Genomic DNA, 49,554 nt, shown 5'->3' with positions numbered 1-49,554 from the left:
AATCGACAAGGAAGGGTGGAGCCGAGAGCTGTACGATTAAGAGCACGCTCATTTCCCGTGCTTAGAAATGACAGATACGTCGAGCAGCAAAAGATAGTGCGGCAAAGAGAAATAAGAATGGATAAAAATGACGCTGCTTAAGGCAGCGCCATTAGGCCATTGGCCCGACCTACGTTTGCTTTATTGGCTTATTGATGGGGTTTCATCAAATGTTGCTTCCTCTTGTTTCAAACCTGACAATGTCCTCTTAGTTTCTTCTTGTGCTTTCTTATTTCCCCAAATGAGATGATGTTTTTTGTCCTTTATATCTGTCCCAATCTTATCAATCTGTCCAGAAGTAAGGTCTTTACTCTCGCGAAAGTATGCGTAAATTTGTGCACAGATCTCATCGATTTTTTCTTCATCTGTTAGATTTTCATTTTCTGGTTGTAGATGAAAATCAATCACACAACATCGTGTGGCGGTTATATTTCTTATGGAAAATAAAGAAAACATGGCGCGATACACACTATTATTGAGAATAAAGGCAGGTAATAACGACTTTTCGAATCCGAAACCATCAAGTCGAATTACTTGAATAGGTGCTTTACTCTTCACTGCCATCTTGGCTGCTCCAGCATAAACTGGGTGTGGATCTTGGCCTAGTTTTGCAAAATTACCTTGAGGAAACAGAGCCACACAACCTTTTTTACTAAGCGCTTCGCATCCTAATTCTATAACTCCAGCATTTGCAGATTGTCCTTTAGTTTTAGTTGCTTTTTCTGCTACAGGGATGGTTTCAAACATCTTCATAAAAGCGGCAACACCAGGTATGGTATTGAACGTATCTGTGGCAAAAAAGCGTGGTGGTGTTCCGGTAATTTTAGAGGAGGCAACAGTTGCATCCAGTAAGCCTGTTCGATGTGGACCTATTGCAATGATTTGGCCTTCTGGATTATTAATCTCCAAATCACCTTTCTTGGTATGTAAGGTGTTCACCATCAAGGCTAATCCACCTGCTATGAAACGAGCAGTTGGGTCTTTAAAGCTGAGACGATTTTGAGATGCCGCCTTAGTAATTAAATAAAGGGTTGTCGCTAGACCAACAAGAAATGTAAATAGAAGATAATAACTCGTCGAAGAATCATCATCATTATTATTATTAACTGGGTTTAAATCTCCAAGCATATTAATTACTCCTTTCAATAGATATTAAAATTTAGCAGGGGAGATTGTATTTCAGAATTTTAAGGGGTCAAGTGTTTTTATGGATTCAGTCGAAGAGTTAAATGCTCATATTGTAGGGGAGTGATTATCTTACTGTAGTAACCTATAGTCTGATGTTAGCTGATATTACGCTTAAGTGTTACCAAGATCAGGAGTGGATAACCAATCCTTATTATGATTTTGAAAAACATCCTGAAGCGCGGACTCCGTTCAGTGATGAGTTTACACATCCAAATTTTAATCCTATTGAAAATCTTGCGTTATGCATTGGCACTCGAGCTGAGAAACTGTTGCAAGCAATCAATCAAGAGGGAAATCAACAGGTCTTAGCAGAAATAAACCTCTGGGCAATGCAAAAGCAGGGGTTAAAAGATACCGCTGCTCCAATCCCCTAAATTTGAATTTTGGGGTAGTGTGCCAGGCCTTGATCTGTGTTAATACTTCAAGGTTTATGACCTGGCACCATTGTTTTTTTGACCAAACTAATTTTGTAGCGGCTACGTTAAAGAAACTTTATATCAACGCTCAGGAGAAAATTTGTTATCATCTTCCGTTTCCGCCTGGGGCTTCTCTTCCAATTTCTTGGGTTGGTGAGAGCTAAATAACTTAAATTCTTTACCCGTGTCTTTTACAAATGTAGCTGCATGAGTATTAAATAAGTCACTAGGCCATTTTTTTGTTGCCCACATAATTAGAACCCCAGGTAAAACGCCCGTGGCTATCGTTGCAACAACTACAGCAATCCCCAAAATGAATTTAGCAGAAGAGCGGGTGTTATCATTTTTAATAGACTGTAGGTTATCTTGTTCATTTAATTTTTTATAAAAGCTATCAATGCAATCAAAAGACAGATAAGTTTTACTCTCCAATTGTTCCTTTAATTCCATCACTAAGCCATAATTTGTATGGCTAGGATTTAACGTATTGAGATAGGTCTCTGTTAGTTCTTTTAATCGCGCTTGAATTTTTTGGCATTCTGGCTCTGCCGCAATTTTCTGTAACTCCAGATTCACTTGCTCTATACGTGCTATGAGGTAAGTGAAATATTTCTCTTCTGTAAGATGGTTTTTACCTAATAATAACCGATCTTCGAGTGACGAGCCGAGATGCTCCAATGATGTTAACCAGCTTTGTAATCTGTTTTTCATCTTTGGTGAAGCGCTGTGTAATTCTTGCTTAACCTGTGTGGCACTTTTTTTAATCGCAGCATCAAGAGCAACATATAAAGACATTTTTTTATCGAATAAGTCAGTTACACTTGCACTATCTAGATCTACAGTTTCTTCCTTTATTTTTTCAGCAATTGCATTTTTCTCTTCTGGAGTTATAGCAAGCACAGATGCATTTAATAATACTTTTGATAGTGATTGAATCTCTTTGGCTAATGCCTCGCGTTTATATTGTTCTATCTCTAAGATTCGTTCTTCACTTACAGGTTGGGTATTTTCACCTAATATTGGATCTAGCATTTCATCTAAACTGGCTTTTATATCATAGCTTTGCATGATGATATTTTTTAAATGTGGATCATCTTTTTGTTGCTCCATCATTTGAGCATGGTTGAAACCATGAAATCCATCTTCGCCATTTATTAATCTTAAGGTATTAAGGCATCCATTTTTAACAAGATCTGTTACCTCGTCTACCGAATGGCCATCGAATACCGAGGGTCTTTCCAATATGACTGGGGGTAGCCCTGCTTGCATGAGGCAGTAACACAGCATGGTATTAACAAAAGTACGGCTGTTTCCATCTGGAAAAGGATGAAGTTGTTCACAGCGTTGAATGTAATCCACTATGGTGCGAATCACTTTATCTATATCCCCTTGATTCTTAACTGCTTTAAACTGATTAATAAAGTTCAGGGTATATCTTTCCATTATTTGAGCGTATTCATTATCTTTTACATCGTTGTCACCAGTAGTTTGAAAAAAACCACCAAAACGAAGTTCGCTATGAAATAGATCTATTTCTTGTTCTGTATAAGATTGTTTAAGACAATCTTCTTTATTGCTAAAGTTCAGTTGTGCTGAGTTTGGATCTAAAATATAACGATAGGCGGTTTCTTGTGGATCAGCGCTGCGTTGTAACAATTGTTTTAAGCCTTCTCTAGAAACACTATAGGGGGCTATGTTAAACCCTGCTGAACCAGCCATGCAACCTGCAGTTGTTGCATCGTTCAATTGATTATTTTTATGCATGATCCGAAAATGAACCTTTTTAAGCAATTCATTAGGAATCTCCAATGGTTTCTGCTCTCGACCGATACCATGTTGAATGGGGGCAAGTAAACCTTGTAACGCTTTCAGTATTTCATTTTCATTTTCAAGTCTATTCTCATATTCATAGCGCCGGTCATACCTCATTGGTCCTTGCTCTTCTTTCAATTTGCATCCATCCACATATAGACGATAGAGTTGTTCGGTGGGAATACTTCTAAGGTGGGTTAAGCCTTGTTGCAAATTACCAAGTTGTAGTTTAGGTTGTGTATTCTGAGGTGCCATATTTTATGTCTCTATCAAATGAGTAAAAAGTTACCTCAAGAACCAATGCAGTTTCTTGAGGTTTTTTTTTGTCCTTTGTGGTGAAAATATAGCATATGTGCCTGTTATTTTCCATGCCCTCGTAAAAAACAATTTGACTAGGGTGTTTGTCAATGTGAAAGTAAATAAAGGGGATCACCCATTGAAAAGACCTAGCTGACCGTGACTCTCTAATGGGTCCTGTCATCCTACACCAACATTTTATTCTTCGAGGCAACAAGCAATTGGTTTCAAATCAGAGTAAGGAACCTTAGGCAGAAATTCATTGGTATAGCATTGTGATAGAGCAAAATTTTTATCAATGATATTCAAATGTTGAGTATAACGTCCTACCTTATCCCAGTCCCTTTCTACATTGTGTAAGGTACGTGAGAAAAAAGGGAGGGTATGGGTAAATATCTTTTGGTACATTGGGGTACGTAATTGCGGTTTTGCTTGGCACAATAATTCATAGGCTTCTTCAGGCTGTTCCGTGGTAAATGCTGCTCCTCGTTGGGTTGCTCTAAGAAATCCTTGAACTAATTCGGGGTGTTGTAGAGTGTGTTCCGGAATAATAAATTGAATTGAACAAAAGCAACAACATCCAAGTCCAGCTAGCTGATCAAGACGTAAAAATACGGTTTCACCTTTTCTTTGTTCTAATTCGATGCGTTGAAAATTAATAAATCCAATGCCAGTATCAATAATATCGCGGCAAATCGCATCAGTCACATTCATACCGATTCGGATAGTTTGATAACTGGTGGACTCAATACCGGCGAGTTGTGCCAGGTCATCAATAATTTTCTTACCAAATTCGCCAATGTAACCAACCCGCTTACCAACAATGTCATGAAATGAGTTAATGCCGCTTGATTTGAGTGCAATTAATCCTGTTGGGGGCTCATCAAGCAAGGTGCCAATGGACTTCACGGGATAGCCCTTCGCCTTTGCTGCAACAGTATGAATCATGGCTTTTACACCAAAATCTACAGTTCCCAAACCAACAAGCTCCGTAACATCGCTCGGATCGGCAGGCTCTAAAATAGCAAGTTTAATGTTTTCCTCTGAATAAAAGCCAAGTTGCTGTGCTACAAAAATTGGTGTGTGATAAGGATTCGCGTACCAATTTAATAATAAAGTAGTTCTAGTCGATAAATGAGATGACATAGCCAAGACTCCTATATAAATGTAAATAATTCCGGAGATGGCAAAAGGGATCCCTGCCCCATAAAATAGCGGAACATGGATTTATTGAAGGCGTCCTTACGCTGATATGACTCAGATCAAGTTCGACGGGTGATTCTCAGTCGGTTTCCCGACACCCCGCGCCATCTAACAAACAAGGCCATGTTATAGTTTAATTTTTTATTTGTCAAAGCATGTTTCTCTTTGCTTTGATACTTAATGGTGGTGTACAAGGCACTTTATCATTGTGATGAGTTTGGGGAAAATCAGCTTTGGGTGCGCCCTATGCACATGTTTTTTGAACATGTGATTCATAATGGAAAAACAGTTGCTCGGTTTCAACGAATAGAATAGAAATAAATGGTAAGACACATTGATATTCGCTGTCTTAAAACGGAAGCAGATGGGCTTGCCTTCCAAGCATTAAGACTGAATGCATTCTGCAGGCTACAAGACTAGCAAGAGCAACAGGAAAAAGCCTCTAAATACGGGGAAAAGTGCTAAATCAATGTAATCACAATAATAGACTATAATGATAGTAAGATTGCATTATCGAGAGAAATGTTATGGCTAAACAACCTCCTCAACCTAATGGCATAGATAACCCTAATGCAGCGGTTGATACTGCGGCAAAGGCCCATCGTTTGTACAATAATACGCAATTAGGCAGCCCTGTTGATACAGTAGAAGAGTTTGATGCGCAACTTCATAACCTAGGGCCATTAGATTCTAAGACGGAAGTTGCTGGCTTGGATAAGGATGAGCCAGAGCACCGCTCTGCGAACAAGCCTAGATAGCTCGGGCCGCTATTCATAAGTTATACTTAGCCAGCTTCCAATCGGAAGGTGGATCAATTATCTGTTAACTCAAATTAAATCCAATGAGGTGCATCGTTTTAGGGGAGCTACGCTATGGTTTTTCATATGTCAGCTCTAGGCTTTGTTTTTGAACGAAGTTATCCTCAATTTGTTTATAATCAGATATTGGCACATTGGATAGCAATCGTCTGATAATTTGGTTCAAAATAAAACTGATGCCCAGTGCGACTATCAATAAACACGTAATCGTAGTAAATGCAGCAGCGTAATGTGTTTTTAAGAAAGGCAGGGCCGCTCTCTGTTGAGATACTGCGGCCAGTTCGGCTAATTTTCCTGCTAGAAAACTACCAACGCCTAGAGAGACAAAGAAAATACCGGTCATGGTACTTACCTTATTGCGAGGGGCTAGCACCGTAACGATGGAGAGACCTATTGGGTATAACAATAATTCCGCTAATGAAATCATCAAATAGATAGGAATAAAAAGTAGGGGAGATAATAGCATATCGCTGTTGCTTGTTCGGCAAATAACTGTCAGGGTCAGGAATGCTGCAGTCATAAAACACATGGATAATAAAAATTTATTTGCGGACTGAATCCCCATGTGCTCTGTTGCAGTATTATATTTTCGTCGAGATAAATATAAACCCAAAACAATTGCTCCAAAACTTTGTATACTCACGTAATAAGGTGGTGGAAACTGTAAGCCAAATAAGCTTTGTTCAACTACTCGGGAGAGGAATAAAGTGAATGATAAAAACATCTGGAAATAAAAGGCCCAAAAAACGACTGAAATAATGCATAACAAGCCTATGACCATGGTTTTGCGTGCATCATAAGAGGTTTGTTCTTTTATTGTGTAAGCAAAATAGCCTATAGAAAGCAGTACTATTCCTATAAATGCAAAATTGGCCAGGGTCGTGTAGGCAAGGATACAAAGAGCCCCTATCCATAAAGCAATAAGGATCAAGGATGCTAAAATTATATTCTTAAATTGGTATTCATAAGTTGTATAATCCTCTATTTGGTACTTAAAAATCCCCCAAATAAATACCAATAATCCTAGTAACATTCCTACAGATGCGCTAGTGAAGGAAACTGACCAGCCAAAGTAGAAGTTCAGGTGATTTGGAACAGTGCAACCAAAAATAATTCCCAGTGTTATTCCCATGTAAAAAATGGTAAATCCATTTTCTCTTTGGTTTGAATTATCAGGATATTCACTTCCCAGTAATGATGATATGTTTGGCTTAAATAAACCTGTTCCTACAGCAATACCTGCTAGGGAGCCGATTAATGTATTATTTGAATCGATGAGTCCTAAAATCAGATAACAACATAATAAAATAATACCCCCAGCAATAATGGTTCTTTTTTGACCTAAAAACCGATCGGCAACCCAGCCACCTAAAACAGGAGATACATAGGTTAGCGCTGTAAAAGAACTTACCAGGGCATAAATATCTTTGTCATTCCAATTAAAGTGTTTTGCAAGATAAAGTGCTAGGAGTGTTTGTACTACATAGAATCCATAACGCTCCCACATTTCTGTTGCAAAGAAAATGCGTAACGATTTAGGGTGATTGCGTTCAATGATATTCATTTGTTCAGAATCCTTCTATTATCTGTCAGATTCACTACCTCAACAGCTATATATATCCATGTCTTGATTATGAAGTTATAGTTTTTGAAACCTTATCATTTGAGGATAATGACTTGCTTTAAATTTCACAGGGTGTAAAAAAAATGGCGAAAATAAAGGTTCAAAGAATATAAATGATAAGTAATATGTGGTCAAGAAGAGGACATTTATATTTGACTGGTTAATAAATAATCGTGACTCCATAGGCAAAATCATATTGATCCGATAAGGAAAAATGATAGACAAAAAAAAGCCTGTTCGGAGAATAAGAGCGCAAGATGCTACGCTCTTATTAATAGACATTGACGTATTTATCCTGGAACCTTTGCTAAATCTTATCCTGCAATTCTGATTTCGTTGTTAGTGTTCTCTTATCTGGAATACGGTCTAAAAACAAATAACCATTAAGGTGATCAATTTCATGTTGCAGGATTCTTGCCTCTAAACCATGAGCCTTCTTGCAAATAAAGTTTCCGTTTATATCTAAACCAAAATATTCTATTTCCATGGTCCTGGGTACTTGCCCCATGATTTCACCGCAATTGAGACAACCCTCATAGCCGGTTTGGATTTCCTCGGATAATATATTTAAAGAAGGATTAATCAGTGCTGTATTCGGTATGGGGTATTCCAGATTTTGGCGTTTTGTATAGGCAGTGCTAAAAACAATAACACGTTTACTGATGCCTATTTGCGGAGCGGCAACACCCACGGCACATTGTTCTTTCATGATGAGAAACATGTCCTGAACTAATTCCTTTAGCCAGGCACTTCCAAATTCTGCCTTTAGAATAGGCTCAGCCACTTGTCTTAAAACAGGATCATTTTTGTCCAATAACCGTTTCATAATTTCCCCAGCCCGTCCATATTTTTTTCTTAGTACATTCCTCTATAGTGGCTTTTATATTAATAGAAATTTGTAAAAAATACAGTGATTCGTAATCGCGTTTTCTCCATCAAAACTGAAGCAAAAAATAATTTTCGAAAAACTTTGAGTAGTTAATCAACCCTTAAGCTTAAGTGTTTTACACTAATGAAAAGCCAAGAGGAGAAATACTATGTCAAACAAAAAACTAACTGAACGTTTGAATCATGAACTTGACGAGCTAGGTGTTCCATCCTTGATGACTGAGCGCGTGCAAGTATGCTCCAAACTATTTGAACTGCCTAAGTTTAAAATAGAAGCTTTATTAAATGGTGTGGTTGCTTTAGATGCCTATGCCATGAAAAAAATTGCTGATGAGCTTGAGGTCAGTATTGATTGGTTGTGTGGTAAATCCAAAAGCAAAACACAACACTAACATTTATTATATTGACCCCAATGGCCTGGATTTTCAATCTGAAAAGTCAGGCCATTGGGGCTCAAGTTAGCTAATGTAAAGTTTGAGCCTGTTCTACGAAGAAATGCACTATACTTATAGGGTACCCTTAATGGATAGGGGGGTTACCATGACTCGTGTGGCGGGTGATAAAAATAAGTCGACCTTATTGATTTTTCCAACATCCTCCCATCATTCATCGCCAATGAATTCCCTTAAGTTCGCTCATATAAAGGATAATTTATGAGTAAAGCAAATATTGTTATTGGTAATGAACAAATCAAACCTGGACAGCAGAAAACGGTTTTTTTGCCTTTACCTAAGTTATATGATTGGACTCCCATGAGCTTGCCAATACACGTCATTAATGGGGTAGAGGAGGGGCCGGCACTTTGTGTGACAGCCGCTATTCATGGTGATGAGATCAATGGCATAGAAATCATTAGGCGCCTATTACACAAGAAAGGGTTGAAACGCATCAAGGGCAACATCATTGCTATTCCTATAGTTAATGTTTATGGTTTTTTATTCCAAGAGCGTTATCTAATGGACCGAAGGGATTTAAACCGTTCTTTTCCTGGAGGGCCTAAGGGTTCCTTGGCATCAATTCTTGCTGGGATTATCAGCACAGAAATTCTTTCTCAATCGCAATATGTTATCGATTTACATACGGGTTCAAATCATCGTTTTAATTTACCGCAAATTCGCGCCAATCTGGATATGCCCGATCTTGAGGCTCTCGCTCGAGCCTTTAATGTCCCGGTGATTTTGCATTCTTCTTTTAGAGATGGGTCGATGAGAGAGTATGCGAATGAGCAAGGGGTGCCTATTTTAGTTTATGAAGGTGGGGAGGCTTTGCGTTTTGATGAGCTATCCATTAGAACCGGACTTAATGGCATTTTAAGCGTTATGTCCGCCTTAGGTATGATTAAACCTGGGCGACTTGGCATCAAAAAATTTACGCCAACTATTTCCAGGAATAGTTATTGGCTAAGAGCGCCTATCAGTGGCATCTTGCGGCATATTAAAAAAGCCGGAAACCGTGTCAGCAAAGGGCAAATTATTGCGATTATAGCCAATCCTACCAGCACGGAAGAGTACAAACTCAAGTCACCTATTTCAGGCATTATTATTGGTGAAAGTATGTTGCCGCTGGTTCATGCCGGGCAAGCTTTATTTCACATCGCAAGCTTTGAGAAATTAAATGTTGTTGAAGAGCAGCTGGAAAATATTCAAGAAGCATTTAATTTGAATGATGAGGATGTGCAGTAAATGTCCATTCTGGTTGCACACAGCCAGACTACGCTTGTTGTGTGGCTTAGTTTCTTCGGTTTGGGTGAGATGAGGATTGAGGGTGATTTTATTCTTTTGGATATATTTCATGCTATTCAAAGCAAATATCAGAAAAAATACACCAATGACTTGGAATATTTGCCCATAATATTGGGCTGCGAAGAACATAATGGAACAACTACTGCCTAAGTTTTCGCTTGATTTTCGTAGTGATACAGTGACTAAGCCCTCTCTGGAAATGTTAAAGGCGATGATGTTTTTGATGAGGATCCTACGGTTAATGGCATTATTTTTCCAAAAAAAGCGAATAAAATGAACCGCATTCGCCTTGTAACTCATCGGGATATTTCCAAAGCGGATATTGACCGAGTACTCGTTACGGTGAAGTCTTATTACCAAAATACAACCAACGTCCTGATTTAAACAGGACTGTGGTGTGAAGAGGGGGGGGGGCTAAATTTTTGTCTTATATCCAGGAAAGGATATCTGGTTCTAAGCGAGGCACTGGTTCAACAGGGCTGACAGGAACTCCGATAATAATTGGTGCAATGGCAATCATTTCAGCTCCAACATGTAGTTTTGATTTCCATTCGGGAGTATTTAATGCCGCTGCGGCAAGAGAAATAACGCAGGTACCTAAGCCATTAACACAGGCAGTGAGCATCAAGTTTTCAGCGGCTAACCAGCAGTCAGCTACTACAAAAGGTCTTTGAAACCTACTGTAAATTACAATGAGTGTGCCTGCATTGTAAAATGCATTAAAATTCGGGCTGTCCGTGAGTTCTTTGACGCGATTCATTAGCTTGGGATAATTACGCGCTTCATTATAGATTAACCCTTGAATCGTGTCGGATAGTTTTTTGAGCATTTCTTTATCTTGGATTACCGCAAAGGCCCATGGCTCTTCACGTAATGCTGTCGGTGCTTGAACCGCAGCATTAAGTAAAGCATGAATCATTGGTGCTTCAATTTTTTGCGGTTTATAATCACGTACTGTTCGGCGTTTATAAATAGCGTCTATTTCGCGTGCAGGGCGGGCTTCCCTAGGTCTTTTTGATGTAGCCATCATGTTCTCCGTTTCAGGTCCTGGTCAATAGAGTATAAACTGGCGGTAATGTGTAAATTTTGGTCTATCCTTGCGGTTTGTCAAGCTCATTAGGCAATATAAATTGCATTAGCCAATCTTTCACTTATGGGCATCGGGGACCGCTTTTAACAGTTCTTCAACACCGACCTTACTTGACAAGATTTAATATTACTTTCTAAAATGCAGGTGACCAAATTATTATTTGGTATCTCAGGTGTTTATCAACTAAATTAAAAGGAATTAATCAAATGAACAAAATTAAATTAACTGGTGCTGCACTTGCAGTTGGCGCTGCTTCTCTGTTCTCTTTAGCTCCTGCTTTTGCTGATGATACAGCTTCTTCTGCACCAATGGTTCATTGTAAAGGTGGTAACTCATGCAAAGGCCAAAGCTCTTGCAAAACTGCGGATAACTCATGCAAAGGCCAAAATTCTTGTAAAGGTAAAGGTGTTGTTAAAATGACTAAAGAAGAGTGCGAAAAAGCTGGCGGTACTGCCGAATAATTTTTTTCCTTACGCCAGGCATGAGCTTATGCCTGGTGCTATCCAGGTTTATTATGTCTCAATATAACTCCATACAAAAAATGCCTTACCTTGGTTTCGGACTTGGGTTAAGACCTGACTACTATGAAGAAATTTTATTACAAAAGCCGAAAGTAGATTGGTTTGAACTAATTACTGAAAACTATCTGATTCCAGGCGGAAAACCATTATATTATCTTGATAAGATTCGTGAACATTATCCTGTAGTAATGCATGGAGTGTCCCTTTCTTTAGGAAGCAGTGACCCTTTAGATAATGATTATCTGCAGCAAGTAAAAAACCTGGCTTTACGAGCAGAGCCTAAATGGATTTCTGATCATTTATGTTGGACTGGGGTTAATGGCCTTAACGCCCATGATTTACTGCCCATCCCCTATACGCGATATGCGGTAAAGCATGTTGTGGCACGTATCCAGAAGGTACAAGATTTTTTACAACGCCCGCTTTTAATTGAAAATGTGTCCAGTTACCTTACTTATAAACAGTCGGAAATGTCTGAATGGGACTTTCTTTTAGACATCGTTAAAGAATCGGGTTGTTACATCTTATTGGATGTAAACAACGTGTATGTAAGCTCGGTTAATCACCAATTTAATCCTATAGATTATATTCACGCTATGCCTGGAGGGCGGATTGCTCAAGTTCATTTAGCAGGGCATTCCAATCATGGTGACTACATTATTGATACTCATGATGCGCCAGTGGCACAGGAGGTCTGGGATCTTTATGCGGCAACGATCCGCCATTTAGGGGCAGTATCCACTATGATTGAGCGCGATGATAATATGCCTGCTTTTGCCGAGTTATTAGCTGAAATGAATCAGGCTCGTAGTATTGCTGAATCCATATTATGCGCTGAGGTATTGGTATGAATGAGCTGAAGCAGCTGCAAGAACAGTTCCACCAATTCTTATTATCGGGTGATAGTCAAATTCATAGTTCCATCATGCAAACAGAGTTAGTTTCGGTCGAAACCCGCTTAGGAATTTATCGAGATGCTTATGAGCTGCGCTTAATTGAAAGCCTCGCGACAAATTTTCCTTGTCTTTATGCGTATCTTGGTACCGAAGAATTTAATCAGTGCGCACGCGTCTATCTTCGGGAATATCCTTCTTCATTTCGTTCCATTCGCTGGTTTGGAGATAATTTGGCGGCTTTTGTACGAGCAAACTATTCACAATACTATCTCAGTGAATTAACAGACTTTGAATGGAAGATGACTTTAGCTTTTGATGCCGCAGAGGCACCAGTGGTATCTGTGGCTGATATGGCAGCAGTTCCACCAGAGGCTTGGGCTGATCTACACTTTGTACTTCATCCCTCAGTTCAGCGACTTAATTATTTATGGAATAGTGTTTCTCTTTGGCAAGCGTTGGCTCATGATCACGATTTGCCGGAGCTTCAGCAGCAAACTGAAGCTTCTACTTGGATTTTATGGCGTACCCCTGAATTAATGATTCGGTTTTGCAGTTTATCAGCGGATGAAGCCTGGGCTTTAGATAGCTTGGCTCAAGGCGCTTCTTTTGGCTCACTTTGCGAAGGGCTCTGTCAATGGATAGCAGTAGAAGAAGTTGGAGTGCGTGCGGCTTCTTATCTTAAAAATTGGATTCAGCGTGGTTTTTTGTCGGAATTATTAATGAGTTCGTCCGCACAATCTTAAACGTCGAAGGATATTCTGTTGTTTTTGGATGACATGATCGGCTGTAGTTTAAATAGACTCTCCATTGAATGCTTTGCTCTCTTGTAGTATAATAACTATACATAGTGGAGTATATCCTATATTCCCGGAGGGGCTATGACTGGCAGCAAAAAGAAAACACCTAATCAAATACTAGGCTCTAATCAAGGTGCTGGAAATTATACCGGGGTTGCCAATCCTGACGGTGCTAGTAATTCACCTGGTCAGATGATTCTTGAGCAAGATGCAGAAGATTTTTCTTTAGCGTTTATTGTTGATGATTTTATCAAAAAGGAACGTGCCGCCTATACTCAACCCACCCTCAAACGCATTGATAATCCAGGCAGCGGTAACTGCGCTTTTTATGCTTTTGCTATTGGTTTGATTGATATTATCAAAAAAGAACGAGCAGCGAATGGTAATGTACGTAGCCCTATGTTTGAACGCTGGATTGCTTTAGATCCTTCCCTTGCTAATGACTATTATGCTATTTGCGCATTTGATCTCAATAAGCCTAATAAACAGAAAGAATTATTAGGTCGCATGCAAATGGGACTTAGAAAAGTTACTTATCAGTATAAGATGGCTGAATTGAGTAAGACCTGTGCGCAGGCGCGAATTAACGGTGGGTATAAAAAACTTGAGTCTACGAGTAGTTATGTCAATTTCTCTTACCTGTTTAATGGTTTAAAACTTTATAATGACAGTAATTATAATGAGTTTAGTAGTAAGAATATAACTGCAGAAATTAGCAAGGCTTTAAAAAAACCATTAAAAAGAATAAGTCTTGATGATGTTTTAGCCCAAAAAGGCACCAATCAACTTGAGCTGAAAAACAGGGTTGGGCAAAGTACGCTCCAGACTTTTTTAGAACATACTCTAAACATTGCTGAAGTTGAACAACAACAGACTTGGCGTACAATCTTCGATGAAGTTTCTGGGTTAATTATAACACCTACAGCACTACAACGTCTAAAAACACATACATCAAATCTTACTCAAGAAGAACGAGCGGTTTTGCTCACGCAAGTAGCAGGCAAATTATATCAATACATTTATGATCAATTAAAAAAACAGATATCAACATTGCTTCCGGACCAAACGGTTTTAGATGGGGGGCTGCGGATAAAAATAGAATACTTGCTTGATGAGGCTCTTAATGTAGAAATTAAAAAACTCTTCTCAATATATATAATTGAAGAAGAGAGGATTGTAGCAGAGGGTCTGCAGAGAACAATAGGCACCGAACAATATGACGCATTTTGTTCAGAAATAAAAAAGCAGGTATTAGTCCTCTCCCAGGATGAGGATATTTTAGTTGAAGCTACGCGCAAACAACTTGAAGATCAACGATATGAGGCAGTTAATGCAGAAATAAAAAAGCATGTATTAGCATTTCTTGAGGAAAATCCGACGTTCCTTGTTGAGAGCTATGAAACTTATACTTTAGCACCATTATTTTTGCGTTTATTTTATGGGGCAGAAGTTGATCTTGATACGATTACAGAAGCAACTCCAATAGCACCTGATTCAATTATTCCTACTGCGATACAACGCATCATGCAGAGCGGCTTTTGGGGGACTCATTTGGATTTGGATTATTTATCCCATTCATTTAATGTTAATTTACACACCTTAGAAAATTATCAACAGAGATATGCTTTCCGTGATCTACCCGATCGCCAAACACTTACTGTAAATAATGAAGGCAATGGCCATTGGACTACTTTTATTGAACAAGCCCAGAAGCCTGAAGCCCACCTGAAAACGGATGTTAACGTGTTAAAACAGGGGGATATAAAAACAGAGCTTGTGGTTGATGCAGATGCTGAGCCAAAGATTCAGCCCAATACCGAGCCAAAGCCAAAGATCCCCTTGCCAAGTAGTAAACCAGACAGTCGTAGAAAATTATTTAAAGAAATAAATGATGCTGAGACATTGCAGCGTGTTGTTGGTGATGCCGTGATACGATATTGTGAGCACAGCGACAGTATTTATTTTTCTATTTTTCATCGTCATGGTCTAACTGGGAGACGACGTGCTAAAGATTTCTTAGCTCAACTCCATGAGGAGAAAGATTTTAATGAGGTTAAGAGACTCTTAATTGACTACCTTGATAATGATAAGAATGGTAATACTTATCCACATTCGTTCCGTACCATGCTGTTACATGAGTTCGTCAACGCCAATTTGAACACTGGTTTGGTGGAAACTTCAAAAAATTATGATTGGCAACTGGGGCAGTTAAAAAAGCAAATGTGCATAGACGAAAATGTAGCAGCCATCGTAAGGATATTATAAAATAATGTAGCCTGATGGCAACTAATGTCACATATTAGCTGCCATCAATCGACCTAGACTCAAACTTTCTTTTTATTAACCAATGCGAATAAAGCCGGCAATAAAGAAACAAAAATAATCCCATAAATTACCAGGACAAAATTTGCTTTAACCACTGGGATTGAACCTAAAAAATACCCCAAGCTAAGTAAGCCTCCGATCCAAAGAAGTGCACTGACTATATTATACAGAGAAAAGTGCAATACCTTCATGGTACCTACGCCGGCAACAAAGGGGGCAAAGGTGCGGATGATGGGGAGAAATCGTGCAAAAATAATGGTTTTTCCACCGTGTTTCTCATAAAACACATGCGCTTCATGTAAATGTTTTTTATTTAATAACCAGGATTCATTCGCTGAAAAAATACGGGGTCCTAATGCCCTGCCAATCAGAAAATTAAGTTGATTTCCTAAAACAGAAGCAATAACAAGTAGCATAAACAAGATGATTACATTAAATGAATTATCAGGTTGGGCGGCGATGCTTCCGGCGGCAAATAACAGAGAGTCTCCTGGCAAAAAGGGTGTGACGATAAGTCCCGTTTCACAGAAAATCACCGCAAATAAAGCAAGATAAGTCCAAAATCCATAAGTAGTAACAATGGTATTTAGATAAATATCAATGTGAAGGACGTAATCAACAAGTTGATGTAAGTAGCTCATTTTATCCCTACGGTTAGGTTAGGATTGTTGATGCTTTATCAAGAATCACTAATGAAATATTAAGTGCCGAGGTTTGTCCTCGCCTTCGCTTTCCAACGTCCCGCAGTTTGTCCACGTGGCATAGGCAGCTATACTCGCTGCGGCCATTTTCACATACTTTATACTTCTTTGTCGATGCTGTACCATGCGTCTAATCCAATGTTATATAATTAAGAATAGTTTTTAATTTGCATCAAACTAGCGATTTTATTCGGAGTAATCTCTATGAAGACCTTGTTTCATTTGGCATTCCCAATTCATGATTTGGCTTTAGCAAAGAATTTTTACCAAGATAAATTAGGCTTTATATTAGGGCGCGAATCGGAACATGCATTAATTCTTAATTTTGGGGCCCATCAAATTGTCGCACATAAAGTTGAAGAGCCTCTACCTGTGCAGGAGAGTATTTACCCCCGCCATTTTGGTTTGATTTTTCTCGAGCAGGAAGAGTTTCTTGCGTTTATTGACAGGCTGCATGCGCAACAGGTTCATTTTGAAGTTCCAGTAAAAACCCGATTTGCTGGTACACGTATTGAGCATCAATCCTTTTTTTTGAAAGATCCCAGTAATAACCTACTGGAATTTAAGTATTATTTTTATGATTCTGCGATTTTCGGTGAGCGAGATTATAAGAAAATTGGGGATACGCTCTCTTAAAGAATTATTCCGGGCTACCGCTTCAGTTGAATATAAATTTGTATAATTCTACAATAACCTCCTTTATAGAATTCAGGTAAATCAAGGATGAGTGGTGCTATATTTTCTATTTCCTGTTTGCTTATTCCTCAGCGCGGTTTTGCTGTTCAGTATCCAACCTATGGCCGCGAAGGCCTTATTACCTGTTTATGGCGGAACTCCCGCCGTATGGACTGTCTGTATGCTTTTTTTTCAGGCAGTGCTGTTGGTTGCGTATGGATATGCAGCATTATTGAGCGCTTTTAAAAATACTAAAGCATGGCGGATAATTCATAGTATTGTTCTGGTACTTAGCCTTAGCGCGATTCCTCTTTTCTTGCAGCCAGAGGTTAGGTCTGGGGCGCCTGAGTGGAGCATTTTATATAATTTATTAACTCAATTGGGCTTGCCTCTGCTGGTTCTTGGTGCCTCAGCTCCTTTATTACAATTTGCTTACAGTCAGACCAAGGCGAAAGGTGCCGCTGATCCATATTTTTTATATAGAGCCTCTAATTTGGGGAGCTTATCTTCCTTAGTATTTTACCCATGGGTAATCGAACGCCTCATCGGATTAAAGGGGCAATTTCGTTGGTGGGGAATTGGCTACCTAATTTATATAGGGCTTTTATTATTGGTGTTTTGCACTAATCGTTTCAATTCCTTGGTATCCGATAGTCGGGATAGCGCTCCATGGCCCTGGCGACAGATGGCATATTGGGTATTTTTAAGCTTTGTCCCATGCAGTTTAATGTTAGGCGTTACTTTATATATCACCACGGATGTTGCTGCGACCCCCTTATTTTGGGTATTGCCTCTAGCATTGTATTTACTAACCTTTATCTTTGCATTTTCATCCAAACCACTTATTTCCTTTAGCTGGCTTGCACAAAACTTTGTTTTGTTTTTAGTGTTTACCGTGCTTTGTTTTGTCTTAAATGTGAGCCAAATCAGGGCTTGGCAGAGTATCTTATTTAATTTAGCTAGCTTTTTTATTTTGGCGGTACTTTGCCATCGGCAATTATTTCTAAAAAGACCCAAGCCACAATTACTGACTTTATTTTATTTTTGTTTGGCTCTTGGCGGTGTTTTAGCCGGAATATTTAATGGTATTTTGGCACCGCACTGGTTTAACCAAGTCTATGAATATCCTTTAGCATTATTATTCAGTTTAATTGTTTTACCCATAAGTTGGTCTGCGGAGGGGGATGGGGAAGTAAAACCTGTTTATCAACAGCAATCAATGTTACTGACAATTAGTATTCCCGCTATTGTCTTGATTATTTTATTGGGCCAGTATTTTATTCCTGCAATTCATTGGCCAGGCGAATTATCGAATTTTCAAATAGCTGCTATTGTGGCGTTGACGATCGCGGCTGTTTGGGGGCGAAGTAAAGCGAGTCTATTGAGTTCGTTATTTATATTATTTAGCTTTATTTTTTCTCCTTATTTGCAGGGAGAGAGGATTTTAGTACAAGAACGTAATTTTTATGGGGTGAAAAAAGTTGTTGATAAAGGGGTAGATCAAAATGCAGTGCACGCTTTAATTAGCCAATCCACAGTACATGGATTGGAGGCTATGGGTGATGCAATGCCCTTTGGCTTTAGCTCTTATTATGGGGCAATTCAATCGGTTGTGATGGATCTTCAACAAGAGTGGCCATCCATGTCAGTCACGATTATTGGTTTAGGCATTGGCACCATGGCCTGCCAATTTCGCCATACAGATCTCGTTAAGATTATTGAAATCGATGAGCAAGTGATTCAAATTGCTAAAGATCCCCAGTATTTTACCTATTTGCGTGACTGTCCGCCCAAAATCGAACTCATCAAAAATGATGGCCGTTTGGCTGTAGAACAATTAAGGGATGGCTCGCAAAAGCTCTTAATGATTGATGCTTTTAGTTCAGATGCCATTCCCATCCATTTAATTACGTTGGAAGCTTTCTCTTTATATAGGCAGAAAATCACCGATGACGGAGCTATTCTGATTAATTTGAGTAATCGGCATTTAGATTTATTACCTGTGGTGACTGCGGCAGGTCGTGCTTTGGATCTTATGGTATTTAGTAAGCTGGATCCGGGTAATGCGGCATTAGGTCAATTCGCCTCGCAATGGGCTTTGTTAACAATGAATCAGGATTTAGCGTTTAAATTAATGAATGGAAGTGAGTGGCATTTTGTAGCTAATAACAAGCAGTTTTTATGGACTGATGATTATTCGAATATCATTCCATTGTTGAAGTGGTAAGGCAGGATGTAGTTTTTTGAATTTAAGAATCATATATCCTGATTGCTAGCAACCAGGATTTCCACCCTGTTATGGTGTTAGTATGGTAGTTAATTTTCCAGTGTTTTCTTGCTTTTTACCTGAGAAAAACCAATCGTTTAAAAAGAGTTCCTCGTCATTGCCAGCGTGCGAAACAACCCAGAGCAACGCTGCATTAAAGCCCTGTACTCAGTTACTTTGCTGCACTTGCAATGATGACGATTTAGCAGGATCTTAATACTCTGCCAAATTCCCTTTCGTTTCTAACCAAACCTTACGATCTCCGGCACGTTTTTTGTTAAGCATCATATCCATTACTGCTTCAGCATTGGCTTCATCATCTAAGGTAAGTTGAACTAAACGGCGGGTGTTCGGATCCATCGTGGTTTCACGCAATTGAATGGGGTTCATTTCACCCAATCCTTTGAAGCGTTGCACATTAATTTTAGCTCGGCTTGTTTGCGTTAAATGCGCGATTAAGCGATTCTTTTCTTCATCATCAAGTGCATAATGAATCACTTTTCCTGCATCAATACGATAAAGAGGGGGCATCGCTACAAACACATGTCCGGCTTGGACTAAGGGTTTGAAGTGACGTAAAAATAAGGCACAGATTAGGGTCGCAATGTGCGCACCATCCGAATCCGCATCGGCAAGAATACAGACTTTTCCATAACGCAGACCGCTGAGATCTATTGAGCCTGGATCCACGCCAATCGCAACAGAAATATCATGAATTTCTTGTGAGGCTAATACATGAGATGAATCAACTTCCCAAGAGTTTAGAATTTTTCCGCGTAACGGGAGTATCGCTTGATAGTCTTTATTACGTGCCTGTTTAGCAGAACCACCCGCAGAATCCCCTTCAACCAGGAAGAGTTCGGCTTGGCTGAGATCTGTTTGCAAACAATCAGCCAGTTTACCCGGAAGAGCAGGGCCTTGACTTACACGTTTACGCGCTACTTGTTTCGCTTGCTTTAAACGACGCTGCGCACGGTCTATCGCTAAAGAGGCAATCGCTTCCCCTTGGTTTCGATGTTGGTTTAGCCAAAGTGCAAAAGCATCTTTTACTACATTACTGACAAACGCGGAGATTTGTCGAGAACTTAAGCGCTCTTTAGTTTGTCCTGCAAATTGCGGCTCTTTCATTTTTACTGAAAGAACATATTGGCACGAATCCCAAAGATCATCAGCGGTGAGCTTAACCCCACGTGGTAATAAATTTCTGAGTTCACAGAATTCATTCATGGCATCAAATAAGCCTGAACGTAAGCCATTAACATGCGTTCCACCTTGAATAGTAGGAATTAAGTTCACATAACTTTCACTAAAACCAGCACTGGTACCATCAGCCCAAACTAACGCCCAATCCACTGTTGCTTCATCACTTTTGAATTCACCAGTGAAGGGTTCTTCAGGTAAATAAGTTCCATCGCTTAAGGATTGGTTTAAATAATCAACTAGCCCATGTTCATAACACCAGTTAGATACTTCATTATTCGTTTTGTTAACGAAAGTCATTGATAAGCCAGTACACAATACGGCTTTGGCTCTTAAAATATGGGTGAGATGTTTGACGGAAATACGGGTGGTATCAAAATATTTCTCATTGGGCCAAAAACGAATGGTTGTTCCGGTGTCTCGTTTTCTAGCCACGCCAGACTCACTTAATTCACAGAGCTTATCCCCATTCGAAAAGGACATTTGATAGACAATGCCATTACGTTTAATCGTGACATCAAGGCGTTCCGATAAGGCATTAACTACGGAAACCCCCACACCATGTAATCCACCGGAGAAGCTGTAATTTTTGTCAGAAAACTTACCACCCGCGTGCAGACGCGTCATGATCACTTCAACCCCACTCAATCCTATTTGTGGATGGATGTCAACAGGCATACCGCGACCATCATCTTCCACTTCAACAGAACCATCTTCATGAAGGGTGACTGTGATGTGGCTAGCAAAGCCTGCTAATACTTCATCCACGCTGTTATCAATGACTTCTTGAGCCAAGTGATTTGGGCGTGTGGTATCGGTATACATCCCGGGGCGACGTTGAACCGGTTCAAGTCCACTAAGAACCTCAATGGCCTGGGCGGTGTAATTTTCTGACATGGCACTCACTCAAATATATGTACTAGGGTTTATTTTATCATAGATATGGTAGAGTAGAGGAATATTCATGAGCAATAAAAGATATGGAACATCGGATAGAAGCACATTTATTGTCAGTCGCATTCAAAGAACCACATAAAACGATCTCCGCATTGGATAAGTTAAGCTTCGTGCTCCATCCCGGAGAAACCTTAGTATTGTTAGGTGAATCAGGCTGTGGGAAATCATTAACCTCCTTAGCCTTGATGCGTTTATTGCCACATACGGGCGTTTATGGCCTTGATAGCCAAATTAATGTCGACGGAACCGACATTCTCAACTTGCCGGAGCAGATGATGCGGCAACTAAGAGGCAAGCGGCTGGCGATGATTTTTCAAGAGCCGATGACCGCTTTAAATCCCGTGATGACGATTGGCGAGCAATTAGTTGAAGTGTTAAAAAGAAAACAAGCCTATTCAAAACAAGAGTTAGAGCAGGCTATGCTAGCTTTGCTTAATGAAGTTGAAATGCCACAACCGCAACTCAAAATGCATCAATACCCACATCAGTTATCTGGTGGGCAAAAGCAGCGGGTTGTCATCGCCATTGCCTTGGCTTGTAACCCTGAAATTTTAATTGCGGATGAGCCAACCACTGCTTTGGATGTAACGATTCAGGCACAGATACTCGCTCTATTAAAAAAACTTCAAAAAAATCATCAAATGAGTATGTTACTCATTACTCACGATTTAGGGGTCGTGAAAGCCATGGCTGACCGCGTTTGTGTGATGTATGCCGGGCAGATAGTAGAGCAGTCAACCGCCCATGATTTTTTCTCACAAGTGAAACATCCTTATGTGCAACAGCTGCTTGCCTCATTACCTTCATTTGCCAAAAGAGAAGAGCGATTATCGGTGATTCAAGGTTTTGTCCCTGCTTTGGATGCATTGCCCTCGGGCTGTCGTTTTCATCCCCGCTGTCTTTATGCCTTTTCACGTTGTCATCAAGAAGAACCTCAATTGCAAGAACAAGAGCAACGGATAGTACGCTGTCATTTATATCCAGAGCGTCATGAGTTACCGCCTTTAGATGCGAAGAAAATTGCCTGGAATGCTGCAACGAATGAGACGGAAATCATTCTACAAGTCACTGATTTATCCGTTGATTTTATTCAGAAAAAAGGCTTGTTTAGCCGAACTAAAATACTATTTCCTGCCGTAGATAGGCTTTCTTTTCGTTTACAACAAGGAAAAACGCTAGCTTTAGTAGGAGAGTCTGGTTGTGGCAAGACTACTGCCAGTCGTGCTTTGTTGCGTTTATTAGCTGTTTCTGGTGGTTCGGTTCAGTATCGGGGGCAGGATATTTTATCGCTGCGAGGCAGGGCATTAAGAGAGTACCGTAAAAAGGTACAAATTATTTTCCAAGATCCGTTTTCTTCAATGAACCCGAGGATGACCGTAGGTGAAATCATCGCTGAAGGCATGCGTGCTCAGGGTATGAACCGTTCTTTAATTAATCAGCGCCAAAAAGAGCTCTTGAACCAGGTTAATTTGCCTGCAAGCAGTTTGTACCGCTACCCACATCAGTTTTCCGGTGGGCAACGACAGCGAATTTGTATTGCTAGAGCTTTAGCTACGGATCCGGATATTTTGATTTGCGATGAACCAACAAGCGCGTTAGATATTTCTGTTCAAGCGCAGATTCTTAACCTATTAAAAGAATTGCAGCAACAGACGGGTATTTCCTATCTCTTTATTACCCACAATATGGGTGTTGTTTCCTACATTGCTGATGAGATTTTAGTGATGAACGAGGGGAGAGCGATTGAGTTTGGGCCGTGTGAAAAAATTTTCCATTACCCCGAACAAGCGTATACCCGGCAATTGCTCAATGCAGTACTGGATGTTTTTTAATCAGTTTTCTATCCAGCTTACGTCATCCTGCATGGTAAAAAATTTAAATTTACTCATTTAATAAATCATTAATAAATATGGTATATGATAGCCTTGCATTTCAAAGGAGCATAACTGTCTCTCAATATAAATTTAACTCATAGGAGTGTTTAATGCGTAAATTATTTACCTCATGCATGTTTTTCCTGTTCGCGCTTATTTTTGCAACAGGCGCTAACAGCTATGGTGTTCATGAAGATCATCCTTATGATTTAGCACTAACCAAAGATATCTATAAGTTTTCAGAAGTGTATCAAATCAAATCACCACTTAAAGAAACTTATCCAGGAACAATAAAAAAGAGCGCATTTCGTATTCGCACCAACTATGACTTATCCAATAAAGATGGTTGGCAAGCAACAGGGATTACCCGTGTTATTTCTATGGGGTCTATCTACCCTTGGGCAACTGATATTGATATTTATGATACTCGTGGAGTAAAAATTGGCTTGATTGATGGCGACATGGCTACTCTTGAATCGGCTAAATTTAATCTCTATGAATATGATGAATCAGGCAATGCAAAGTACATAGGTAGTGCTTATGCAAATGCAAATTTTGATCGATTTGTTGTTCTTGAATCTAATACCAATCCTCATCCAATTGCTGAATTCAACCGTAATAAGAGCGAAAATAAGTGGAGTGTTTCAGTACATTATCCTGAAAAAATTGATGACCGAATTGTGCGTATTTTTGCCGGATTTGTTATCGACTTCGAAGATAAATTCCTAGCCACTCCTGAAGAGCTAGCAATAATGAATGCAGCTAAATAATTTAGTGAACATCAGGATGGCTAAGCCGTCCTGATGATTTTTAAATTTACATCTTGCAAAAATTATAAATATCGCAGAATATGCCCCTAGATAAAATGGATTTAAATAGGTTGTATATATGGACCGCGCAGCAAATTCTTTGCTAAAAAATTATTTAGCGAATTATACGGATGTTCCCAAAGGCACAGGAAAAGTGATTCCCCTGGTAGTTATTGAATCAATCGCGATGTGTGTCTCGCATTTAATCTCAATTTATTTAGTTCATTCCTTACATTTTACAACATTCCAAGTCGGCAAATTAATGTCTGCTTTCTCATTGGGAACCTGCGTTGGCTCATTAATTAGTGGTTATTTAACAACTAGAATTTCTGTCGTTAGAGTATCTGCATTTGGGATATTTCTTTATGCTCTAGGTTTTTTTCTACTCTCGTCCATAACTACTTATTCCTATTTGCTCGCTATCTTATTTTTATGTGGTATTGGCGGGGTTTTTATGATGATTGCAAATCTCACCGCCTTGATTAAATTGGCCGATAGCGATGCAATGAAAAATCGAATTATTGTTATTCAATCTGTAGTGTTTAATCTGTCCTTTTCCATCAGCAGTTTTTTTATGAGTTACCTTCAAGCAGAGCGTTTGAAGAGTTTATTTCTGCTATTTGGGTTTATCCTATTATTTTCAGCTATTTTTTTACTGACCAAGGATGATGGCTTTGTGATGGAGAAAAGAAAGTCTGACTATTCAGTTAAAAAGAATTTGTCTGCTCTCGGCATGATTATACCCATCGTCTTTGTTTACGGGATTATTTATTCATTAATTAGAATTTATTTTCCCTTAGAAGCCGTTTCACGCTTCAACAGCCCATTTTATTCATGGCTGATTTTATCTCTAAATCCTATGATGCTCATATTTGTACAACCATTATTGATCGGTAAATTGCAGGCTAAAGGAAATTTGGTTCTTCTAAGTACGGGAGCTTTCTTTTTTGGAGCCGGATATTTTCTATTTGGAATCACCAGTTATTTGGCATGGAGTTTAATTTTTCTCTTCTTCGCCTCCATTGGCGAAATGCTTTTCTCTCCAATATCAAAAAAAATAGCAGCAACTTCATTCGGCCCAGGGAATGAGGGTTTGGGGCTTGCCACTTGGAAAATGACTTATTATTTGAGCGGCGTAATCGGTGCCATTGTTGTAGGATTTATCGGTGAAAATTATTCGAATATAAACATTTGGACTATTTGCATCCCTTTATCGCTGTTCATTGTTTTCTTTGTATTTTGTTATGGTAAGTTTGTGAGTAATGTAGCGAGCACGTAACCTGATGAATGTTCCGAAACTATAGTGTGTAGCATAAATTAGCTCATATCCTTTTTATATCAAGCAAAATACTCTTATTCATAAGGCTGGGGCGATTTTCTTAATATTTTAATCGCACCTTTTTTAGATTTTTCATCTAACATTCTTTGCTTGGAGCGTCTGCTTCGTCTTTTCTTTTGGCGTTTTATTTTTTCAATTTGTTGTTGGGCTTTACTTTTTTCATCATTCACTAAAGAGTTTATTTTTTCACAAAGCCGCAGTCTTGCGAAATATCGGTTATCTTCTTGGCTTCTGGATTCCTGGCATTTTATTTCCAGGCTGGAGGGGCGGTGTTTTAAATACACTGTTGAGGCGGTTTTGTGTAGCTTTTGGCCTCCTTTGCCGCTGCCCACAATAAATTTTTCGATGAGGTCTGTGTCATTGATATTGAGTTTATGCATTAGCTCTGCGAGCTTGTCCCATTTTTCTTTGGTAATCATGGATCATGTTTTATTTAAAGGTCTGGTTCTATAGTACTAAAATAAGCAGGTTAAATAAAATGACTTTCCGATTAGTTGTCAGTTTTTTTGCGAAATAATTGTCACGAATTACCGCGGAGTGGAGGGATAATTGTAGTCAAGCCACGGTAATTCGGTTTCTATAAGCTACTTGGTATTTAGGGTTAAATGCCAATAGACACATATGCCCTAAAATAATTACAAACTATAGAATACATAACTATTCTACTGATATATAATGTTTTTTCATCTATTTAATAGGTGGGTTTAAATTAAACGATGAGAGCTTCTTATGGACAGAGCAGGTTATTTTTTTTGGATAAAGCTCATAGCCAGCGTTTTTCTTTGTGTTAGCATGCAAACTGCCAATAGCACCAGAACCTATAGCAAAGATTGGGCGGTTGTAAACATTATTGGCCCTATATCAGAAAACTCATCCTTTAAATATTATGTGGAATCACAACTGCGTTTGATTGACAACACATCAGTTTTTAATCAATTTCTTTTTTTAGGGGGATTAGGTTATCAATTTAATCCAAACCTGATGTTTTTTGTTGGACCGGGCTGGATTTTAACAAAAACACCTGCAAATAAAACACATACAGAACAACGATGGTGGCAACAGTTAAACTGGCGAGTAGCGAATGATTCTAATTTCAGCCTTAATAGCCGAACTCGTTTGGAACAACGACGACAAAGCAATCAATCGCAAACGGCTGTTCGTTTACGTGAACGTTTGTGGTTAAGAATTCCCTTTAAATGGCGAAGTTATTCTTTTTCTACCTTTGATGAATTTTTTTTCAATCTAAACCATCCTCAATGGACCTCATCCTATTTTTTTGAACAGAATCGAGCATTTATCGGAATTGCCAAGCAACTTTCTAAATCAACTGCTATGGATCTAGGATATCTGCATCAAAGCATTCATTCACGTAACCATGAGACAAGTAATGTGATCTTACTTAGTCTCACCATGATTCACTAAGTTGAACTGAAATTATTCATTCCTTCATATTATCTTAATGCTATATGTGCTATATTTTCGCACTCAATGAACAATAAGATATAAGTATTCGTTATTTGAAGGGGATGGCTGCATGAAGATTACTGTGGGTACGCGGAGTTTTGATACCGTCCAAGAATTTACTGCTCATTTAGAACAGACTTATGGACAGGTCCAGCTTGCATCAAAAGAAGTGCTTATTTGTTTAAAATGTGAGGCGCTTGAAGCAGAGCATGTGACGCAGCTAGTCGAGTTTATTTTAAACCCTGAGCATCCTCATACTTATAAATTACAAATAGCGTCTTTAAAGAATAGTAGTACTCAATTAGCTTTTGATGACGCATATTTGGCAAGTAAGCGACGTAGATTAGCCCTTGATTTTCAACAAAATATTGCAACGTTACCCCAGCCTGTCCGACCTTTCCAGCCTCTTGCTTTCCCCCTAAGAAAATCTAAGAAAAATTGGCTTGAAAGAACCCAAGGGGCGAGTTTAAATATACAAATCCCCGCGGGTGAGTCCTCATTCAAGGAGCCACCAAGCCAACCTATAACAACCACAAGCTTAAGAAAGCAAAGAGAAGATGTTGTTGAGGAGATTGTTCCGAATCCGTCTGTGCCTATGGATACACTTGGTGAGCTTATTGAGCGTGAGACGATTAACGCAAAATTAAAGCGTTTTGCTAATAGACTGTTTAAAGATAAAGCTCCAGATTTGCAACTCTTATGGGACCGATTGGTGGGATTGTCCACCGATAAAGGTAAGAGAATAACCCATGTGCAAACTGATGCCATGGAACAAATTATTCGTTATTACCCAGAGTTCGCTTATGGAGTCGTTTGGGATAATTTACCTGCTGGATTTTCTCTCCTGGCTACCAATGAAGACGGGCTGGCTTTATGTTATAGCCCAGAGATGGAAGCGCAGCATCTTGATACATTTACGCCATTAACAATTCTTCCTGAATTGATGAATCCAACCGTTAACGGTTCATTCCAACAATTTAGCCTACTTGGAGATGAATCACCGAATAGTGCACGTTATGAGGCTGAATTTTCTCACTTATTTGCACCTAAAATTGCCACAGAAACACGCCTAACTGCTTTAAATTTTTTCCTTGCAGAGTTGGAACAGGATCAGCTGAAAATACGACGTATTCATCATTTATTGATGTTTTTACCTTTAACTAATTCTCATTATCATGGTTTAGCTTATGTATTGGCTAATGCTGGTGTCGATGGGGTTGTCTTAGTACTGCAGCAATTTAAAACACTTCATGAGCAAGAGCTCTTTAACGATTTACATCGCTTGTTTCTCGAAAATCCCCAAAGTTATGCGGACTTGGCAACACCTAAGGGCCTTGATAATCTTAAAAAATTATCCGAGTTAACCTCTGAGCAATATATGTGGTGGTGCTCATTAGTGAATCAGCATAAAGACGCTGGTGCACGAACTGATTTTAATGAATTATTTGATGCTTATTCTTATTTTCTGACTGAATTAGGGGAGCTTGTTCAGGATTTACCTGCGAGTTGCCCTCTGGTAAATGTTAAACATATGAAGCCGGCGTTAGATCGTGCTTTGTCTATTATTAAAAATTCAGCTGATCCTAAAGAACAATTGGCACATCTTTATGGCTTAGATTTTGCTGCTGATTACGAACAGGATTATCGTATCGTTTCCCAACACATGGGATTAGTTTCTGGACAAGTTAATGCGGTAGCGTTTAAAAACTCACAAGAGCTATCTACCTTCTTTGCTGGAGATCACTCCGCTAAAGAGCTACGCACGCAATTTTATCGCTTTATTGGCACACAGGATTGGGCTTATGGTTTGGATGTTTATGAAGGTATTGAGGCGCAAATAAACGCAAAGTATGGTCATTTAGGCCAAGATATTAGCTCCGCATTACTAGGCATTATTCTGTTAACCACGACCGGTGAACGTTCATGTACCGAGGAGCGTGACCCAAGTACGGCGGTCCAAAATTTAATTGATAAAATGATGGCTGTTGCCAAAATTATTAGCCCTGAAGCTGATGTGAAGACAGGGTTGATGCCCATTCTCTTAATGAGCTTGGGGGCGTTAGGGGCTTATGAGCAAGATCACATGCCTTCTTTAGATGAGTTAAATCTCTTGTTCGATACCTTATTACTCAAGCATGGCTCAGCTATAGATATACCAGAGAGTGAAAAGGCTAATTACATTCCCCTTATTTCAGCGAATAATGTGCATGCCAATAATGAAACATTAAAGCCGCTATTCGATGAATTGGCTAAAGTAGCAGTAGAACCACAAGATGAGAATATCGTCGTTTCTGATGCCCGAGTTAATCTGCTTGCACTTATGGCCCTTTCGCTAAGCTCGTTACATACATATGGGGATCTTTGGGCATCTTTTATTAATAGTTACAAAACACGCCTTAGTCTAGAGCAAGCTAAAACCACCGAGATTAATTCGTTTAATATCAATGTGCTATTAAGACACTTACATCCCACCGCTAAATTAGGCCAACACTTATCAGAATCTTTCGCAGAAGAGCCTGCTGTTTTAGCACAATTCACAATGTTATTGTCCTTAATTAGTGATGAAATTCCTGCATACAATGACGAGGCTGAAGCACCTGAGTCAGAGTTTGAAACCCAAGTGAAAACTTTGGCGCGGAATATTTTAGATCTTCCCAAGGAACAGCGAACTTTATTATTAACTCAGCTTATCGATATTGATATTGAAACCTCTTATTGCCTACCGTCTTTAGAAAACTTGCTGGAAATTGTTCAGGTAGTAAGTGTTGAACAACAAGAATTTACGATTTTAAATTTAATCCAGGAAGTTTTACCTAATACAATACTAGGTAACAGCCCTGTAATGAGTCTGAAAAAGCCAGATAGTGCCGAAGATTATGAAGAGCATATTGTTGATGCTATAAACTCATTGCAAACAGCAAATCCGGATTTTGACGATTATTTGTTAAGTTTGGCCCCCGATGATGGCGATAATTTTGATGATGAGTTCGAACCTAATTTAAGCAAACAATTTGATAACCTCGCTAAAATCATTAATGCCTTAATTTATCTCAAAAATAACAATCATAATGAGTTCCGTCGTTGTGTTAGCCGCTTAGCTAATGAAATTATTTCTACTAATCCACGAAGCACATTTACCGCTGCCCAGCAGGGGGAGTTGTTAAAAGGGTTTAACCAAATTGCAAAAGACAATGTGGTTGAGCAATTAGATATCCTATTAAATGCGATGCATGCAGTTTCGAATTATTCTGAAGAGCAATTCGATAATGCCATTCAGCAGGTATTTAACTTAATGCACTATAGAATGGCAGGAGTTATTGATTTTGCTACTTACATGAAGTTATTGCAGTTGTCATTTGGACACAATTTGTCTATGACTACGTTATTTCCATTTGAGCAGTTAATACAGTTTTCTGAATTTAGTAGTAAACCCGCCCAAATTTATGCCTTATTTGATGCATGGATGGAGTTGATCAAAAAAATGGATGGGCAGCAAGTAAATAGTGTGTTTTTAACGCAGATTATTGAAAACACCTCCTATATTCTCGAATGTTTTTCAGGCTCAGAAAGTACAATACTTCCCTTAATTACTTCATTAATTAAAGCCTGTAAAACAGGTAGTGCAGAGGAGTTACAACAATACGATAATCTACTTGCTAAGTTTGTTAATGCTAGTGAGCCGGTTTTTAATGCCTGGATCAAGATACTCACTGCTTATGGACAAAATGTTGCTGATGATAAATTACCCTTGCTGTTCACATTACATGAGGGTCTTGAAATGCAAGCGTTTAATTTAGCAGAGATTGTCTCTTTATTTGAAAACCCACCTTACCCTGATTTAGAGAAATTTATCAGCAAATTAAATGGAAGCACCCCAAAATTAAAAGTTTATATTGAACAGTTCGATAAAGATCCTAAAAAAGGGCGTGCAGAGCAACATGATGCTGAATTTGGCATTACGATTACTAAGACTGCTGAGCAGGTACTGCAAGAACAGTTTGATATGTCGCAAGTAGCGCGTGTTATTGCCGAAGTTAAAAATATGATTGGGGATATTGATTTAACTGCTCTAGAGCAACATGATTTAGCCCAACAAATTACCTACATTAATGCCATTGGCAAAGAAGTTCCGCTAGTCATTAAAGGAATGGGTACAAAATATGATGATTTAACGATACTTTCTCGAGCAGAGTTAAGACTAATTTCGGATTATTTGATTGCCACGATACGCCAACCGAATAGTTCATCTGCAGACAAATTAAATGCTCAATTAAATCTTCTCGCCGTATTGCGTGAGCAATATGAACGGGCAACAGGCCAAATTATTTATGCTCCGCAACTGGCAGCGGTATTGTTGTCACTAAAAAATGGACGACGTAATCTGTTGCTGCAAATTCCTTCAGAGCAAGATACGTGCATTATTAATACACTGCTTGCGGTGATGCAATGGGTTCAGGCTGATGGTGGCACGGTTGATTTATGCTATGCAAGTCGTGAACAAATAACACAGGATTATTATGGCCTTGGTCATAAAGATTTCTTTACCTCTGTAGGCATTGATTCCAGTTCTCTTGAGGCTGATTCAGCTTTGGAAACTTATAATAAAGGGGGAATCAATTGCTCAACCATGGGTGATTTAGCTTTGTTTCGTCAACGCGCCAAGCAAAGACAAGAGACTCTAATTGCTGAAAAGGAGGGACATTCATTATCGACGCATTTAATTCTTTGTGGTACCGATCTTTCGGCTTTAAATGACAAGCAAGCATTTAGTTTGACTGCGGATAAAGCAGGAGAGCACCCTGATGCTTGGATTTATCCACTGGTTAATGAGTTCATTAATCTACCTCAGTTTAAAAGCTTAACTCCGCTTAGCGCATGGAGTGAACGACAAGACTTTACTCAGCTAAGGGGCTTTTTAGACCGATATGCTCCAACTTACAGTCATCGCTCTAAATTAAAAAATATATCTAATGCTCAATTAAATGTATTGATGGACTCTGCTGTAGCGGCTCAGCGTATGGTCGAAGGGGAAGATTTTGACGTCCTAAATAAAGGCGAAAATATCTATACAGCAGTGCCTTATAGTTTGATGGCGGCTCAGAAGGGAATGAGCATCGCTCAAGAAGTCCAGCAGTTTTTGCATGTTCGCTTAGAAAAAGAATATATGGCTTTAGGGCGAAAATTCCCTCTTAATCCAGTACGTAGAACGATTGCTCAGGTATCGGTAAAAGATTTAATTGATGATTATAAAGCCCAGGGATGCCGCATTATTGGGCTGTCTAAAACAATGGATGCGGAAAGGTTAGGAGAGCTATGTGAGCAGTTAAATATCACTGTCGCCAGTGCTATTCCATCATGCATGCACGCTCAGAACGAATTGGCTGTAGCACCTACGAAACACGAAGAACAGTATTGTAGACAGATTCAAAACGTAATTGCTAATGCTGTAAATGACCAGCCTATTGTGTTAATTGCGCAAGATGCGAATGAGGTTCGTTATCTTCAAGAAATGTTAACGGCACATTATGGTGCAGCACGTACTATTGGCGTGCTGGATGAAGACAATAAGCAGTCCTGGTTGAAAACAGCGGGCAAGCCGAATATGGTGACCATTACTACAGCCTCCGCCCTCGGACGCGGTACTTTTTTTAATACTGAACTTGCCGAAGGATTTTTGACAATACAAACCTACCTTGATTCTGCAAATCATGTGCGTGAGTTTTTACGTCGAATTTCCATATTTGAGAAGCCAGGTAAATATACAGCTATTTATGAGTCTCAAGATCTAATACGTGCCAGTTCTTGGAGTTTTTATGAGGATGTTGAACGTGAGTTAATGTTTAAAGACCTTGATGTATTGCGTCATAAACAACAAGAAATTACGGCAATTCAACATTATTATAACCAATCCGCAGCTGCCATCCGTTATGTGGCAATGAAGCAGTTTGATGGCTGGCAAGCATTTTTATCTTCTGTTTATTCGAAAGATCACTTATCGCAATTAAGTAATGAGCTGCTGGTGCTAAAAGATAATTTGGCTCGCGCATTAAGTGAGAAATGGCAAGAGTGTATTAATCCTCTTGGTCGGCCAGAACTCTATCTGAACGCCTATGAGTGCCAAGATTCTGAGGGACAAAGCGTTTTGCTTACTGGTTTTCAGGAAGCCATGCTTGAGTTTGAGCAAGCAAGTGTAGCGATTTGGAAGACAACCTGTTCTGCATTGCATGAAAAAGCTGCAAAAGTAATTGAACTTGGTTCACTTGATGAGTTGCGTAGCAATTATTTTGCGAGCGTGTCTATCCGCGAGCAATTCCGCTTGCATGAAATCGAAGAACTTAAGAATGCAAAAGCAACGCAGGTGAAAAAAGAACAAGCACAGCGTTATGTGGCTGCAGGACTAGACGTAAATGGCGCAATGATGCGTTACTACGATGGTGAGATTGACACGTATCGGGCTGCATTTACTAAAAATCAGATTAAATCATTGCAGCAACACATTAGTAAGATTATTGCTAAAGAGACGGTGTTAAGCAAATCGGTTCGAGATAATTTGTTAATCCAAATAAATTATACAGATACGTTGAAGGCGCTAATTTTATTTTTAAATTCCTACGAAAGATGGTTTGCTGATAAAGATTTCGAAAAGAAATATGCAATGCAACCCGTTATTCAGGAGTTGCTCCAAGTGGTTCAAGAGGTTGGCTATCCAGAAGATACTGCTTTGACTGAGTTAAAAAATATTTACATTAATGATGTGGTTAATGAAATTACGGTTGAATTGGAACATAGCCTTTCATGGGCAGCTAAGGGAAGGCGTGGTTTAGGATATTTATTAGAACGTACCGCAGTTACTGATGCGGCTAACGATATTTTAAACGCGGTTACCTCCTTAAACGCTAATACTAACCCGGAGCAACGTCAGGCAGCAATTAAATATCTTTATAAAGTTTTAATGCAACATCAAGCACGTTTAGATGGCCTATGGATATTTCCTTTGGGACATAAAAATACGCGGAACTTGATTCAAGAAACCTTAGCCACATTAGATAGCTTAACTCTGATCGGCAATGGGAAGAAAACCTTGGATAAGACCTTTATTCAAGAGAGCAAAGAGCAGGCTGTTTATCAGGTAATGCGTGATAAATTTAATGCGGCACTAAGCAGATTAGAACGAGAGAAAGGATTGCGCGGGCATAGCGGCTGGGGGCGAATTACGAAGCAACTAGTTGATATACAAAGAAATAATGACAGTGTTTATGCTCTTTATGAAATGAATGAATTGATTGTCAATAAAATAGCTAAATTAGGCTCCGCTAAAGCGGATGCAGTGCTTCTGGCGCCACTAACTCAGTTACGTGGTGAACTAAATAAAATGTGGCATGAGTGTGAGCAAAATCATCAGGAATTAATGGATGAGAGCAAATACTTCAAGCTTAAAGCAACAAAAATTGAGACTCAATTGGCAGAGGTGAAGAATTTCCGTGTTATTCAAGTTAGTTTAAAAGCGGGCCACATTGGTTTTAACGATTATCTGGATTTAGTGATTGAAGGCAGAGGTGCAAATGCCGCACTTAAAGACTTTGTTCGCTACAACTCTCAAATCCCTAAGTTGAAGCAGACAAAAAGAGAATATGAACGGCAATTAGCTGCTGCTCTGGATTTAGGTGTACAACTAGAGCAACTTAAAAGTGAACAAGTACCTTTGTTAAGTTATAAGGCTATTAAATCCGCTGACTCGAAATTATTCCCGGCACAGTTTCAGGCTCAGGTAGATGCTATTTTGCAATTAAAAGCTTATGTTCAAGGGGTAACACCAGATGATTTAAGTGGTTTTTCAGAGACAGTGCAGGCTCGTTTCCAAGATCGAGATCGAATCAAAAACTTTAGATTAGCTGATTTAGATTTGGAGGAAATAGAGCAAATTCAGGATGAAGATGTAAAATTAGATTTAATATCTTTACACGAGCGAGTTACTCAAGCAGCTAAGCCTCAATCGATTTGGAAAGGTGTATGGTCTGCAGTTGTTAGCACGGTGAGTTACCTGGAGTCTGAAGAAGAGCGGGGAGAGATATTGGACGGTCTTAAAATGTATTGTAAAGAGCAAGTGCAAAAGAGCTTATTGCCTGCACTTAAAAAACAACAGGCTCAGTTGGCGAGTGCTCTAGATGACTTAAATCAAAAGACATTAAGTCAGGTAAAAACGCTTAATGAGAAGTTAGAGTTCTTAGCTCAAGAAATTGAAAGGGAAGAGGCTAAAGACGGAGTCTATTGTAAACGATTTAAATCGGTAGCTGAGTTTTATCAATTTGAAACTCAGTTGCAATCATACCTGGAAAATCAAATTCAAGAGCAGTTTGCTACCGGAGTACAATATGATGAAGAGCTGTTCTTGGATGACGAGGAGTTTGAAGTTGAGAATTCTTCTTTAGGTATGTAGGAGCGTAGGGTTGATGCAGCGCAACGCTGAGAACTCTTTTCCCTTTCGACGTGCCGTTGCACGTCGAAGCTTTTATAAAATGAACTCATTTTTCAGTATGCTGCAGAATAAAGATTACAACTCTCTATACAGACATCGATTCCAGAAACAGGCTTAAAAAATTATCAAGTAAGCTGAAGTCAAATTTTTTATATTCCCTATAGTTTCTTAAAAAGCCCATTGAGGGTGTCATATTTTAATCAGTTCGGCATAAATTCTCTGTGTGCGAGGGGGGGGTCTTATGAACTCAGGAAAGGATTTTTAAACAACAATAAAACCAAAATAAAATCTTTGTGATTATAATGTGTTCGTTTTTACGGGTTACTACTATACTGAAAAGTACGAGTAAGGGATGCATCAGTAGTAACTAACGTGAGTTCGAAACAAGGATAGCGAATGGAATTGACTCGGTCGAAACAGGATGTGCCTGTAAAAGAGGTCGTACCGTTTAAGCCAGTTATCAAAGAGAAAACGGAATTACACGAGACGGCTTATCCTTTATTAATTGCTTATTTACACGCGTTGCGTAAACATAATTCGGTGCACAATAAAATCGATGAGCTTAATGAAAGTGCATATGCTCGTCATAAATATAATTATACCTGTGAGCATAATTTATTATTCTTTCTTCTTACTACAGAACAGTTTAAAAAGATTCGCGAACTATTTCAAGATCACAAGGTGGAATTGGCCCGAACACACATAGTGTTTCATTATATTAAAAAGCGGAGACTCCATAAAAAAAGAGCAACAAATCATCATTTTTTCCAGCATTTAAATGCGGCGAATGATGAATTGTCTAGGTCTAAACATAAGGATGACGAATCATCCAAATTCGTTAAAAATCCATATCTATTTTTCAAGAAACGTAGCCTTGATGCAGCGCAACGACACCAATATTTTGAATGCTTAGCGGACTCCGCATCCCTTGATTACGCGGCACTACATCAAGGCTACAACTGAGGTTACATCGTCATAGATGGTTCAATAGCTAACTCCAAATCCATATCCGCAGTTATTTTTCTTGCAGATGTAGTTGTAGCTAATAGACTATTTCTTCTTAAGCCTTCACTAATCGTAACTCGGGTGGCTGGTATCTGCCAAGCGGGCTGCGTGGTAACTGGGATTTGCACAGGTAATGCGGTTTGTGGCGTTTGGATTGCTGCTCTTCCTGGATTGAGAATCGCCTCTTCTTCCGCAATGGTTTGGAGTTGCGTCGAGGTGAGTGGCTGCAGTTTTCCCTCGTAAAAGAAAGGTAAAACACGTAACTTGAATACCAAACGAAAAGCATCCCATGTATTCGATACCTCGGTATAGCCATTATTTTTCGGATCAGCAAAGATTGCTTCTAATTGAGATGGAGATAAGGTATTAATTTCACTGATGTGAGTACGACGATAAACCTTATTGTCTTCGCCAAGAATAATCAATGGTTGAGGTTGGCGATATTTCTCATCAATATCCGGCATACTTTCTAACCCGCCATACTTGTTTTGTCGTGGTATTGCTTCTCCTATGAATACCTTATCGAGATCCGCTAAAGAACTTTGCATACCGGCAATACAGGCTACTTTATTAAAATGGTTGTTGGGGGCATCAAAGTCACCATCTCCGCCAGCTATAACAGGTGGGTCTTGGGGATTCGGACTGGGGTCATACGGTTTTTTAGTATAAACCGAGACCCGATTTAGTTCATCATGTAGATTATTGACTAAAATACTGCCTAAAGTTCCGAAGCGCTCAGGTAATATGGTTCGTAAATCACCCATAAACGCACCATGGCCTGCTGCAAAATGGTCCGTATAATAATGGAAGCAAAAATATTCCATGCTTAGAGAAAGTGCTTGATAGCGGTAAGATAGGTCTTGCAAAGTCTCTGTTGATAAACCATTGGGTGTATTTTCTAAGATGCCGCGAATGCGATTAAACTCCGCATTATTAGATTGATAATCAGTATTATCTGCGAGTTGTTTTAACTCATAAGAGAGGCGGGCATATTGCAGGGCAAGATGATGACCAATTGTATAAACACGCACTGACCAGGGAGTAAAATGAGATAAATTCCGATTTAATATTTCACTATAATTATTTACGCGCAAAGCAAACATAATTTGTTGCACATAAGAATTTAGGGTTGAAGAAAAAGGAATATAGTTTGCACTGTTAATGGTTAAAATCGTGTCGATGTCTTCTTGAGTGACTTCTTCATTAGCAAATCGTTTGTACGAGCAAACCAACTTTTGGGCTTGGTCGTCAGTAATTGGCATCCTATTTAATAATTGTCCTAGAGTTTCACATGTGCCATCCCTGGTAAATGCTGCTTTATTGAGCTTAAAGTCATTAACCATTGGCAATTCATAGGCTACTTCTCGGCCACCAAAATAATCACCTGACATTCCTACAATTGTCCCAGCAGTTACATCGTTCAGATTAATTGATACAGGCATGTCATTAGCATCAAGACCCTGAATATCTATAAGCGGAGTGCCATCGGGAGCAGATTTGACATACGGGTTATCCTTATATAATTCCATCCGTAGTCTAGTTGCATTACCTAGTTCAATATGTTCATCTGTTTCCATTGCTGCAATCTCCTTATTGTTTCTATTTCTTCTTCAAAATACCGCCCTTTTTGACAATTGCTATCGTAATGGAGCAAACAAACCAAAAGCACCTCAATGAATGATGTACCTGGAAATCTGATGGTTTGACGACTGTGAGCGTAGGTCTCCCCTTCCTTCTAAATAGGAAGGAGGGGGTATTGAAATAAAGCGGAGGAGTGTATCAAATCAAAAACGGAACGATTTTGTATGGAACCAACTCACAATATTTACTCCAATAATGACCGTATTTCTCAGAGCATCTTTGATCATCACGAAAAGCACGATCGATTAAAAGAACGGTTAGAAAACAAATATAGAAGTAGGGAGAGAAATTTTCAAATAAAGCAGGCACCGACCAAAAAAATGTACCGGCAAGTTCAGGAATGTAATGAAAATGTCGAGCAACACCCCACCAACCTGAAGCGAGAAGGATCGTTTCTTTTTTATCGCCTTTAGTGGTTTGGTAATGAGCTACTAAAGTAACCGGTTTTTTACCCCAAACTTTACAATTACCATCAGTTGCTCGGGTTACTAATCGTTGCTTGTCTGCAAGATAATTAATAATAATTCCAGCTGCACCTAAAATAAAGAAGGTCGTTGCTAGCCAAGGGCTTAATTGAATTGGATGTAATACTAAGTACATGCTTGGTGAGGTGTAGATACATGGAACCCAAACCAGACAACCCCAGCAAATATAAAAACCAGCCCGATCGTGCATGATGTCCAGAGAGCGTAAATAACCTTTTTCCCAGAGATAGAATTTTCCTAAATAGATGAACTGTAAGGCAACAGAGACTAGCATGGAATTAGAGATACCACTTAATTCACTTTGTTTGGCACAATAAGAGATCAGGAATAATCCCCAGCTCATCATACCGAAACGGCAGGTAATAAATTTTTTAATGCTAAAACCTAAAACTTTTGGATAAAGCTCGGTACCCCAGTAGTAGTCAAATATAAAATTGTTGGTAATACCTGAATCTGTGCTTGATGGAGCAAAACGTCCTTTAAGGTATAAGAACAAACAAAATACAAGGCTAAAAATGTTTAATGCACCGAATAGGGCTCCCAAATTATCGTAGAGAATTGTTGCTGGAAATAAATTCAAACCAAAACTGGCCACACAAAAAAGACCCATAGTGGTAACAAAGGCTAAAGGGCCATTTTCTTTATAGGTAGGGACATTTCCTTTAGGAGTAATTGGGCCATCAAATGCTTTACCTGGCAGTAAACGCATTAAGGCTAATTGAAAAACGATAAAGGTAAAAATAATTTTCCAGGCAGTAGCTGAGCCCCAAAAATAAGGTTGCCAGACGTTGTAGATTGTTTGAAAAAAACCTTGCTCATTCATGAGGCTCCAGAGTGTTGATAAAGAGCCTTTAAGTTCCGTATTGGTATACCACATTAGCATGACAAAAATAGGGCAGGTAAGAATTAACAATAATGGCCCTAGGGTATTCCTAATTTTAAAATACATATGCGTCCCTACATTAGTTATGGAGGGATAAGCGTATCATAATAGAGGAATTTTAGGCTACAATTTATGGCGTTAACTTTTTAAGGATAGATTATGAACAAAATTAAGTGTAAAGGAGTGTTCGCTCTAGGTGCTCTTGCTTTGTTGGGAGCATCCATAAGTCATGCTGCTATGGTGACGAGTGAAGTAACTAATGCAGCAGGTGCTGTACTAGGAAAAATTACTTTTGAAGACAGTAAATTTGGTTTATTAGTTAAGCCTCAACTTTCTGGTCTTCTCGCAGGTGCTCGTGGTTTTCATATTCATCAACATCCTGATTGTGGCGATCATGCAATGAAGGCCGGTGGGCATTTAGATCCCGCAGCGACCAATAGTCACCAAGGCCCTTACGGACAAGGTCATTTAGGTGATTTGCCTGTATTAGTAGTAGATAGTAAAGGCATGGCCAATACACCTACTTTAGCCCCACGTTTAACTACAAAAGAAATCCAGGGTCACTCTGTCATGATTCATGAAGGTGGCGATAATTACAGCGATAATCCTGCTTTGGGTGGCGGGGGCGCTCGTATTGGCTGTGGTAAAATTTCCGGGTAGTTATTCGCTTAATCGTGCCGGCTTAAAGAATGTAGCTTTTGGAATCGGAACTACTCATTCACTTTCGAATTCTCATACACTTGACCGTGGGATCCTGGTATATTGCAACACCGAGGGATCCCGTGTTCAGACTGCTGTTTATGTTGTGCCTCTACGTTTTAATACTTTACTCGGAGTATTCTCAACGGCAGAGTGATCATAAGCAGACTCTCCATGCTCAATAATGTCTGTACCCTGGATTTCTTCTTTAGGGTTTGTACGGATATTCATGATGTTTTTTAATAAAAATAAAATTAATGCCGTACCTGTAGATGGGACAAGCCAACATAGGTTAAGTCGCCAATCCATTATTTAGATGTAGTCTGGTTGCTTGCAATCAGGTTTTCATTTATTCGGACTTAAAACCCCGCAGGTTTATTCGTCATTAAATAAAAAACAATAATTAAACTAATAAACGCAGGCCAGCCTAAGCAAAACCAGTACTTAAAATAACGGTAGTAAATTGGAGGGAGTACGGTTTTATTTTCTTCCGCTTCAACAGCAAAATCGCGCATTTTAATTTGCAGATACACAACAGGAAACCAACAACAAGCAGCGATTGCATAACCAATAATGGAACCCATAACCCATAAAGAGGTCCACGCATAGCCTGCTAAATAAACCATCCATAAGCCAGTGAGAGGTTGGAGGAAACCTGAAGTCCCAGTAAAGATCCAATCGGCTAAAACCACATAGCGTGTGGTCGCGGCAATTACCTGGGTGTTTCCCGTGCGATGACCATAGAGCATCGTACAGGCAGTGCCTATGCCGGTGCCAAAAAGTATGGTCGAACTCAAAACATGAATGAATTTAAGCAAAAAATAGATCATTACCGATCAGACTCCAAAGACATAGAAACCAATATAGCTACCAATAGTGGAATATTTTTTGCCAAAGGAGCAAAAGGTTCAAACCACAACGAGGGAAGCTTCAACGTAAGTATGACACTATAGCCTATTATCAAGATAATTTGTAAGAGTCCAACTTTCGCAGATTTTGAGCACAAGATGGCTACACCTAGTGCCGCATCAAGAATGCTCGCTCCATAAAATAAAATAGGTTGCCAAAATGTGCTAACACCAATTTGTGCCAACAGTTCATAAGATGAGGCTCGAGGATAGATGAATAAACAACAAATCGCGGTGAATAGCCAAATAAAGGCAATGCTAAATTTTAACAGTGGCTTGAGAAAATACAGTCGCGAATGCCAACGATCTTGTATTGAGCTGGGATGGCTATAGAGGCCTGTGGTGAATTCTCTAGGGGTAAAACCAATTTGTTTGTGGAACTTTTGGGTCTCCTCACTACTGGTCACATTGTTTTGAAAGAGTAATTTATACGAGTTGGTATTAAAAATGGAGTAGGGGATGCGATCACCAATCAATGCTCCCAAACGAATTAATTTTAAAGGAACATGAATTAATTTAGTTTTGGAAAAACCTAACCAGGTACGCATCTGAGTTAAAACATTCGCTAAGTTAATGCGTTTCGCACTTACGGCATTTAAGATTAAATTGTGAGCTAAGGGTTGCTCCATGAGCCTGACGACGGCCTTTGATAAATCTTCTAAATAAATGGGTTGAAACTCTTGGTTGCCTTTATCGGGTACGGGAGTAATCCAGGGCAGTCCTGCTAAACCGCGAAATAAAGAGGAACCGCCATAGGAGCCTCGTCCATAAACTAACGAGGGGCGTAAGATAATTGACTGGACTGGCAGCGTCTGTAAATAATCATCCGCAGCTTTCTTACTGGTTGCATAAACCACATTTGATTGCTCAATACCTAAGGCGGAAATTTGTATAATCTTTTTGACCCCGGTATTAACGCAGGCATCGAATAAGGCGCGGGGAGTATGATAGTGAATTGCCCAGGTTACCTGGTCATTGGGATGGTAAAGGATACCGACACTGTTAATGACAACATCAATATTCGTTAATCGTTCACTCCAAAGTGTACTGGACTGTTCGTGAATAAAATCGCAAGGAATAATGGTCGCTGTTGGAAATAAATTTTGAGTATAAGCGACATCACGGACACAGCAGCTAACTTGATGCCCGGCGGCAATTAAATCGGTAACAATTTGGGAGGCAATAAATCCAGAGGCACCAGTAACCAATACATTCATCGTTTCTCTCCGGGCGCTATAAAAAAATTAGAGTATATACAGCAATGGTTAAGAAATATATCTCATGATTGATAGCTAACTGATCAGGGATGGTCTATGCTCAGTTAAGAATAATTATTAATCAAAGGAGTGATACATCATGAGTTATTCTTTATTGAAGCGCACAGGAATAATCGCTGCTACGGCTTTGTTCTCTTTTTCTGTCTTTGCTGAAGAAGCTACTCCCAAAGAATCATCTGACTTTGCATCAATTTGTACTAATGCCTGGATGGAAAAAGCAGATGCTGCGAAAGATAAAGTGGATTTCAAAAATTTTGGAGAAAAATATTGCACGTGCGCTGCGTCACAACCTTTAGGTAGTGATGAAGCAATACAAAAAGCAATTCATGTATGTATGTCACGCACTTTATTGCATGATGCATTAGATGCAATAGAGGATGATGTGGGTTTAAGTAAAGCGCAAGAAAGTGATTTTCTTCAGTTTTGTCAGGATCGCTGGAACCTTATTTATCCTAACTTAAGCGAAGAAAATAAAAAGGTAACTATGGCTTATTGCGAATGTGCTAAACCTAAAGTTATGACTTTGATTAAACAAGCTGATGGTATAACTGATAAACAATATGATGAAGGTGTTAATGATATTGCTGCAGCATGTTCTGCAGATGCTTTAGCTGAAAAACCAAAAGCATCAACTTCTGCTCCTGTACCAGCAGAATCTCCTGCGCCAGCAACTCATTAGGTTTGAGTGCTGTGTTGTAAACGAAGCACTTCCGTGATTCAACATAGAGGTGCTTTTTTTATTACGCATGAATTAATGTATAGGTCCTTTTCTCGAATTCCCATAGTCAATCCATGGGAGTTCGAAAACGGGGCAAGGATATAGTACTGATGTCGGCTGACATATTGCATCACTGATATTTGTATGTGATGATTGGTAATTCAACATTTCATCTAATACGACTGTGAAAATCCGAACAACTGAAGAACCAGACTGGGCAATCCTAAAAGAAATTCGACTTGCTGCAATCGTTCACTTTTGAATGGTAAGTAGCTGTATCATTACAAAGTGCTTTAGCACGTTTAAGTTCACAATGAGCAGGAACAATCTCTTTCCATATCATAATAAAACCCAGGAATCTTTCCGGAAGTATCACTACGCGCACTAAATAAAGGGATCGCTGTTGCATCAGGATCGGTAATGCTTCTAGGGGTTCTATTTAACAGGTTACGTTTTTCAACGCCTTGTTTTTATTGAGTTATACTATAAACGGTCCTGATAGCCAGAATCCTAGTCATCCCTCAAACTCATAAGGACGAAGAGGGCGTTAATTCTGATGATGGCTTAATTCCAAGCAAATTATTCAATTCTTCAAATAAATGAGGACAATGTCGCAAAACCCCCTCCTTCTTTAAGTCCTTAAATAGCTGGTATAGTGTGTTTTTATCAAAAAGTGAATTAGCAAAAACCTCTTGCGGAGCACTTATTGTTTTTTTAATGCCTGTAGTTCCAACTATGCCATTTAGAGCATGGAACATGAGCTCAAGCGGAGGAATCTTCGTTTTATGGTTTTCTTCACTTTTTTCTGATGTATTAAACAGACAAGTCTGCCATTGACTCCTGATATTTTTTAGTATTTTATCTGTGGTATTGAGCGGAAAAACACAATGTTCTTTAAGAAAATAATTATAAACAAGAATGCTTAAACGACTAATTTTCTCTTTGGTTAAAAAATCGCTGGATTCATTTAATTCAGATGTTGTACTCACCTTTAAACTTTGAACTAACGAATAGACTTCGCGCATTATGAATATGCATGGAATGGTTTCAATACCCGAACATATAGATAAGGCAAAAAGTTTAGTCATCGTTTCAGTTTGATTATCATAATCCATGGAGTTATAGAATCGACTGTGATTTGTTCTCATAGCGAGAGCAATGGGTTCCAGGATAAACGAATTAGATTCTTTAAGCTTGCTAAAGTGCGCATGTCTTTCGGATTCATTTTTCACTAAGTGTCTTTGTTCTTGCACTGTAATCGTATTTACTTCATCAAGTAGATATACATCGAAGGGAATATTGAATTGTAAAAATTGCTCTAATTGCTCGATTTCTTTAGCTGTAAAACTAATGCTAATTGAATCTGACTTGTCAGAGGGATTGCAAATTTCTTTCTTTTTCTGAAAAAAAAAGGGTAGTGAGCTTGCTGATCCCAGCTTTATAAGCACTTTACTAACGGATGGGTTTATCAGGCTTTCATTATGTTCTTTCATTTATTAATCTCATTTAAAGCACGATGTTATACGTGGAACTCAGATTTGAATTTTCAGAAGATATTGTAGATTTTGTTAGTAATTGATTACATCGGTGATCAAAACTAGTCCATTTTAGCAAATAAAGTTGAACTAGTCAAAAATAGCGCATTACGCTATTTATATTTTCATTTAAATCGTGATCATCAAAATGCAAACGAATTACTTACTGGGACCCGGAATTTTTCCAGCCCTCTTTTAGTAAGTCAGTTAACTTAGTAATAATTCATACTGTAAGATAAACAATAACATTGTTTATTACCGAAGCATATCAACTTGATTGGAAAATATGAATTTTATAGTGACAAAGAATGCCTTAATTTACATGAGGTTATAAACAATTTGATAGCCAGCGAAAAAATCAATTTATTGACTATAGCCTAGGCTGGAAAAAGGTTGTAATGGTGTACCGGGAAATTTCATACCTACCTGAAAGGAACCCTACTAGAGTCTGTGAGTAGAAAAATGTTAATTAGCACCCAACCTTAGTCGAAAGATCTCACCTTTCAATACAATCGTATCTCCTGAAGCCATCTTTTTTCTTTTCTGTTTTTCTATTTATTTCTTATTCCATTAATTATGAGTTGTCGCAATCTTTACTTTTTAAGAAATCACAATAAAGGGTTTCAATTTTAGTCCTTGCCCATGGTGTTTTGCGCAGGAATTTAAGGCTTGAATTGATGCTGGGGTTGGAAGAAAAACAGTTAATCTTGACTCTCTCCGCCAAGCCTTCCCAGCCATAACAACTCAATAAACTATTTAAGATAGCCTCTAGAGTAATGCCGTGCAGTGGATCATTAGAAGTTCTGTTCATCAACTATACCTTTTTTTGTTGTGCAGTGCATTAATATCAGCCACGGGGTTACTCGCAATAACTGTTAAATAGGCTCTCGCGGATGATTTCGGTGTGTGCTCACCTTCATTGCTAAAAATTTTAAAATTACCTCTTGCAAAACCGGTGGGGTCCATACATGGCAATGAGGCTTGGGTCATTATTTTAATCATCAAATTAGATTATCTTCATACTCGCACTATCACTATTTTGCTTTGTACTAAAATAAGCACTTAATTTTTGAGTAAGTTCTTCGTTTTGCGCAAGATAGCCAAGGTTAAGAATATCCGGCTCACATAATTCCAATAGAGAAGACTCAGGATTTTGTTCTAGTGTATTTAAAATTTCTTGTAACCCCTCATCTGTAATACTAGTAGAAGAAATATCCATTTTTTTAATAGGAGTATATTTTGTTATCAGTTCGGCAATATGGTGTGCGCTTACATCGGTTATTCCTTCATTACAATTAATATCCAATAATTGAACAGAAGATAGGTTTTCTTTTAGAGAATCAAAAAGGTAAAAAAATTCTTCATCATCTAACCCATTGGTTCCCAAATAGATTTCTTCTAGTGATTGATGGGTTTTTATCGATTCTGCCAGAAATTTAATAGCGCCTTTTGAGTTATTACCAAGAAATTCTAGCTTTTTAACATGAGTGCTATATTTGAGTGCATTGAAAATCTCTTTTGATAATGCAGAATCTAAACTAAGCTGACCGCACTTAACCACTTCTAGAGTTGGATCATTAGCAGTAAGTCTGGTTACGATGGTTTGTACGGTATCATTTTTGACACTAAATAAAGTATGCATTTAAGATCTCCTAATAAGTAATTTAAATTAAATTCCATTACGAATAAAAAATTTGAAAATAAATTTATTAATTTTCAATGAGTTGATATTTTTAGAATATCGTTCAATGCCATTGATTGCCACATCTCAACACATGCTAATGACCTTACGACAATTTAAGAAATATCTTACAAATAAATTAGTGTTTTTGGAACACATACTTTTAGAAAAATTAGCTATACTGTATCTGTTTGGCGCGGCTGGGATCTTGGCTGGATATTAACCTGCGAAAGATTGCAGCTGTCGCACAAACACGAATACAATGTTACTCGTAGTATGATGCACTCCTGGTGATGACAATGGCTTCTTACTGAAGCTTCAATATTGAGCTCCCATATCCTTTGACCCCATGTTTAAGCATTCGTTGCTGTACCAAATGCTTAGTTATTACTGTATTAAAATGGAGTCTAGGCTTAATTCTTTACTTAATAAGAGAAATAGTTTCTCTAATGCTAATAGTGATATGTTGCTCCGCTTTGAAGTGTTGGTTGAAGGGAGTGCTGCTCATTAGTAGCAAATAAATTCACGACAAGCGGTTCTTCTTCTAATGTTGTTGTTATTTGAGGGCGAGTTCCCAACAGCTTAGACATTACTGATGGTGAATCATCCGAAGCAGGGTCAACTGTATTGTTATTTTGCGTTGCTGTAGTCACAATGTCTTGTTGTTTAAAACGATATAAATTGCTTAAAACTACCGTCGTTTCAAGTACCATTAAAGCAATGCCAATGGGGGGGGTTATGCTAAAACCTAGAGCAACAAATAGTCCTGACGCAACTAAAGTAATAGTCGAATTATAAGTTAAGCTCACAAAATAGTTTTGAATAATATTTTGTTTTCCTTTTTGAGCCAGATCAAATGCTGTTACAATAGGGAATAATAAACCTTGATGCACGACGATTCCGGCAAATTTTTTGGCGCTGTTATCGCCAATCTTTGATTCAACAGCAATACCTATATGAGCGCCTGCAATTGCTGCGGAATCATTGGCCGCATCGCCAACCATAGCGACTTTAAATCCTTTATTTCTTAGTTCTTGAATGTAACTAATTTTAGATACTTCATGGTTTTGAGTGCTTACTCCGACAGCGTTAGCACAAATATTTTTTTCATCAATACCTAATAAGGTAGCATATCGTTTTGCAGTTTCCTGAGACGCCCCGGTACAAATATGTACGGTTTTACCAAACTGTTTTAATTGTTTGATGGTTGTAATCGCATCCTCGCGTAATGGATCCATTAAGGCGATTTGCCCAATTACAGTGTTGCCACGAACAATATAAGTAGAACCATTTTTAGGGTCATTATACGGTTCATTAATTTCCATAATGCTGTTTGCTAACAGCATGTCTTCATTACCTACGATAAACTGTTCGCCATTGATAACCGCTTTTATACCTGAGTGGTGTTCTTTATCGATGTCGGTGATTTCTAATGGCTCATCACTAATATCTTCTTGGCTCTGAATATAAGCAGCGATGGTTTTGGCAGCAGGGTGATTGGCATTGCGTTCTAATAAGGCGATATGGGCTAATAGCTTTCTATCACTAATTTGCAGATTTTGTACCTGCATTTTACCTTGAGTAAGGGTGCCGTTTAAATCAAAAACAATCGTATCAATGTCGGCTGCTGCTTGTAGCGCTGCTCCATTACTAAACTGAATCCCTTGTTCAGCAGCTTTGTTCATGCCGATTTTAACTGCCATTGGGGTAACTAAACTTAAGGCACAGGGGCATGCACTGACAAGAACGGAGATAACACATTGAATAGCTGGCGCAATACCAAATAATGAACCAATAATGACACCGGATACAGCTGCTGTGACGAGTAAGCCGGGAATAAAATAATCCAATATTTTATTCGCAATTAATTCAATGGGCGCTTTTTCATCATTGGCTTCCTTAATACCTTTGGCGACTACAGAAAGATAAGAATTGTTATAGGTTTTGGTAACACGCATTTCTAGCGAAGGAATATGCTTGGCTAAGCGCATGCCTGACTTCACGTTGTCCCCTGCTTTAAAGCTTTTAAGCTCAGGAGAACCATCGACTCGAGTGGTGTAAAGTAGAGCATCTGTAGTTAATACGCCATCAACAGGAATTACATCGCCTTTTTGAATAACAATCAGATTCTCAGGGACTAAGTTTTTAACGGAAACTTTTTTATCTTCTTCGCCTTTTAATAAGACTTTTTTAGGAAGGCAATCAAGGACATCTAATTTTTTATTGATTTGATCAATTAGGCTATGTTCAATCCCTTCTCCTAAATGCCAAAAACCTAATACTAAGGGAGCGGCTTCAAACATCATTGGTAAACCTGGAATCAGGATACTGGCAATCGATACAGCGAGAATACTAAGGGTGCTAATGGTATATAAAGTCGTCATATCCCATTTGTTGTTAGGAAGGGTATGGCCTCCATTGGCTGTGATTAAGTTTTTAATTTGTCTCGTTGTCAAGGTCAGTGAACTAGAGTTCTGCCCATTTATTTCATTCAACGTTTCTTTGAATAGAGATAAGTCATCAATTTTTACCTTTCTACTTTCCCCATTTGTATTAACATAAAACAGCTCATCTTTGCAAAATATGTAGCTATTGGGGTATTCGCTCGGTTCTTTAGACAATTCGGACATCAAATGAAGGCCGCACTCTCTGCGAAATGAATTCCAGGCTGATTGGTAAACGGTGTGTCCCAGATATAAGGTCATCAGCGAAGTAAGTCCGGTGATGGCATAGTAGGCGGCAATGGGAATGCTAAAGCCCCCAACCGATAAGACGAGCAAACTTGCTCCCCAAACCAAACCTAATGTAGCTTTAAACCAATGGTTGTCATGGTGATCTCCATGATGATGATCGTGGCTATGTCCATGATGGTCATGAGAATGGTTATGGTGGCTATGTTTGTGATGGTTGTGTGCTTTATTTTTCTTTTGTTTACTCATATGATCACTTGGTGGACGGTTAGGGGTAAATGAAGTCATATTAACTCTCAAAGTGTTATAGTATAACATTTTGGTGTTGAAGGACAATATACATTGAATAATTTTTATATTAAAAGTAATTTTTACAGCAGAATTCGTAACTTATAAGATGGGTATTTTGATCAATACGATATTTATTGACGTTGTCTGGTTGTTTGTAACCAGGAATTCAATGAAGTGAGTTGATAGGAATAGTAAATAAAAAAAACCTGGTTGCAAGCAACCAGGCTACGTATAGATCTGATTATTATGAAATTAATTTAACTAGATCAGCAACAGCAGTACTTAGAGAAACTTGTTGTGTTTCACCAGTAGCGCGTGATTTAT

Annotated in this window: 39 protein-coding genes and 1 riboswitch (1 of these 40 only partly in view); of the genes, 20 read left to right on the top strand and 19 right to left on the bottom strand. The window is 38.8% G+C overall.

Translation table 11 applies throughout. The features are described from left to right. Nucleotides 1-180 precede the first annotated feature (180 nt). Nucleotides 181-1,167, bottom strand: coding sequence for a lysophospholipid acyltransferase family protein (locus ACQY7T_RS14870; RefSeq protein ID WP_428414329.1), 987 nt, complete (start codon nucleotides 1,165-1,167; stop codon nucleotides 181-183). A 152-nt stretch (nucleotides 1,168-1,319) separates the two neighbouring features. On the opposite strand from ACQY7T_RS14870, the gene ACQY7T_RS14865 reads away from it, so the two are divergent. Next, nucleotides 1,320-1,601 (top strand): hypothetical protein, encoded by a 282-nt coding sequence (locus tag ACQY7T_RS14865; protein ID WP_428414328.1) that lies wholly within the window; start codon nucleotides 1,320-1,322, stop codon nucleotides 1,599-1,601. Nucleotides 1,602-1,724: 123 nt separating this feature from the next. Here the strand turns inward: ACQY7T_RS14865 and ACQY7T_RS14860 are convergent, their stop codons facing one another. Together ACQY7T_RS14860 and ACQY7T_RS14855 are read right to left on the bottom strand one after the other, a co-directional pair. Further along, the gene (locus tag ACQY7T_RS14860; protein ID WP_428414327.1) at nucleotides 1,725-3,710 is read right to left on the bottom strand and encodes a hypothetical protein; all 1,986 of its coding nucleotides are present in this window, start codon (nucleotides 3,708-3,710) and stop codon (nucleotides 1,725-1,727) included. A 240-nt stretch (nucleotides 3,711-3,950) separates the two neighbouring features. Beyond that, entirely contained in the window at nucleotides 3,951-4,898 is a 948-nt protein-coding gene (locus tag ACQY7T_RS14855; protein WP_428414326.1) for an ABC transporter substrate-binding protein, read from the bottom strand. A gap of 76 nt (nucleotides 4,899-4,974) precedes the next feature. Further along, nucleotides 4,975-5,067, bottom strand: a riboswitch (TPP riboswitch). A gap of 68 nt (nucleotides 5,068-5,135) precedes the next feature. On the opposite strand from ACQY7T_RS14855, the gene ACQY7T_RS14850 reads away from it, so the two are divergent. Both ACQY7T_RS14850 and ACQY7T_RS14845 read left to right on the top strand, forming a co-directional pair. Beyond that, nucleotides 5,136-5,270, top strand: coding sequence for a DUF1653 domain-containing protein (locus ACQY7T_RS14850; protein ID WP_428414325.1), 135 nt, complete (start codon nucleotides 5,136-5,138; stop codon nucleotides 5,268-5,270). Between the two features lie 212 nt (nucleotides 5,271-5,482). Beyond that, a complete protein-coding gene (locus tag ACQY7T_RS14845) occupies nucleotides 5,483-5,713 on the top strand; it encodes a hypothetical protein (protein ID WP_428414324.1) in 231 nt (76 codons plus the stop codon). Between the two features lie 112 nt (nucleotides 5,714-5,825). Here the strand turns inward: ACQY7T_RS14845 and ACQY7T_RS14840 are convergent, their stop codons facing one another. After that, the gene (locus ACQY7T_RS14840) at nucleotides 5,826-7,337 is read right to left on the bottom strand and encodes a peptide MFS transporter (RefSeq protein ID WP_428414323.1); all 1,512 of its coding nucleotides are present in this window, start codon (nucleotides 7,335-7,337) and stop codon (nucleotides 5,826-5,828) included. A 367-nt stretch (nucleotides 7,338-7,704) separates the two neighbouring features. Continuing rightward, complete coding sequence (def, locus tag ACQY7T_RS14835) at nucleotides 7,705-8,223, bottom strand: peptide deformylase (RefSeq protein WP_428414321.1); 519 nt, start codon at nucleotides 8,221-8,223, stop codon at nucleotides 7,705-7,707. Between the two features lie 211 nt (nucleotides 8,224-8,434). On the opposite strand from def, the gene ACQY7T_RS14830 reads away from it, so the two are divergent. The 3 genes from ACQY7T_RS14830 to ACQY7T_RS14820 all read left to right on the top strand — a co-directional run bounded on the left by ACQY7T_RS14830 (nucleotide 8,435) and on the right by ACQY7T_RS14820 (nucleotide 10,177). Further along, nucleotides 8,435-8,677, top strand: a complete 243-nt coding sequence (locus ACQY7T_RS14830; RefSeq protein ID WP_428414320.1) for a hypothetical protein — start codon at nucleotides 8,435-8,437, stop codon at nucleotides 8,675-8,677. Between the two features lie 261 nt (nucleotides 8,678-8,938). Next, complete coding sequence (locus ACQY7T_RS14825; RefSeq protein WP_428414319.1) at nucleotides 8,939-9,967, top strand: succinylglutamate desuccinylase/aspartoacylase family protein; 1,029 nt, start codon at nucleotides 8,939-8,941, stop codon at nucleotides 9,965-9,967. Continuing rightward, nucleotides 9,968-10,177 carry a hypothetical protein gene (locus tag ACQY7T_RS14820; protein ID WP_428414318.1) on the top strand — a complete coding sequence of 70 codons (210 nt, stop codon included), beginning with the start codon at nucleotides 9,968-9,970 and terminating at the stop codon, nucleotides 10,175-10,177. Nucleotides 10,178-10,454: 277 nt separating this feature from the next. Here ACQY7T_RS14820 and ACQY7T_RS14815 read toward each other — a convergent pair whose 3' ends face one another. Beyond that, nucleotides 10,455-11,057 (bottom strand): nitroreductase family protein, encoded by a 603-nt coding sequence (locus ACQY7T_RS14815; RefSeq protein ID WP_428414317.1) that lies wholly within the window; start codon nucleotides 11,055-11,057, stop codon nucleotides 10,455-10,457. 266 nt (nucleotides 11,058-11,323) lie between these two features. Here ACQY7T_RS14815 and ACQY7T_RS14810 point away from each other — a divergent pair, with 266 nt between their 5' ends. The 4 genes from ACQY7T_RS14810 (at nucleotide 11,324) to ACQY7T_RS14795 (ending at nucleotide 15,596) form a co-directional block, all read left to right on the top strand. Beyond that, nucleotides 11,324-11,578, top strand: coding sequence for a hypothetical protein (locus ACQY7T_RS14810; protein WP_428414316.1), 255 nt, complete (start codon nucleotides 11,324-11,326; stop codon nucleotides 11,576-11,578). 53 nt (nucleotides 11,579-11,631) lie between these two features. Continuing rightward, nucleotides 11,632-12,489, top strand: a complete 858-nt coding sequence (locus ACQY7T_RS14805) for a DUF692 domain-containing protein (protein WP_428414315.1) — start codon at nucleotides 11,632-11,634, stop codon at nucleotides 12,487-12,489. Further along, nucleotides 12,486-13,277, top strand: a complete 792-nt coding sequence (locus ACQY7T_RS14800) for a DNA-binding domain-containing protein (RefSeq protein ID WP_428414313.1) — start codon at nucleotides 12,486-12,488, stop codon at nucleotides 13,275-13,277. The genes ACQY7T_RS14805 and ACQY7T_RS14800 overlap by 4 nt, the downstream gene beginning before the upstream one ends. Nucleotides 13,278-13,412: 135 nt before the next feature. Then, nucleotides 13,413-15,596 (top strand): hypothetical protein, encoded by a 2,184-nt coding sequence (locus ACQY7T_RS14795; RefSeq protein WP_428414312.1) that lies wholly within the window; start codon nucleotides 13,413-13,415, stop codon nucleotides 15,594-15,596. A 59-nt stretch (nucleotides 15,597-15,655) separates the two neighbouring features. On the opposite strand, the gene ACQY7T_RS14790 is transcribed toward ACQY7T_RS14795, so the two are convergent. Then, nucleotides 15,656-16,297 carry a DedA family protein gene (locus ACQY7T_RS14790; RefSeq protein ID WP_428414311.1) on the bottom strand — a complete coding sequence of 214 codons (642 nt, stop codon included), beginning with the start codon at nucleotides 16,295-16,297 and terminating at the stop codon, nucleotides 15,656-15,658. A 264-nt stretch (nucleotides 16,298-16,561) separates the two neighbouring features. Here ACQY7T_RS14790 and ACQY7T_RS14785 point away from each other — a divergent pair, with 264 nt between their 5' ends. Further along, on the top strand, nucleotides 16,562-16,993 hold the full coding sequence (locus ACQY7T_RS14785; protein ID WP_428414310.1) for a VOC family protein: 432 nt from the start codon (nucleotides 16,562-16,564) through the stop codon (nucleotides 16,991-16,993). Nucleotides 16,994-17,087: 94 nt separating this feature from the next. Then, nucleotides 17,088-19,259: a spermidine synthase gene (locus ACQY7T_RS14780; protein WP_428414309.1), complete on the top strand. Its 2,172-nt coding sequence runs from the start codon at nucleotides 17,088-17,090 to the stop codon at nucleotides 19,257-19,259. Between the two features lie 252 nt (nucleotides 19,260-19,511). Here ACQY7T_RS14780 and parE read toward each other — a convergent pair whose 3' ends face one another. Further along, entirely contained in the window at nucleotides 19,512-21,395 is a 1,884-nt protein-coding gene (parE, locus tag ACQY7T_RS14775) for a DNA topoisomerase IV subunit B (protein ID WP_428414308.1), read from the bottom strand. Nucleotides 21,396-21,478: 83 nt separating this feature from the next. On the opposite strand from parE, the gene ACQY7T_RS14770 reads away from it, so the two are divergent. The 3 genes from ACQY7T_RS14770 (at nucleotide 21,479) to ACQY7T_RS14760 (ending at nucleotide 25,417) form a co-directional block, all read left to right on the top strand. Beyond that, on the top strand, nucleotides 21,479-23,287 hold the full coding sequence (locus ACQY7T_RS14770; RefSeq protein WP_428414306.1) for a dipeptide ABC transporter ATP-binding protein: 1,809 nt from the start codon (nucleotides 21,479-21,481) through the stop codon (nucleotides 23,285-23,287). 152 nt (nucleotides 23,288-23,439) lie between these two features. Next, nucleotides 23,440-24,099, top strand: coding sequence for a hypothetical protein (locus ACQY7T_RS14765; protein ID WP_428414305.1), 660 nt, complete (start codon nucleotides 23,440-23,442; stop codon nucleotides 24,097-24,099). A gap of 118 nt (nucleotides 24,100-24,217) precedes the next feature. Further along, nucleotides 24,218-25,417, top strand: a complete 1,200-nt coding sequence (locus tag ACQY7T_RS14760; protein WP_428414304.1) for an MFS transporter — start codon at nucleotides 24,218-24,220, stop codon at nucleotides 25,415-25,417. A 74-nt stretch (nucleotides 25,418-25,491) separates the two neighbouring features. Here the strand turns inward: ACQY7T_RS14760 and ACQY7T_RS14755 are convergent, their stop codons facing one another. Then, nucleotides 25,492-25,896, bottom strand: a complete 405-nt coding sequence (locus ACQY7T_RS14755; RefSeq protein ID WP_428414303.1) for a peptide chain release factor family protein — start codon at nucleotides 25,894-25,896, stop codon at nucleotides 25,492-25,494. A gap of 310 nt (nucleotides 25,897-26,206) precedes the next feature. Here ACQY7T_RS14755 and ACQY7T_RS14750 point away from each other — a divergent pair, with 310 nt between their 5' ends. The 3 genes from ACQY7T_RS14750 (at nucleotide 26,207) to ACQY7T_RS14740 (ending at nucleotide 36,380) form a co-directional block, all read left to right on the top strand. Beyond that, nucleotides 26,207-26,899 (top strand): DUF2490 domain-containing protein, encoded by a 693-nt coding sequence (locus tag ACQY7T_RS14750; RefSeq protein ID WP_428414302.1) that lies wholly within the window; start codon nucleotides 26,207-26,209, stop codon nucleotides 26,897-26,899. A gap of 112 nt (nucleotides 26,900-27,011) precedes the next feature. After that, the gene (locus ACQY7T_RS14745) at nucleotides 27,012-35,378 is read left to right on the top strand and encodes a hypothetical protein (protein WP_428414301.1); all 8,367 of its coding nucleotides are present in this window, start codon (nucleotides 27,012-27,014) and stop codon (nucleotides 35,376-35,378) included. Nucleotides 35,379-35,813: 435 nt separating this feature from the next. After that, a complete protein-coding gene (locus ACQY7T_RS14740; RefSeq protein WP_428414300.1) occupies nucleotides 35,814-36,380 on the top strand; it encodes a hypothetical protein in 567 nt (188 codons plus the stop codon). A gap of 2 nt (nucleotides 36,381-36,382) precedes the next feature. Here ACQY7T_RS14740 and ACQY7T_RS14735 read toward each other — a convergent pair whose 3' ends face one another. After that, nucleotides 36,383-37,999 (bottom strand): hypothetical protein, encoded by a 1,617-nt coding sequence (locus tag ACQY7T_RS14735; protein ID WP_428414299.1) that lies wholly within the window; start codon nucleotides 37,997-37,999, stop codon nucleotides 36,383-36,385. Nucleotides 38,000-38,201: 202 nt separating this feature from the next. Then, entirely contained in the window at nucleotides 38,202-39,497 is a 1,296-nt protein-coding gene (locus ACQY7T_RS14730; protein WP_428414298.1) for a 7-dehydrocholesterol reductase, read from the bottom strand. 93 nt (nucleotides 39,498-39,590) lie between these two features. On the opposite strand from ACQY7T_RS14730, the gene ACQY7T_RS14725 reads away from it, so the two are divergent. Then, nucleotides 39,591-40,091, top strand: coding sequence for a superoxide dismutase family protein (locus ACQY7T_RS14725; protein ID WP_428414296.1), 501 nt, complete (start codon nucleotides 39,591-39,593; stop codon nucleotides 40,089-40,091). A 138-nt stretch (nucleotides 40,092-40,229) separates the two neighbouring features. Here the strand turns inward: ACQY7T_RS14725 and ACQY7T_RS14720 are convergent, their stop codons facing one another. The 3 genes from ACQY7T_RS14720 to ACQY7T_RS14710 are packed head-to-tail and all read right to left on the bottom strand — an operon-like array spanning nucleotide 40,230 to nucleotide 42,255. After that, complete coding sequence (locus ACQY7T_RS14720) at nucleotides 40,230-40,439, bottom strand: hypothetical protein (RefSeq protein WP_428414295.1); 210 nt, start codon at nucleotides 40,437-40,439, stop codon at nucleotides 40,230-40,232. A gap of 50 nt (nucleotides 40,440-40,489) precedes the next feature. Continuing rightward, the gene (locus ACQY7T_RS14715) at nucleotides 40,490-40,960 is read right to left on the bottom strand and encodes a DUF2269 family protein (protein ID WP_428414294.1); all 471 of its coding nucleotides are present in this window, start codon (nucleotides 40,958-40,960) and stop codon (nucleotides 40,490-40,492) included. After that, nucleotides 40,960-42,255, bottom strand: coding sequence for an NAD(P)H-binding protein (locus ACQY7T_RS14710; RefSeq protein WP_428414293.1), 1,296 nt, complete (start codon nucleotides 42,253-42,255; stop codon nucleotides 40,960-40,962). The genes ACQY7T_RS14715 and ACQY7T_RS14710 overlap by 1 nt, the downstream gene beginning before the upstream one ends. Nucleotides 42,256-42,394: 139 nt before the next feature. Here ACQY7T_RS14710 and ACQY7T_RS14705 point away from each other — a divergent pair, with 139 nt between their 5' ends. Beyond that, the gene (locus tag ACQY7T_RS14705) at nucleotides 42,395-42,994 is read left to right on the top strand and encodes a hypothetical protein (protein ID WP_428414291.1); all 600 of its coding nucleotides are present in this window, start codon (nucleotides 42,395-42,397) and stop codon (nucleotides 42,992-42,994) included. Nucleotides 42,995-43,560: 566 nt separating this feature from the next. On the opposite strand, the gene ACQY7T_RS14700 is transcribed toward ACQY7T_RS14705, so the two are convergent. From ACQY7T_RS14700 to ACQY7T_RS14680, 5 genes are all read right to left on the bottom strand, one after another. Beyond that, nucleotides 43,561-44,526, bottom strand: a complete 966-nt coding sequence (locus tag ACQY7T_RS14700; RefSeq protein ID WP_428414290.1) for a hypothetical protein — start codon at nucleotides 44,524-44,526, stop codon at nucleotides 43,561-43,563. A gap of 616 nt (nucleotides 44,527-45,142) precedes the next feature. Beyond that, nucleotides 45,143-45,379, bottom strand: coding sequence for a VF530 family DNA-binding protein (locus ACQY7T_RS14695; RefSeq protein ID WP_428414289.1), 237 nt, complete (start codon nucleotides 45,377-45,379; stop codon nucleotides 45,143-45,145). 195 nt (nucleotides 45,380-45,574) lie between these two features. Beyond that, nucleotides 45,575-46,210, bottom strand: coding sequence for a hypothetical protein (locus ACQY7T_RS14690; protein WP_428414288.1), 636 nt, complete (start codon nucleotides 46,208-46,210; stop codon nucleotides 45,575-45,577). A 491-nt stretch (nucleotides 46,211-46,701) separates the two neighbouring features. Next, nucleotides 46,702-49,227 carry a heavy metal translocating P-type ATPase gene (locus ACQY7T_RS14685; protein WP_428414287.1) on the bottom strand — a complete coding sequence of 842 codons (2,526 nt, stop codon included), beginning with the start codon at nucleotides 49,225-49,227 and terminating at the stop codon, nucleotides 46,702-46,704. Nucleotides 49,228-49,474: 247 nt separating this feature from the next. Further along, nucleotides 49,475-49,554, bottom strand: the final stretch of a protein-coding gene (locus ACQY7T_RS14680) for a proline--tRNA ligase (RefSeq protein ID WP_428414286.1). 1,627 nt of this gene lie beyond the right edge of the window; only the last 80 of its 1,707 coding nucleotides appear in the window; its start codon lies off the right edge, out of view; the stop codon is at nucleotides 49,475-49,477.

The organism is Legionella sp., from assembly GCF_965140895.1.
GTDB lineage: Bacteria > Pseudomonadota > Gammaproteobacteria > Legionellales > Legionellaceae > Legionella.
The sequence above is the reverse complement of the archived record's forward strand: the minus strand, read 5'-3'. Positions and strand labels throughout refer to the sequence as shown.

Excerpts from the sequence above, each read along its gene's own strand:
- ACQY7T_RS14870 (WP_428414329.1), bottom strand. The coding sequence starts at position 1,167 with ATGCTTGGAGATTTAAACCCAGTTAATAATAATAATGATGATGATTCT.
- ACQY7T_RS14865 (WP_428414328.1), top strand. The coding sequence starts at position 1,320 with ATGTTAGCTGATATTACGCTTAAGTGTTACCAAGATCAGGAGTGGATA.
- ACQY7T_RS14860 (WP_428414327.1), bottom strand. The coding sequence starts at position 3,710 with ATGGCACCTCAGAATACACAACCTAAACTACAACTTGGTAATTTGCAA.
- ACQY7T_RS14855 (WP_428414326.1), bottom strand. The coding sequence starts at position 4,898 with ATGTCATCTCATTTATCGACTAGAACTACTTTATTATTAAATTGGTAC.
- ACQY7T_RS14850 (WP_428414325.1), top strand. The coding sequence starts at position 5,136 with ATGGTGGTGTACAAGGCACTTTATCATTGTGATGAGTTTGGGGAAAAT.
- ACQY7T_RS14845 (WP_428414324.1), top strand. The coding sequence starts at position 5,483 with ATGGCTAAACAACCTCCTCAACCTAATGGCATAGATAACCCTAATGCA.
- ACQY7T_RS14840 (WP_428414323.1), bottom strand. The coding sequence starts at position 7,337 with ATGAATATCATTGAACGCAATCACCCTAAATCGTTACGCATTTTCTTT.
- def (WP_428414321.1), bottom strand. The coding sequence starts at position 8,223 with ATGAAACGGTTATTGGACAAAAATGATCCTGTTTTAAGACAAGTGGCT.
- ACQY7T_RS14830 (WP_428414320.1), top strand. The coding sequence starts at position 8,435 with ATGTCAAACAAAAAACTAACTGAACGTTTGAATCATGAACTTGACGAG.
- ACQY7T_RS14825 (WP_428414319.1), top strand. The coding sequence starts at position 8,939 with ATGAGTAAAGCAAATATTGTTATTGGTAATGAACAAATCAAACCTGGA.
- ACQY7T_RS14820 (WP_428414318.1), top strand. The coding sequence starts at position 9,968 with ATGTCCATTCTGGTTGCACACAGCCAGACTACGCTTGTTGTGTGGCTT.
- ACQY7T_RS14815 (WP_428414317.1), bottom strand. The coding sequence starts at position 11,057 with ATGATGGCTACATCAAAAAGACCTAGGGAAGCCCGCCCTGCACGCGAA.
- ACQY7T_RS14810 (WP_428414316.1), top strand. The coding sequence starts at position 11,324 with ATGAACAAAATTAAATTAACTGGTGCTGCACTTGCAGTTGGCGCTGCT.
- ACQY7T_RS14805 (WP_428414315.1), top strand. The coding sequence starts at position 11,632 with ATGTCTCAATATAACTCCATACAAAAAATGCCTTACCTTGGTTTCGGA.
- ACQY7T_RS14800 (WP_428414313.1), top strand. The coding sequence starts at position 12,486 with ATGAATGAGCTGAAGCAGCTGCAAGAACAGTTCCACCAATTCTTATTA.
- ACQY7T_RS14795 (WP_428414312.1), top strand. The coding sequence starts at position 13,413 with ATGACTGGCAGCAAAAAGAAAACACCTAATCAAATACTAGGCTCTAAT.
- ACQY7T_RS14790 (WP_428414311.1), bottom strand. The coding sequence starts at position 16,297 with ATGAGCTACTTACATCAACTTGTTGATTACGTCCTTCACATTGATATT.
- ACQY7T_RS14785 (WP_428414310.1), top strand. The coding sequence starts at position 16,562 with ATGAAGACCTTGTTTCATTTGGCATTCCCAATTCATGATTTGGCTTTA.
- parE (WP_428414308.1), bottom strand. The coding sequence starts at position 21,395 with ATGTCAGAAAATTACACCGCCCAGGCCATTGAGGTTCTTAGTGGACTT.
- ACQY7T_RS14770 (WP_428414306.1), top strand. The coding sequence starts at position 21,479 with ATGGAACATCGGATAGAAGCACATTTATTGTCAGTCGCATTCAAAGAA.
- ACQY7T_RS14765 (WP_428414305.1), top strand. The coding sequence starts at position 23,440 with ATGCGTAAATTATTTACCTCATGCATGTTTTTCCTGTTCGCGCTTATT.
- ACQY7T_RS14760 (WP_428414304.1), top strand. The coding sequence starts at position 24,218 with ATGGACCGCGCAGCAAATTCTTTGCTAAAAAATTATTTAGCGAATTAT.
- ACQY7T_RS14755 (WP_428414303.1), bottom strand. The coding sequence starts at position 25,896 with ATGATTACCAAAGAAAAATGGGACAAGCTCGCAGAGCTAATGCATAAA.
- ACQY7T_RS14750 (WP_428414302.1), top strand. The coding sequence starts at position 26,207 with ATGGACAGAGCAGGTTATTTTTTTTGGATAAAGCTCATAGCCAGCGTT.
- ACQY7T_RS14745 (WP_428414301.1), top strand. The coding sequence starts at position 27,012 with ATGAAGATTACTGTGGGTACGCGGAGTTTTGATACCGTCCAAGAATTT.
- ACQY7T_RS14740 (WP_428414300.1), top strand. The coding sequence starts at position 35,814 with ATGGAATTGACTCGGTCGAAACAGGATGTGCCTGTAAAAGAGGTCGTA.
- ACQY7T_RS14735 (WP_428414299.1), bottom strand. The coding sequence starts at position 37,999 with ATGGAAACAGATGAACATATTGAACTAGGTAATGCAACTAGACTACGG.
- ACQY7T_RS14730 (WP_428414298.1), bottom strand. The coding sequence starts at position 39,497 with ATGTATTTTAAAATTAGGAATACCCTAGGGCCATTATTGTTAATTCTT.
- ACQY7T_RS14725 (WP_428414296.1), top strand. The coding sequence starts at position 39,591 with ATGAACAAAATTAAGTGTAAAGGAGTGTTCGCTCTAGGTGCTCTTGCT.
- ACQY7T_RS14720 (WP_428414295.1), bottom strand. The coding sequence starts at position 40,439 with ATGGATTGGCGACTTAACCTATGTTGGCTTGTCCCATCTACAGGTACG.
- ACQY7T_RS14715 (WP_428414294.1), bottom strand. The coding sequence starts at position 40,960 with ATGATCTATTTTTTGCTTAAATTCATTCATGTTTTGAGTTCGACCATA.
- ACQY7T_RS14710 (WP_428414293.1), bottom strand. The coding sequence starts at position 42,255 with ATGAATGTATTGGTTACTGGTGCCTCTGGATTTATTGCCTCCCAAATT.
- ACQY7T_RS14705 (WP_428414291.1), top strand. The coding sequence starts at position 42,395 with ATGAGTTATTCTTTATTGAAGCGCACAGGAATAATCGCTGCTACGGCT.
- ACQY7T_RS14700 (WP_428414290.1), bottom strand. The coding sequence starts at position 44,526 with ATGAAAGAACATAATGAAAGCCTGATAAACCCATCCGTTAGTAAAGTG.
- ACQY7T_RS14695 (WP_428414289.1), bottom strand. The coding sequence starts at position 45,379 with ATGAACAGAACTTCTAATGATCCACTGCACGGCATTACTCTAGAGGCT.
- ACQY7T_RS14690 (WP_428414288.1), bottom strand. The coding sequence starts at position 46,210 with ATGCATACTTTATTTAGTGTCAAAAATGATACCGTACAAACCATCGTA.
- ACQY7T_RS14685 (WP_428414287.1), bottom strand. The coding sequence starts at position 49,227 with ATGACTTCATTTACCCCTAACCGTCCACCAAGTGATCATATGAGTAAA.